The organism is Streptomyces sp. NPDC002784, from assembly GCF_053592135.1.
This window is the reverse complement of sequence record NZ_JBSFVD010000014.1, coordinates 1-56,035: the sequence shown is the minus strand read 5'-3', so window position 1 is coordinate 56,035 and position 56,035 is coordinate 1. Positions and strand designations below refer to the sequence as shown.

The 56,035-nt window shown below is 70.7% G+C and carries 53 protein-coding genes, 1 tRNA gene and 1 pseudogene (1 of these 55 cut by a window edge); 26 read left to right on the top strand and 29 right to left on the bottom strand.

Annotated features, from left to right (window positions below):
- The 10 genes from ACWD1Z_RS23270 to ACWD1Z_RS23225 all read left to right on the top strand — a co-directional run.
- Window positions 1–2,789 carry the 3' portion of a phage tail tape measure protein gene (locus tag ACWD1Z_RS23270; RefSeq protein WP_451121410.1) on the top strand. 136 nt of this gene lie to the left of the window's left edge, so the window shows 2,789 of its 2,925 coding nt (coding positions 137–2,925); the start codon falls outside the window, past its left edge; it ends in the stop codon at window positions 2,787–2,789.
- Between the two features lie 9 nt (window positions 2,790–2,798).
- Window positions 2,799–6,608: a hypothetical protein gene (locus ACWD1Z_RS23265; RefSeq protein WP_451121408.1), complete on the top strand. Its 3,810-nt coding sequence runs from the start codon at window positions 2,799–2,801 to the stop codon at window positions 6,606–6,608.
- Window positions 6,609–6,616: 8 nt separating this feature from the next.
- Window positions 6,617–7,147, top strand: coding sequence for a hypothetical protein (locus tag ACWD1Z_RS23260; RefSeq protein ID WP_389416859.1), 531 nt, complete (start codon window positions 6,617–6,619; stop codon window positions 7,145–7,147).
- Between the two features lie 60 nt (window positions 7,148–7,207).
- Window positions 7,208–7,924 (top strand): peptidoglycan recognition protein family protein, encoded by a 717-nt coding sequence (locus ACWD1Z_RS23255; RefSeq protein ID WP_451121406.1) that lies wholly within the window; start codon window positions 7,208–7,210, stop codon window positions 7,922–7,924.
- Window positions 7,921–8,106, top strand: a complete 186-nt coding sequence (locus tag ACWD1Z_RS23250) for a hypothetical protein (protein WP_451121404.1) — start codon at window positions 7,921–7,923, stop codon at window positions 8,104–8,106. The genes ACWD1Z_RS23255 and ACWD1Z_RS23250 overlap by 4 nt, the downstream gene beginning before the upstream one ends.
- Window positions 8,106–8,414, top strand: coding sequence for a hypothetical protein (locus ACWD1Z_RS23245; RefSeq protein WP_451121402.1), 309 nt, complete (start codon window positions 8,106–8,108; stop codon window positions 8,412–8,414). The genes ACWD1Z_RS23250 and ACWD1Z_RS23245 overlap by 1 nt, the downstream gene beginning before the upstream one ends.
- A gap of 109 nt (window positions 8,415–8,523) precedes the next feature.
- A complete protein-coding gene (locus ACWD1Z_RS23240) occupies window positions 8,524–9,738 on the top strand; it encodes a helix-turn-helix domain-containing protein (protein WP_451121400.1) in 1,215 nt (404 codons plus the stop codon).
- A 123-nt stretch (window positions 9,739–9,861) separates the two neighbouring features.
- The gene (locus ACWD1Z_RS23235; RefSeq protein WP_451121398.1) at window positions 9,862–10,383 is read left to right on the top strand and encodes a DUF6415 family natural product biosynthesis protein; all 522 of its coding nucleotides are present in this window, start codon (window positions 9,862–9,864) and stop codon (window positions 10,381–10,383) included.
- 200 nt (window positions 10,384–10,583) lie between these two features.
- Complete coding sequence (locus ACWD1Z_RS23230; RefSeq protein WP_451121397.1) at window positions 10,584–11,084, top strand: hypothetical protein; 501 nt, start codon at window positions 10,584–10,586, stop codon at window positions 11,082–11,084.
- Between the two features lie 78 nt (window positions 11,085–11,162).
- Window positions 11,163–11,816 (top strand): class I SAM-dependent methyltransferase, encoded by a 654-nt coding sequence (locus ACWD1Z_RS23225; RefSeq protein ID WP_451121395.1) that lies wholly within the window; start codon window positions 11,163–11,165, stop codon window positions 11,814–11,816.
- A gap of 63 nt (window positions 11,817–11,879) precedes the next feature.
- Here ACWD1Z_RS23225 and ACWD1Z_RS23220 read toward each other — a convergent pair whose 3' ends face one another.
- From ACWD1Z_RS23220 to ssd, 3 genes and pseudogenes are all read right to left on the bottom strand, one after another.
- Window positions 11,880–12,113, bottom strand: a complete 234-nt coding sequence (locus tag ACWD1Z_RS23220; RefSeq protein WP_451121393.1) for a hypothetical protein — start codon at window positions 12,111–12,113, stop codon at window positions 11,880–11,882.
- Window positions 12,114–12,335: 222 nt separating this feature from the next.
- Window positions 12,336–12,971, bottom strand: a pseudogene (locus tag ACWD1Z_RS23215) (ATPase, T2SS/T4P/T4SS family); the annotation flags it as partial.
- The gene (gene ssd, locus ACWD1Z_RS23210; protein ID WP_451121392.1) at window positions 12,968–14,071 is read right to left on the bottom strand and encodes a septum site-determining protein Ssd; all 1,104 of its coding nucleotides are present in this window, start codon (window positions 14,069–14,071) and stop codon (window positions 12,968–12,970) included. The gene ssd and the pseudogene ACWD1Z_RS23215, both read right to left, overlap by 4 nt.
- 581 nt (window positions 14,072–14,652) lie before the next feature.
- Between ssd and ACWD1Z_RS23205 the strand changes: the two genes are divergently transcribed.
- Window positions 14,653–15,486, top strand: coding sequence for an HAD family hydrolase (locus ACWD1Z_RS23205; RefSeq protein WP_451121391.1), 834 nt, complete (start codon window positions 14,653–14,655; stop codon window positions 15,484–15,486).
- A gap of 371 nt (window positions 15,487–15,857) precedes the next feature.
- On the opposite strand, the gene ACWD1Z_RS23200 is transcribed toward ACWD1Z_RS23205, so the two are convergent.
- Entirely contained in the window at window positions 15,858–16,682 is an 825-nt protein-coding gene (locus ACWD1Z_RS23200; RefSeq protein ID WP_451121389.1) for an oxidoreductase, read from the bottom strand.
- Between the two features lie 101 nt (window positions 16,683–16,783).
- On the opposite strand from ACWD1Z_RS23200, the gene ACWD1Z_RS23195 reads away from it, so the two are divergent.
- Window positions 16,784–17,764 carry an ATP-binding protein gene (locus ACWD1Z_RS23195; RefSeq protein WP_451121388.1) on the top strand — a complete coding sequence of 327 codons (981 nt, stop codon included), beginning with the start codon at window positions 16,784–16,786 and terminating at the stop codon, window positions 17,762–17,764.
- A gap of 23 nt (window positions 17,765–17,787) precedes the next feature.
- Here ACWD1Z_RS23195 and ACWD1Z_RS23190 read toward each other — a convergent pair whose 3' ends face one another.
- Window positions 17,788–19,062: a hypothetical protein gene (locus ACWD1Z_RS23190; RefSeq protein WP_451121386.1), complete on the bottom strand. Its 1,275-nt coding sequence runs from the start codon at window positions 19,060–19,062 to the stop codon at window positions 17,788–17,790.
- Between the two features lie 343 nt (window positions 19,063–19,405).
- Between ACWD1Z_RS23190 and ACWD1Z_RS23185 the strand changes: the two genes are divergently transcribed.
- From ACWD1Z_RS23185 to ACWD1Z_RS23160, 6 genes are all read left to right on the top strand, one after another.
- Entirely contained in the window at window positions 19,406–21,847 is a 2,442-nt protein-coding gene (locus tag ACWD1Z_RS23185; RefSeq protein ID WP_451121385.1) for a bifunctional SulP family inorganic anion transporter/carbonic anhydrase, read from the top strand.
- Between the two features lie 216 nt (window positions 21,848–22,063).
- Complete coding sequence (gene acs, locus ACWD1Z_RS23180; RefSeq protein WP_389416843.1) at window positions 22,064–24,019, top strand: acetate--CoA ligase; 1,956 nt, start codon at window positions 22,064–22,066, stop codon at window positions 24,017–24,019.
- Between the two features lie 186 nt (window positions 24,020–24,205).
- Complete coding sequence (gene nhaA, locus ACWD1Z_RS23175; protein ID WP_451121383.1) at window positions 24,206–25,636, top strand: Na+/H+ antiporter NhaA; 1,431 nt, start codon at window positions 24,206–24,208, stop codon at window positions 25,634–25,636.
- Window positions 25,637–25,696: 60 nt separating this feature from the next.
- Entirely contained in the window at window positions 25,697–26,188 is a 492-nt protein-coding gene (locus tag ACWD1Z_RS23170; protein WP_451121381.1) for a phage holin family protein, read from the top strand.
- Window positions 26,185–27,126, top strand: coding sequence for an alpha/beta fold hydrolase (locus tag ACWD1Z_RS23165; RefSeq protein WP_451121379.1), 942 nt, complete (start codon window positions 26,185–26,187; stop codon window positions 27,124–27,126). The genes ACWD1Z_RS23170 and ACWD1Z_RS23165 overlap by 4 nt, the downstream gene beginning before the upstream one ends.
- Before the next feature lie 127 nt (window positions 27,127–27,253).
- Window positions 27,254–27,436, top strand: coding sequence for a hypothetical protein (locus tag ACWD1Z_RS23160; RefSeq protein ID WP_451121377.1), 183 nt, complete (start codon window positions 27,254–27,256; stop codon window positions 27,434–27,436).
- Window positions 27,437–27,461: 25 nt separating this feature from the next.
- Here the strand turns inward: ACWD1Z_RS23160 and ACWD1Z_RS23155 are convergent, their stop codons facing one another.
- The 3 genes from ACWD1Z_RS23155 to nth form a co-directional block, all read right to left on the bottom strand.
- Window positions 27,462–28,661: a MarP family serine protease gene (locus ACWD1Z_RS23155; protein WP_451121375.1), complete on the bottom strand. Its 1,200-nt coding sequence runs from the start codon at window positions 28,659–28,661 to the stop codon at window positions 27,462–27,464.
- Window positions 28,662–28,723: 62 nt separating this feature from the next.
- On the bottom strand, window positions 28,724–29,419 hold the full coding sequence (locus ACWD1Z_RS23150; protein ID WP_451121373.1) for an NUDIX hydrolase: 696 nt from the start codon (window positions 29,417–29,419) through the stop codon (window positions 28,724–28,726).
- Between the two features lie 136 nt (window positions 29,420–29,555).
- Window positions 29,556–30,542 carry an endonuclease III gene (gene nth / locus ACWD1Z_RS23145; protein ID WP_451121371.1) on the bottom strand — a complete coding sequence of 329 codons (987 nt, stop codon included), beginning with the start codon at window positions 30,540–30,542 and terminating at the stop codon, window positions 29,556–29,558.
- A gap of 252 nt (window positions 30,543–30,794) precedes the next feature.
- Between nth and ACWD1Z_RS23140 the strand changes: the two genes are divergently transcribed.
- Window positions 30,795–31,469: a Crp/Fnr family transcriptional regulator gene (locus ACWD1Z_RS23140; protein ID WP_015658871.1), complete on the top strand. Its 675-nt coding sequence runs from the start codon at window positions 30,795–30,797 to the stop codon at window positions 31,467–31,469.
- 184 nt (window positions 31,470–31,653) lie between these two features.
- Window positions 31,654–32,475, top strand: coding sequence for a nucleotidyltransferase domain-containing protein (locus ACWD1Z_RS23135; RefSeq protein WP_451121368.1), 822 nt, complete (start codon window positions 31,654–31,656; stop codon window positions 32,473–32,475).
- A gap of 50 nt (window positions 32,476–32,525) precedes the next feature.
- Here ACWD1Z_RS23135 and ACWD1Z_RS23130 read toward each other — a convergent pair whose 3' ends face one another.
- The 4 genes from ACWD1Z_RS23130 to ACWD1Z_RS23115 all read right to left on the bottom strand — a co-directional run bounded on the left by ACWD1Z_RS23130 (window position 32,526) and on the right by ACWD1Z_RS23115 (window position 35,416).
- On the bottom strand, window positions 32,526–33,356 hold the full coding sequence (locus tag ACWD1Z_RS23130; RefSeq protein ID WP_451121366.1) for an MBL fold metallo-hydrolase: 831 nt from the start codon (window positions 33,354–33,356) through the stop codon (window positions 32,526–32,528).
- Window positions 33,353–34,234, bottom strand: a complete 882-nt coding sequence (locus ACWD1Z_RS23125; RefSeq protein ID WP_451121365.1) for an NUDIX hydrolase — start codon at window positions 34,232–34,234, stop codon at window positions 33,353–33,355. Before ACWD1Z_RS23125 ends, ACWD1Z_RS23130 begins: the two co-directional genes overlap by 4 nt.
- 556 nt (window positions 34,235–34,790) lie before the next feature.
- Window positions 34,791–35,258 (bottom strand): RidA family protein, encoded by a 468-nt coding sequence (locus tag ACWD1Z_RS23120; RefSeq protein WP_451121363.1) that lies wholly within the window; start codon window positions 35,256–35,258, stop codon window positions 34,791–34,793.
- Window positions 35,255–35,416 (bottom strand): DUF4177 domain-containing protein, encoded by a 162-nt coding sequence (locus ACWD1Z_RS23115; RefSeq protein WP_389416831.1) that lies wholly within the window; start codon window positions 35,414–35,416, stop codon window positions 35,255–35,257. The genes ACWD1Z_RS23120 and ACWD1Z_RS23115 overlap by 4 nt, the downstream gene beginning before the upstream one ends.
- A 95-nt stretch (window positions 35,417–35,511) precedes the next feature.
- Here ACWD1Z_RS23115 and ACWD1Z_RS23110 point away from each other — a divergent pair, with 95 nt between their 5' ends.
- Window positions 35,512–36,489, top strand: coding sequence for an ArsA family ATPase (locus ACWD1Z_RS23110; RefSeq protein WP_451121361.1), 978 nt, complete (start codon window positions 35,512–35,514; stop codon window positions 36,487–36,489).
- Entirely contained in the window at window positions 36,486–37,826 is a 1,341-nt protein-coding gene (locus ACWD1Z_RS23105; RefSeq protein ID WP_451121360.1) for an ArsA family ATPase, read from the top strand. Before ACWD1Z_RS23110 ends, ACWD1Z_RS23105 begins: the two co-directional genes overlap by 4 nt.
- A gap of 13 nt (window positions 37,827–37,839) precedes the next feature.
- Here ACWD1Z_RS23105 and wblA read toward each other — a convergent pair whose 3' ends face one another.
- On the bottom strand, window positions 37,840–38,178 hold the full coding sequence (gene wblA / locus ACWD1Z_RS23100) for a transcriptional regulator WblA (RefSeq protein ID WP_067033339.1): 339 nt from the start codon (window positions 38,176–38,178) through the stop codon (window positions 37,840–37,842).
- 407 nt (window positions 38,179–38,585) lie between these two features.
- Between wblA and ACWD1Z_RS23095 the strand changes: the two genes are divergently transcribed.
- Window positions 38,586–40,928 carry a transglycosylase domain-containing protein gene (locus ACWD1Z_RS23095; protein WP_451121358.1) on the top strand — a complete coding sequence of 781 codons (2,343 nt, stop codon included), beginning with the start codon at window positions 38,586–38,588 and terminating at the stop codon, window positions 40,926–40,928.
- A gap of 144 nt (window positions 40,929–41,072) precedes the next feature.
- On the opposite strand, the gene ACWD1Z_RS23090 is transcribed toward ACWD1Z_RS23095, so the two are convergent.
- Window positions 41,073–41,537: a GatB/YqeY domain-containing protein gene (locus tag ACWD1Z_RS23090; RefSeq protein ID WP_451121357.1), complete on the bottom strand. Its 465-nt coding sequence runs from the start codon at window positions 41,535–41,537 to the stop codon at window positions 41,073–41,075.
- 132 nt (window positions 41,538–41,669) lie between these two features.
- Between ACWD1Z_RS23090 and ACWD1Z_RS23085 the strand changes: the two genes are divergently transcribed.
- From ACWD1Z_RS23085 to ACWD1Z_RS23075, 3 genes are all read left to right on the top strand, one after another.
- Window positions 41,670–42,599 carry a metallophosphoesterase gene (locus ACWD1Z_RS23085; protein WP_451121356.1) on the top strand — a complete coding sequence of 310 codons (930 nt, stop codon included), beginning with the start codon at window positions 41,670–41,672 and terminating at the stop codon, window positions 42,597–42,599.
- Between the two features lie 84 nt (window positions 42,600–42,683).
- A complete protein-coding gene (locus tag ACWD1Z_RS23080; protein WP_451121355.1) occupies window positions 42,684–43,481 on the top strand; it encodes a Pr6Pr family membrane protein in 798 nt (265 codons plus the stop codon).
- A gap of 33 nt (window positions 43,482–43,514) precedes the next feature.
- Window positions 43,515–43,588: transfer RNA gene (locus tag ACWD1Z_RS23075), tRNA-Pro, on the top strand.
- Window positions 43,589–43,665: 77 nt separating this feature from the next.
- Here ACWD1Z_RS23075 and ACWD1Z_RS23070 read toward each other — a convergent pair.
- The 15 genes from ACWD1Z_RS23070 to ACWD1Z_RS23000 form a co-directional block, all read right to left on the bottom strand.
- Window positions 43,666–44,832: a site-specific integrase gene (locus tag ACWD1Z_RS23070; RefSeq protein ID WP_451121354.1), complete on the bottom strand. Its 1,167-nt coding sequence runs from the start codon at window positions 44,830–44,832 to the stop codon at window positions 43,666–43,668.
- Complete coding sequence (locus ACWD1Z_RS23065; RefSeq protein WP_125527122.1) at window positions 44,829–45,050, bottom strand: helix-turn-helix domain-containing protein; 222 nt, start codon at window positions 45,048–45,050, stop codon at window positions 44,829–44,831. Before ACWD1Z_RS23065 ends, ACWD1Z_RS23070 begins: the two co-directional genes overlap by 4 nt.
- 282 nt (window positions 45,051–45,332) lie before the next feature.
- Window positions 45,333–46,877, bottom strand: a complete 1,545-nt coding sequence (locus ACWD1Z_RS23060; RefSeq protein ID WP_451121353.1) for a YfjI family protein — start codon at window positions 46,875–46,877, stop codon at window positions 45,333–45,335.
- A gap of 157 nt (window positions 46,878–47,034) precedes the next feature.
- Window positions 47,035–47,925 (bottom strand): bifunctional DNA primase/polymerase, encoded by an 891-nt coding sequence (locus ACWD1Z_RS23055; RefSeq protein WP_451121351.1) that lies wholly within the window; start codon window positions 47,923–47,925, stop codon window positions 47,035–47,037.
- A gap of 83 nt (window positions 47,926–48,008) precedes the next feature.
- The gene (locus ACWD1Z_RS23050) at window positions 48,009–48,479 is read right to left on the bottom strand and encodes a hypothetical protein (protein WP_125528118.1); all 471 of its coding nucleotides are present in this window, start codon (window positions 48,477–48,479) and stop codon (window positions 48,009–48,011) included.
- Between the two features lie 12 nt (window positions 48,480–48,491).
- The gene (locus ACWD1Z_RS23045) at window positions 48,492–49,286 is read right to left on the bottom strand and encodes a deazapurine DNA modification protein DpdA family protein (RefSeq protein WP_451121349.1); all 795 of its coding nucleotides are present in this window, start codon (window positions 49,284–49,286) and stop codon (window positions 48,492–48,494) included.
- Between the two features lie 11 nt (window positions 49,287–49,297).
- Complete coding sequence (locus ACWD1Z_RS23040; RefSeq protein WP_125528116.1) at window positions 49,298–49,777, bottom strand: hypothetical protein; 480 nt, start codon at window positions 49,775–49,777, stop codon at window positions 49,298–49,300.
- Window positions 49,778–49,792: 15 nt separating this feature from the next.
- Window positions 49,793–49,987, bottom strand: a complete 195-nt coding sequence (locus tag ACWD1Z_RS23035; protein ID WP_451121347.1) for a hypothetical protein — start codon at window positions 49,985–49,987, stop codon at window positions 49,793–49,795.
- Window positions 49,988–50,004: 17 nt separating this feature from the next.
- Entirely contained in the window at window positions 50,005–50,256 is a 252-nt protein-coding gene (locus ACWD1Z_RS23030; protein ID WP_451121345.1) for a hypothetical protein, read from the bottom strand.
- A 142-nt stretch (window positions 50,257–50,398) separates the two neighbouring features.
- On the bottom strand, window positions 50,399–52,627 hold the full coding sequence (locus ACWD1Z_RS23025) for a cell division protein FtsK (protein WP_451121344.1): 2,229 nt from the start codon (window positions 52,625–52,627) through the stop codon (window positions 50,399–50,401).
- A gap of 82 nt (window positions 52,628–52,709) precedes the next feature.
- Window positions 52,710–53,090, bottom strand: a complete 381-nt coding sequence (locus ACWD1Z_RS23020; RefSeq protein WP_451121342.1) for an RRQRL motif-containing zinc-binding protein — start codon at window positions 53,088–53,090, stop codon at window positions 52,710–52,712.
- Window positions 53,090–54,184 (bottom strand): conjugal transfer protein, encoded by a 1,095-nt coding sequence (locus ACWD1Z_RS23015; protein ID WP_451121340.1) that lies wholly within the window; start codon window positions 54,182–54,184, stop codon window positions 53,090–53,092. Before ACWD1Z_RS23015 ends, ACWD1Z_RS23020 begins: the two co-directional genes overlap by 1 nt.
- Entirely contained in the window at window positions 54,181–54,498 is a 318-nt protein-coding gene (locus tag ACWD1Z_RS23010) for a hypothetical protein (RefSeq protein ID WP_125528110.1), read from the bottom strand. Before ACWD1Z_RS23010 ends, ACWD1Z_RS23015 begins: the two co-directional genes overlap by 4 nt.
- Window positions 54,499–54,612: 114 nt before the next feature.
- Entirely contained in the window at window positions 54,613–55,062 is a 450-nt protein-coding gene (locus ACWD1Z_RS23005) for a transcriptional regulator (protein WP_451121338.1), read from the bottom strand.
- Window positions 55,063–55,103: 41 nt separating this feature from the next.
- Window positions 55,104–55,877, bottom strand: a complete 774-nt coding sequence (locus tag ACWD1Z_RS23000; protein ID WP_451121336.1) for a DUF4097 family beta strand repeat-containing protein — start codon at window positions 55,875–55,877, stop codon at window positions 55,104–55,106.
- Between the last annotated feature and the right edge of the window lie 158 nt (window positions 55,878–56,035).

Here is a 56,035-nt window from a genome sequence, read left to right as displayed (position 1 = left end):
TCGCGGCCAACCTCGACATGGAGGCGGCCAACGCCAAGCTGGCCGCGCAGCTGGGCATCGGGCCGGCCGAGGCCGCCGAGCTGTCGCAGGTCTCCGCGAAGGTGTACGGGGAGGCCTGGGGCGACTCGGTCCAGACCGTCAACGACGCGATCCGCGGTGTCTACCAGAACATCGGCGACACCTCGCAGGCCGAGGGCGGCCTGGAGGGCGTCACCACCAAGGCTCTCGCCCTGGCGGAGACGTTCGATCAGGAGGTCGGTCCGACCACGGCCGCGGTCGGGCAGATGCTCAAGACCGGCCTGGCCAAGGACGCCGACGAGGCGTTCGACATCCTCACCCGCGGTTTCCAGACCGGCGCCAACAAGGCCGATGACCTGCTGGACACCGTCAACGAGTACGGCACCCAGTGGCGCAAGTTCGGCCTCGACGGCGAGCACGCCATGGGCCTGCTGTCCCAGGGCCTCCAGGCCGGCGCGCGGGACGCCGACGTCGTCGCGGACGCCATCAAAGAGTTCTCGATCCGGGCCATCGACGGATCGGCCACCACCATCGACGGGTTCAAGGCGATCGGCCTGAACGCCGAGGACATGGCCCGCCGCATCGGCAAGGGCGGCAGCTCGGCCACCGAGGCGCTCGACGTCACCTTGGACCGGCTTCGCTACATCGAGGACCCCGTCAAGCGGTCCGCCGCCGCGGTCGCCCTGTTCGGCACCCAGAGCGAAGACCTCGGCGAGGCCCTGTATGCGCTCGATCCCTCCCAGGCGGTCGGCGCGCTCGGCGAGGTCGGCGGGGCCGCCGACAAGATGGCCAAGACGGTCGGCGACAACCCGGCCGCCGCCCTTGAGTCCTTCAAGCGCAAGGCCCTGCAAGAACTCGGCGCCGTGGCGGGGGTGTTCCTCACCTTCGCCACCGAGAACGAAGAGGTCATGCGGCCGCTGGCGTACACGCTGGCGGGGCTGGCCGCCACGGTGCTCATCGTCAAGGGCGCGATGATCACCTACGCGGCCGTCTCTGCCATCGTGACCGGCGCCCACACGATCATCACCGCCTCCGCGTGGGGCGTCATCGGCACCTGGCTGCGGATGATGGGCATCGGCATCATGGCCTACCTGCGCATCGCAGCGGGGGCCGTGGCCTCGGCGCTCACGACCGCCGCGGCGTGGACGGGGGCGGCGCTGGTGTCGATCGGGACCTGGCTCGCCGCGGTGGTCCGGGCGGCGCTCGTCTCCGCCGTCCAGTTCGCGGTCATGGCGGCGAAGGCGGTCGCCTGGGCCACGGTCATGGCCGCTCAGTGGCTGATCGCGATGGGCCCGGTCGGCTGGGTGATTGCCCTCATCGTCGGCCTGGTCGTCCTGATCGTCGCCAAGTGGGACGCCATCCGGAAGTACACGCTGATCGCCTGGGACTGGGTGTGGAAGAAGATCCAGGGCGCCACCGCGAGCATCCTCACCGCCGTGCAGGGGCTGGGCAAGGTCCCGGGCTGGGTGGCCGGCTACTTCGGCCGCATGAAGGACGCCGCGGTCGAGCGGGCCCTGGCGCTGGCAGCGTGGCTGACCGGTCTGCCGGGCCGGATCTCCAAGTCGATCGGGTCCCTGGGCGGCCTGCTCACGTCCAAGGGCGTCGCCGTCGTACAGGGCCTGTGGTCCGGGATCAGCTCGATGGGTGGCTGGCTGAAGTCGAAGATCCTCGGGTGGGCCAAGGACGTGATTCCGGGCCCGATCGCCAAGGCGTTGGGAATCTCCAGCCCGTCCAAGGTCACCACCGCGCAAGGCCGGTGGATCGCCCGCGGCCTGGTCGACGGCCTCACCGGCTCTGCCAAGCAGATCAAGGCCGCCAGCCACAAGCTGGCGGACATCGTCCGCGACTCCCTCGCGCCGGGCAAGAAGCGCTCCAAGGCCTTGCAGATCATCGGCGCGGGCACCGGGATGCTGCTCGCGCTGGCCAAGCGGGAAGAGGCCCTCGCGTCGAAGATGAAGGCCGCGAACAAGAAGGTCGCAGACCTGATCAAGGCGCGTGACAAGCTCGCCGCGGACGTCAAGAAGGGCGTTCTCGACTCGGCGAACATCACCCAGATCACTGGCGGGGGCGAGGTGTCCGCCGACTCGATCCTGACCAAGCTCGGCGACAAGCTCGCCCAGACCAAGTCGTGGGTCGCGAACCTGGCCAAGCTGCGGGCCAAGGGCGTGCGCGGAGACCTGATCGCGCAGATCGCCCAGGCCGGCGTCGAGGGTGGATCCGCCGCGGCCTCCGCCCTGGCGAACGCCGACAAGGGCACGATCGCACAGATCAACTCCACCCAGTCCCAGCTGGTCGCCGCCGCAGGAACGGCCGGGACCGTGGCCGGTGACGCCATGTACAAGACCGGTATCCAGGCCGCGCAGGGCATCGTCAAAGGGCTGAAGAAGGAACAGCGGTTCATCGAGAAGGCCATGCTGACGATCGCCAAGGGGATGAAGAAGGCGATCAAGGATGCCCTCGGCATCAAAAGCCCGTCGGCCCTGATGGCCAACGAGGTCGGCCGGTTCATCCCGCCCGGCGTCGTGCAGGGCATCAAGCGCACCGCCCCGCAGCTCGACACCGCCATGCGCTCCCTGGTCCGCCCTGAACTCGCCACCCCTGCCCAGCCGATCACCACGCCGACGATGGCGCCGATGCTCGGCGGTCAGGGCGGCGGCCTCGTCCGCGTCCGCATCGACCTCGCCGGCGCGGACTCCGAGTTCAAGCGCATGTTCCGCAAGCTCGTCCGCGTCGACGGTCGCGGCAACGTCCAGATCCTCACCGGCTCATAAGGAGGCCTCGTGCCGTTCCCCCAGACCCCTCTCGACGTGCAGATCGAACTCCGGGTCGGCGGGGTCTGGACGGACATCACCACGGACGTCTACACCGCCGAGAAGATCACCATTGAGCGGGGGCGCCCCGACGAGGGGCAGCGCACCGACCCGGGCAAGTGCTCCCTGACCTTGAACAACCGGCTGGGCAAGTACTCGCCCAGGAACCCGATGTCGCCGTACTACGGGGCCATCGGCCGCAACACCCCGATCCGCGTCAGCGTGCTGGCGGGCAGCCAGTTCCTGCGGCTGCCCGGCGCCAGCACCGACTTCGCTTCCACCCCCGACGCCGCACCGCTGGACACCCTCGGCGACATCGACGTGCGGATGGACGCGCAGCTGGTCAACTGGCTGGACGCCGCCGACGTGCTGAAGACGACCGAGCTGGTCGGCAAGCTCACCCTCGCCGCCGGCACCAAGAGCTGGTTCCTGGGGGTGAGGTCCAACCGGCTGTACCTGGAGTGGAGCGCGGACGGCACCAACACTCTCGGTGCGTCCTCGACGGTCGAGCTTGTCGTGCCCCCGTCCGGGCGCCTCGCGGTGCGCGCCACCCTCGACGTCGACAACGGCGCCGCGGGCAGGACCGTCACCTTCTACACCGCTCCCTCGGGCACCGCTGGACCCTGGACGCAGTTGGGTGCGCCGGTCGTCCAGGCCGGCGTCACGAGCATCTTCAACAGCCCCACCCCGGTGCGGATCGGCAACGCCGTCGACGTGGCGATGACGACGTCCGCCGGGCGCTGCATGGCGGTGGAGATCCGCAACGGCATCAACGGGGCCATCGTCGCCAACCCGGATTTCACTGCGCAGGCCATCGGCGCGACCAGCTTCGCCGACGCGGCGGGGCGGACGTGGACGCTGAACGGCGGCACCCAGATCACCAACCGCAGGACGCGGTTCGTCGGTGAGGTCTCCAACTGGCCCTCCCGCTGGGACGTGTCCGGCAAGGACGTCCGCGTCCCCATCGAGGCCGCCGGCGTCCTGCGCCGCTACGGCCAGGGCGCCAAGCCGTTCGACTCCACCCTGCGCCGCCGCATCCCCGCCTACTCACCGGCCGCGTACTGGCCCCTCGAGGAAGCGCAGGGCGCCAGCCAGGCCTACAGCCCGATCGCCGGAGTGCAGCCGCTGAAAGTCAGCGGCGGCGTGGAGTTCGCCTCCGACGACACCCTCGGCGGCGCCACCACCGTCCCGGCCTGGGGCGAGGACGCCGAGGGCCGCGGCGCGATCCCCTCGATGCCCGCCGGAGCGTGGCACTGCGAGATGGTGTTCAAGCTCGACTCAATGCCGTCCGGTCTGAACACCATGCTTGAGGTCACCACCACCGGCACGGCGAAGAAGTACACGATCCGCGTGCAAACCAACAACGTCAACGTCAGAGCCTTGAACTCGGACGGCGCCGAGCTGGCCCTCATCAACATCACCGCCCCGCAGTTCACGGGCCGCTGGAACCGCCTCCAGCTGTGGGCCCGGCAGCAGGGCGCCAACGTCGAGATGCACGTGGCCTGGCTCCGTGTCGGCGCCAGCGGCGTGGCCGTCTCCACCCTCTACGCCGCCACCGAGGGCCGCCCGACCCAGGTCAAGATCCTGGGCATCCCCGGCAACCTCCGCCTCGGACACCTCGCCATGTTCTCCGCCATCAACAACATCGCCTTCGCCAACGCCGACGACGGATTCGCGGGAGAGAGTGCGGGCGTTCGCCTGCGCCGCCTGGCGAGCGAGGAAGGCAAGCCCGTCCTGGTCCACGGCAACACCGCGATCCAGGAACTGATGGGCGCCCAGAAGCCGGACACCTTTCTCGACCTGGTCGAGGAGGCTGCCGACGTCGACGGCGGCATCCTCTACGAGCGCCGCGACGTCCTCAGCCTCGCCTACCGCGACCGGCACACCCTCTACAACCAGGCTGCGGCCTTGCAGCTCGACTACCTCGCGCCTGGCTTGGCCCACCCGCTGGAGCCGGTCGACGACGACCAGGCGATCCGCAACGACCGCACCGTCCAGCGCGAAGGAGGCAGCAGCGCCCGCGCCGTCCTTGAGGAAGGGCCGGTGTCCGTCCAGGCCCCGCCAGGCGGGGTCGGCCCCTACGACGACAGCGTCACCCTCAATCTGAACTCCGACGACCAGCCAGCCCCGCACGCCGCCTGGCGCCTGCACCTGGGCACCGTTGACGAGGCCCGCTACCCGGTCGTCAACGTCGACCTGGCCGCCGCGCCCGCCCTGATCGACGCGGTCACGCAGCTGGACTCCGGGGACCGGCTCACTATCGCCAACCCGCCCGCCTGGCTGCCACCCGGCCCCATCGACCTGATCGCGCAAGGGTCCACCGAGGTCATCGGCCACCCCGTGGACTGGGATTTCTCCTTCAACTGCACCCCCGCCGCGCCGTGGCGGGTCGGTGTCCTCGACCAGACCGCACCCCGCATCGACGCCAACCCCGGCGGATCGCTGCTCGCCGCGGCGGTCGACGCCGCCGGCACTGAACTGATCGTGCACACCCCGGCCGCCGGCGCCGCCAGCCTGGCGGTCCCGTTCGTCACCTCCCGCGACCGGCTCTCCGCGAACCCCGACTTCGAGACCGACCTGGCCGGGTGGACGGCCACCGGCGGAACGATCGACCGGGTGGCAACCCCGGGCCCTGCACCGTTCAGCGGGGACTGGAGCCTGCTCCTCACCCCCAACGGCGTGGCCGCCACCGCGTTCGCCGCGTCGCCCGCTTCACCGGTCACCCCGGGCACCGCCTACGCGCCCTACGGCTTCCTGCGCTGCGCGAGCGCACGGTCGGTGAGCCTGTCCGTCAACTGGTACGACGTCGGCGGCGCCTACCTGTCCACCAGCAGCATCAGCAAGACGGTGGAGGCCGGCGTCTGGACCGAGTTCACCGGCAGCGTCACGGCACCGGCGGGCGCCGCCACCGCGCGGGTCCTGCCCACGCTCACCGGCACGCCGCCCAGCACCGACAAGCTGCACGCGGACGTCGTCTTCCTCGGCTCCGGGGTGGCGGGCGCCTCCGCCCGCGACTTCCCCTTCGACGTGCGCCTGGGCGGCGAAGTGGTCCGGGTGACCGGCAATGCCTCCGCGCTGCTGGACACCTTCGCCCGCACCGTTGCGGGCGGCTGGGGCACCCCGGACTCCGGCTCGGCCTGGACCGTCACCGGCGCCACCGCGGACTACTCCGTCGGCAGCGGCTACGGATCCGTGGCCCAACCGGTCGTAGGCATCGCCCACCTGACGCTCACCCCCGCACCGAGCGCCGACGTCGACCTGTACGCCGACATCGCCACCAACGTCCTGGCCTCGGGCGCCAGCCTGTTCGCCGGGCCGCTGCTGCGGGCCGTCGACAACAACAACCACTACGCGGTCCGCCTCGACTTCACCACCACGGCCACCGTCACCATGACCATCCGCAAGCGCGTGGCGGGCGTCGAGACGCAACTCGGCTCGCACACCAGCGGCCTGGCGCACGTCGCCGGCACCTTCTACCGGGTCCGCTTCCAAGCAGCGGGCACCACGCTGCGCGCGAAGGTGTGGCTGGCCACGGCCGCCGAGCCCCGGCAATGGCAGATCGAGGTAACCGACCCGTCGCTGACCGCGGCCGCCAACATCGGCACCCGCTCATTCGCCAACACCGGCTCCACCGCGGTCAGTCCGGTCATGCGCTTCGACAACATCCACATCGTCACCCCGCAGCGCATGACCGTCATGCGGTCCATCAACGGGATCGTCAAGCCGCACGCCGCCGGGGCTGAGGTCCGCGTGCACCGGCCCGCCGTCGTCGCCCTGTAGGAGGCGCTGTGACGTTCATCGAGTTCCCTGTCTGGCAGCCCGGCATGATCATCACGGAGGCGCGGGCCAACAGCGCCGCCCTGGTGGGGCGGACGGTCTTCCGGGCCACCAGGGACACGTCCCAGTCCATCCCCAGCACGGGATCCGGCAACCCGGACGGCGCGAACGCCCTCAGCTGGGAATCCATCCCACTCGACGACCTAGGCGGCTGGTCCTCGGGCAGCCCCACCCGCTACACCTGCCAGCTCGCTGGCTGGTACAAGATCAACGCGAAGATCTCCTTCAACGCCACGGCCACCCCAGGCACCGCGAGGGCCTTGGGGATCTTCGGCAACGGCACCTTGCTGCCCGGCGGCCACTTCCGGTCCGCGATCGCCGCCACCAACGTGGTCCATACCGAAGATGGTTACCTCACGACTCTGCTGGCCGTCGGCGACTACATCCAGCTCGCCCCCGGGCACAGCACCGGCTCGAACCTCGACACCGCGACCGGCGGCACCCGGCCGACGCTGGAGATCGAGTTCGCCCGCCCCGCGTAGCCCTGCCCACCCTCCGCCCCGAGCCGTCCGGCCGGGGCGTTCCGCATATCTGGAGCACGCATGGCCACACCCCTGTCCGCGTCCAAGTTCCTCGCCGCGCTGCGCGCCGAGGGCGTGAAGGTCGTCGAGGTCGGCGCCTGGGAAACCCACAACCGCAACCATGTCGGCGCGTGGGGCCCGGTCAACGGCGTCATGCAGCACCACACCGGCCCGTACTCCACGGAGAAGGGCATGGTCGAGCTGTGCCGCAAGGGCTACTCCGGCCTGCCGGGGCCGCTCTGCCACGGCGTCATCGACCGCTCCGGCACCGTCCACCTCGTCGGCTACGGCCGCGCCAACCACGCCGGGGCCGGCGACAGCGACGTGCTCGCCGCGGTCGTCCGCGAGGACGCGGACCTGCCGGTCGACAACGAGACGGACACCGACGGCAACCGGCACTTCTACGGGTTCGAGGCGATCAACACCGGCGGCGGCCAGAGCTGGCCCGCCGTCCAGGTCGAAGCCATGGTGCGCGTGTCCGCCGCGCTCTGCCGCGCCCACGGATGGCACGCCGAATCGGTCATCGCCCACAAGGAGTGGCAGCCCGGCAAGCCGGACCCCGCGGGCGTGCACATGGACAAGTTCCGTGACCGCGTCGCCGAGCGGCTCAAGCACCCCGCCAGCTGGTCGCCGACCGCCCCGAAGCCACCGGCCCCCAAGCCCCAGCCGCCCACTCCTGAGGAGCGGCTGACCGCCCTGGAAAAGCGCGTCACAGCGCTGGAGAAGGAGTCCCGATGAGGTTCTCGAAGTACGCCAAGGCGGCTGTGTCCGCCGTCGCCGCGGGCGCGGGCTCTCTGTCCGTCGCCGTCACCGACGACACCGTCACCGCGGCCGAGGGCTGGGCGGCCCTGATCGCCGTCCTGGCCGCGCTCGGGTTCACGTGGGCTGTGCCCAACAAGCAGGACGCTCAGGGCGTCTGATGGGTACGCCCGACCCGGGCGTGTACATCAGCAGCGCCCAGATGTACCAGGAGTTGAGGTCCCTGAGCGACGGCGTGACCCGGGTGGAGACGAAGCTCGACAGCATCGGGCAGGGACTGAACGATCTGGGCAAGGACGTCGCCGATCACGAGTCGCGGCTCCGCGCCCTGGAGGCCATGCCGAAGACCAGCGACATCGAGCCCCGTGTCACCACGTTGGAGAAGGGCCGGTGGCCGCTGCCCACGATCGGCGTCCTCGCCGGTGTGGCCGGCGCCGCCACGGGCGCCATGGCCCTGTTCGCCCGCTGATACCTCGAACGCCCCCTGTACAGCCACCTCGGCCGTGCAGGGGGCGTTTCGTCATGCCCCCTGCGGCCTTCCACACTTCCTCGCTGCTGGGTCGGCGTACCGTGACAGCGTGGCAAACGACGACCTGGGGCGAAATCTTCGACGCCTGCGCCGCCTGGCCTCCCTCACCCAAGAGGAACTGGCCGAGCGCTCTGGCGTGTCGGTAGACGTGATCCGACAACTTGAGCAAGGACGGAAACACTCGGCGCGCTTGCCCACTCTCCACGCGCTGGCGAACGGCCTTGGCGTGGAGCTGACGACGCTTCTGGGGGACCCTCCCGCCGTTTCATCGAGGGGAGAGAGCGACGGGCCGCGTTTCGTGGCGGTGCGACGTGCCATCATGCCGGCGCTCTGGGCGCCGGAGCCGGAGCCGCCGGGGCCCGGCTTCTCGCTGGAGAGTCTGCGCGAGCAGGTCGCGGACGGCTGGACGCAGTACCACGCCGCGGAGTTCGAAACGGTGATGAAGACGCTTCCAGACGTAATCTCGGATGCGCGTACCGCCGCGGCATCGACTGACGGCGAGGACCGACGGGCCGGTTTCGCTGCTCTGGGCAAGGCCCTGCAGCTCGCCGGGCACGTCGCGGTGCGAATGGGGAAAACGGATCTCGCTCTGATCAGTCTGGAGCGGGCCATAGACGCCGCGGGCCGGTCGTCCGACCCCCTACTACGCCCCATGATCGTCAACTCTGTTGCGTGGGCCTACCAGCGGCAAGGTCGTCTTAGCGACGCGCTCAGCATCGCGCTGCACGCTGCAGACGACCTACGAGGCGCGGGGCACACGGACACCGCTGATGGCCTCAAGGTCTGGGGCGCGTTGACGATGTCCGCCGCGACGTCTGCCGCACGCAGCAACGACTACGAGCGCGCAGCCGCGCTGATGGAGAAGGCAGAGGCAGAAGCCGCCCGCGTGACCAAGCTGCCGCAGGGCGGCGACAGCCGCATGGTCAGCGTGTTCAGCCCGTCCTCGGTGCGTATTGAGCGGGTCCGGCTGGCCGTCCAGTACGGCCACCCGGAGGATGCCCTGGCGCTCGCCAAGGGGATGCGGCTGGGCAAGGACGTCCCGCCGTCCTGGCGGACATGGCTGCTGCTGGATGTGGCCCGAGCCCATACGGATCTCGGGGACGCGGCGGGGGCAGTGAAGTCGCTGGAGTCGCTTCGCCGTGTGGCGCCGGCGTGGATGCAACATCACACCTTGGCGGTGGCCATCGTCCGTGATCTGTGGTCGCTGCCCAACCACCCGCCGGGGCTGCGGCCGTTGGCCGAGTTCCTGGGAGTTGGCGACTAGCGTCGCGAAAGTGGGATGTTCCATCCCTGTGACCCTGCGTAGCGCACCGATTCCATGAGTCGTGCAGTGCCCCGGCGACCGCGCGAACGGCCCCGGGGCTTGGCCGACTACTGAGGAGTCGACATGGCCGAGGGTACGCAGACCCCAGCGCCCGCGCACAACTCCGCCGCGGCGGGCGCCCCGCCGGCGGACATCCCCACGATGCGCGCGACTGTCGCCGAGGTACTGCCACCTGACGTGACCCCTGTCGACCTCACCACGCTGGAGACGCTGACAGGCCTGGTGGTGGGTCACATGCAGCTGCTCATCCCGGAGATCGAGCAGGCCGCCGCGGCACTGCCCGCCGACGACGTGCCCCGCTACGTGGCTCTGGCCTGTGTCCGTGAGGCCCGCGGCAAGCTGACCGCCCGACCCGGGCTGATGCCGCACGACGCCGCCGCGCACGTGCGCAAACTCGGCCGGTCGCTCCTGGCGTTGTGCGACCACTACGAGACGCTCACCGGCGTCCGCATGTGCCTGGCCTGCGACCAGCCCCTCAAGCCGGGCGAGCCGACGCGCCCCTTCGACCAGGGCAGCCAGTCGGGAGGCTCGGCCGTCTCTGGCCGGATCCACGAACGCTGTGCCAACACCGTCCGCATCCACTAACCGGCGGCGCCTCCCCCCGGCGTGAAGGGGGCCCACGGCGACCGCAGGGACAGGGTCGCGCCCGTAGACGCCCGCCCCGGCCGAGGAACGCAAGCCCCTGCCGGGGCGGTCCAAGCCCCGCCCTGGTTCCCAACCCCTGGACAGGTCGAGCCCGGGCGGGGCCATCCCAGTACGGCACGAGGCCCCAGAAGGGACAGTTCATGACCGTCACGCTCGAACAGCCAGCCACAACCGGCACACGGGACCCGAAGGAACTCCTGAACGCTGTCGCTCCGCACATCACGGAGCTGACCGTCAACGTCTTCGACTCCGGCATGACCCTCTGGGACCGCGAGGTCGCCCTGCTCCTGCGCGACCACACCATGGTCCGGGACATGGCCGAACGGATCCTCGGCAACGCCGTCATGTACGTCATGGGCTCCATCGAGAACCCCGACCAGCACCTCGGAGTGGGCAAGCTCGTCGACATCGGCGTCCATCAGCTCATCCTCGACACGCCCGTCTGGTGGGGCATCTGCCGTCTCTACAACGGCGGCCGGTTCAAGCACCACGCCCCGTTCATCGAGCGCCGCCGCGACGGCCTGTGCCTGCGCACCGGCGACTTCCTCCGCTCCCAGGGCTGGGCGGTCGACGAGGAGCTGTGGGCCATCGACGGCGCGGACTGTTCCCCGTGCGACGACAAGGTCCCCGACAGCCACTGACCCCGCTACAGTCGCCCCCGTCCTCACGGCTCCCCGAGGGCGGGGGCTCCCGCATCCCGACGACCAGAGGAACGCGCTGTGCCCGTACCGCACGACATCGCCGCCGAGACCGAACTGTGGGACGCCTTCGCCGAGTCGGCGTTCAAGGACGACGCAGAGCCGTCGTTCTGCTGGACCCAGTACGCCGGCCACGGCCCCGGACCGGAACTCCTGGCCGCCCCGGAGTCCGTGCTGGAGATCGGGTGCGGCACCGGCCGCGCGCTGGCCCACCTCGCACAGCAGGGAATCAAGGCCACCGGCGTGGACCTGTCGCCGCGCATGGTGCAGCGGGCAGGCGAGAAGTGGGCGCCGCTCGGTGTACGGATCGAGCAGGGCGAGGTCCTCGACTGGCTGGCCGCCGACGAGGGCCGGTATGACGCGGTGTACTCCATCTTCGGCGCAGCCTGGTTTACAGACCCGTCCCGCCTCTTCCCCCTGGTTCGCGAGCACCTGGCGCCGGGTGGTGTCTTCGTGTTCTCTCAGCCGCCGGCCATCCCTGGCGCGTATGGGCCGCAGGGCATGTACAAGGGCGGGTTCGCGGGGAAGGCGATGTTCACCTACCGGTACAGCTACCGGCCCGCGGTGTGGGAGCGGCTGCTGACCCGGGCCGGGTTCGCGGCGGCTGCGGCGGCGGTCGTGGACGCCCCGAAGGCCGGACACATCGGCACGCTGGTCGTCCGGGCCCACGCCTGACCACTCACCGCGGCCCCGGCCTGGTGCCTCCCCCGACACCGGCCGGGGCCGCTTCACGTCCCGTCAGGCGAGGCTGCCCCGCTCACAGTCCGGGCGCGCCCGGGCGCTCGCGCCCCTGACCGGCCAGTCGGTGTCGGGCAGCACGTCATAAGTGATCTCGTGGTCATGCCCGCGAGGGTGGAAGGGGAATCGTCCGTCCACGACGTCATAGGCGTGGATGGTCGCGTCGGTCTCGTCGACGCCGCGGAGTAGCCCCGCCACGTCATTCGCCTCAACGGCGACTTTCAAGTTGGTCATGAGGACAGACTGGATCGCCGCCCTCGCCGATGCCAGGAATTGGCGAAACGGATCTCGGACCGGCCCCCGCACGCCCGACTGGCAGCGGCAATCGGAGCCACCTTCAATTCGAAGGTCTATCCACAGCGTGTGGAATCACGGCACAAACCAGCAGGTCAGGGGCTTGCTTCCGACCTCTTCGCGGCGCCGCCAGGCATCATCCATTGAGAGGCGTTACAACCATAGTTTTGGGTTGCCGCTGCCGGTGCCACCGCTGATGAGGAAGGACAACCGCGCCTCGATCAGCGCCCGCAGCACCCGGTCCCCGCCCGGCGGTACCGTGCCCGCCGCCACCAGCTCGTCCAGCGTGAACGCGCGCGGCCGTACCACCCGCAGGGACAGGCAGGTGCAGCCGACGGCCACCGGGGGCAGCACGGCGTGCAGCCGGGTCCCGTCCGGCAGCCGGGCGTCGGCCCAGGGCCGCGCGTCGTCCAGGCGCCGTCCGGCCACCGCGGCCAGCCGCTGCGCGAGGCGTCGTACGGCCGCCGCGTCGGGAAAGCGGACGCCGGTCAGCTCCAGGCCGCCGCCGCGGTCCACCCAGACCCGGTCCGGTGCCGAGACCAGCACATCGGTGACCGACGGGTCGGCGAGCAGCGGCTCCAGTGGCCCGCTGCCGACCAGTTCGGACCGCAACTGCTGCGCGGCGCCGAGGATTTCGGCGTCCCCGAGCACGCGCCCTTGTGCGCGCAGCGCCTGCGCCACGCGCGCGGGGGTCGGTTCGGCCCCGCTCTCCGCGAGCCTGCGTCGCACGCCGTCGAGCAGGGCCGGTGTCATGTCGGATCCGGCCGCGAGCGCCTCCGGTCCCAGGTAGGTGCTCATGCCGTCCCCGCCTCCAGCAGTGCCCGCTCCCAGAAGGCGCGGCAGAAGCGCGCCAGCGGTCCGCGTCCGGCCGCGGCGGGCGGCGTCCTGCCGTCCTGCGGGCGGCTCAGCCCCGCTTCGACCGGTACCTCTCCGGCCAGCGGCAGTCCGAGGAGCCGGGCCACCTCGCGGTCGTCGAGGCCGGGCGCGTACGGCCCGCGTACCGCCACCCGCAGGTCGCCGAGCACCATCCGGACCGCGGAGGCCACCCGTCCGGCGGCCGCGACGGCGCGCAGCTCGCCGGGGACGACGAGGATGCCGAGGTCGAGCTGGGCGAGCACTTCGGCGACGCCGTCGTCGATCCGGCGCGGCAGGTCGACGACGACCGTGCCGCTGCGGCGCCGGGCGGCGGCCAGCACCGCCCGTACGGCCTGCGGCGGGACGGCGACGCAGTCCCCGCGGTCCCAGCTGAGCACCCGCAGGTTGTGCAGCCGGGGCAGCGACTCCTCCAGGGCGCCGCCCCCGACCCGCCCGCGTGAGGCGGCGAAAGCCGGCCAGCGCAGTCCCTCTGCCGTCTCGCCGCCGAGGAGTACGTCGAGTCCGCCGCCCAGCGGATCGGCGTCCACGAGGAGGGTGCGCAGTCCCTCCCGCGCGGAGGTGACGGCCAGGGCGCACGCGAGCGTGGACGCACCGGCCCCGCCCCGCCCGCCGATCACGCCGACGGTGAGGGCGGGCCGGCCCACGCCCTCGGCCACGTCGGCGATGCGGTCGACCAGCCACTGCTCCCCGTCCGGGAGCATCAGGACGTGGTCGGCGCCGATCTCGACGGCCCGCCGCCAGACCCCGGAGTCGTCCTGGTCCCGGCCGACCAGCACCACACCCCGTCTGCGCGGAGCGCCGCGCACCCGGCGGGCGGCGTCGTCGCCGACCAGGACCAGCGGTGCGGCCTCCCAGTTCCCGCGCGGCTCGGGGAGGCCGTGATGGACCTCGGGCGTGGCGCCCGCTGCCGCGCACAGCCGCAGCAGGTCGTCCAGCAGGCCGGCGTCCTCGGTGACGATCAGCGGTGCTCCCGGCCGCCCCGAGGCGGCGGGCGGCGGTTCTTGGGTGGCGGCTGCTGCCATGGCGTCCCCCTGTGTCGCGTCTGTCGCGGGGCCCCTGCGGCCGCGCGATTCCCAAAGGTGCGGAGAACCGGCGTCCGGTCTCCGGATGAGCGGCCGATACGAACCGGCCAAACGCGCCCGACTAACCGGAACCGGTCATGAAGTCCGCCCCGGCGGGACGCGTTGGGAATCACGGTGCAGCGATGCCGGAAATCGTGTGGATCTTGGTCGATAACTGTGGACAACTCGATGGTTGTGAATATCGCCGTCACCCATACCGGTGACCCGTGTACTGGTCCCGTACGACTTCCGGAGAGCAGTCCATCGACTACCCACAGTGACGGATCATGGGCATGCAGAAGAGGCGGCCTGAGCCGCCTCGCTGCGACCTCGCGGTCGGTCAAAGAAGGGGGAAAACGCACCCGGACATGCGACGACCCCCGCCGGGGGGGAGAGCGGGGGTCGTCTCCACGGCCGACTCGGGGGGGGAGGAGCCGGGCCGGGTTAGCACGGTCGCGAACGATCCGTGACTTCCATGGTGTACCCGAGAGGCCTCTCAGGCAAACCCACGCGCCCCACCTTACGCCGAATGGGCTGCGCCTATGCTCAGGGTCGTGGAAAACCACTCCTTGCCCCGCACAGCGGCCTTCTTTGACCTGGACAAGACGGTCATTGCGAAGTCGAGCACGCTCACCTTCAGCAAGTCGTTCTACCAAGGCGGTCTGATCAACCGCCGGGCCGTCCTGCGGACCGCGTACTCCCAGTTCGTGTTCCTCGCGGGCGGCGCCGACCACGACCAGATGGAGCGCATGCGCGAGTACCTGTCCGCGCTGTGCCGCGGCTGGAACGTCCAGCAGGTCAAGGAGATCGTCGCCGAGACCCTGCACGACCTGATCGACCCGATCATCTACGACGAGGCCGCCTCCCTCATCGAGGAGCACCACACCGCGGGCCGCGACGTCGTGATCGTGTCGACGTCGGGCGCGGAGGTCGTGGAGCCCATCGGTGAGCTGCTCGGCGCCGACCGCGTGGTGGCCACCCGCATGGTCGTCGGCGACGACGGCTGCTTCACCGGCGAGGTGGAGTACTACGCGTACGGCCCGACGAAGGCCGAGGCGGTCAAGGAACTCGCCGCGTCCGAGGGGTACGACCTCTCCCGCTGCTACGCCTACAGCGACTCGGCGACCGACGTGCCGATGCTCCAGTCCGTCGGCCATCCCCACGCCGTGAACCCGGACCGCGCGCTGCGCCGCGAAGCACTCGCGCGCGGGTGGCCCATTCTCGACTTCCACCGCCCGGTCCGGCTCAAGCAGCGGCTGCCCGGGTTCTCCGTCCCGACCCGTCCGGCGCTCGTCGTGGCCGCCGCCGTGGGAGCGGCGGCGGCCACCGCGGGACTCGTCTGGTACACCAGCCGCCGCCGCACCGCACTCGCCTGACCTGCGCCGATGCCGACCCTTGGGCCGGTTCGGCAGACCCCCGCCCGTTTAGCTCCTCTTTGAACGCAAAAGTAAAGAACGGCAGCCAGGGCTTCCGCTTGCTCCGGACCTGGAGTAGAAAGGATTCAACGGCCCGCGAGACCAAGGGCATCCGCGAGGATCACCTTTAAACCGCAACTGGCCCCACGGACCGAGCATGGACACCGGGCACCCACGCGACGTCGACCCGTCGATTACGGGCCAGCCGCACCAGGGCACGGGCAAAGTCCCCGACCTGATGGGCAACATATCGAGGACGCTTGGTAACCCGGTGAACATGCCAGCGGCGGTACGAATCTCTTCGTACCGCCGCAACCCTTTTCCGAGGACTTCTACGCCGCTCCGCGCTGAAGCGCCTCGCACACCGCCGTCGATTCGCGCGCGCCCAGCTCGATCGCCTTGCCGCAGTGGGCGATCCAGGCAGCCATGCCCTCGGGAGTACCGGAGACGTATCCGTCGAGCGCCGCGAGGTAGGCCGCGGAGCCGAGTTCGCCGTGGCCGACCTCCGAGGGGCAGACCGACTTCGGGTCGAGGCCGCTGCCCACCAGCACGATGCGCTCGGCCGCCCGCGCGACCAGGCCGTTGTGGGAGGTGAACGGGCGCAGCGCCAGCAGCTCGCCGTGCACCACGGCGGCGGTCACCAGCGCCGGCGCGGACCCGCCCGCGATGATCAGCTCGGACAGGCCGTCCAGCCGGCCGTGGACCTCGTCGGCGCCGGGCAGCGGCAGCTCGACGAGCGGCTCGTCGACCGGCTCGCCGGCCCCGCGCGGGCGCCCGACCTCCGGCCCGTTGGTCGCCGCCGCGACCAGATGCAGCCGGGCCAGCACCCGCAGCGGCGACTGCCGCCAGATGGACAGCAGCTGGCCCGCCTCCGCGGTCAGCCGCAGCGCGGCGCCCATCAGGCGCGCCTCGCCGTCCCCGCTGAAGTCGGTACGCCTGCGCACCTCCTCCAGGGCCCAGTCGGCACCGGACAGCGCCGCCGAGCCACGGGCCCCGCGCAGCGCCGCCTCGGAGGTGATCTCGTTGCTGCGGCGGCGCATGACCCGGTGCCCGTAGACCCGGTCCACGGCCTTGCGCACGGACTCCACGGACTCGGCCACGCCGGGCAGCGCGCCCAGGGCCGCGAGCGGATCGGCGGTCGCGCCTGTCGTACTCATGAGTACGACAGTACGCAGTCCAGCGCCCGGCCCCACGATCGAGTGGCCTTCTTCACGTTTGCCCGCCCTTGGTGCCTGAGGCGCCACTACGCTTACTGAACATGAAAATTGCTTTCGTCGGGAAGGGCGGCAGCGGCAAGACCACCCTGTCGTCCCTGTTCATCCGGCATCTCGCCGCGACCGGGGCGCCGGTGGTCGCGATCGACGCCGACATCAACCAGCACCTCGGGGCCGCGCTCGGCCTGGACGAGCCCGAGGCGGCGGCCCTGCCGGCGATGGGCGACCGGCTCCCGCTGATCAAGGACTATCTGCGCGGCGCGAACCCGCGGATCTCCTCCGCCGACACGATGATCAAGACGACCCCGCCCGGCGAGGGATCCCGGCTGCTGCGGGTGCGCGAGGACAATCCGGTCTACGACGCCTGCGCCCGGCCGGTGGAACTCGACGGCGGCACCGTCCGTTTGATGGTCACCGGCCCCTTCACCGACGCCGACCTGGGGGTCGCCTGCTACCACTCCAAGACGGGAGCGGTGGAGCTGTGCCTGAACCACCTGGTGGACGGGCGCGACGAGTTCGTCGTGGTCGACATGACCGCCGGCTCGGACTCCTTCGCCTCCGGCATGTTCACCCGCTTCGACATGACGTTCCTCGTCGCCGAGCCGACCCGGAAGGGGGTCTCCGTCTATCGCCAGTACAAGGAGTACGCCCGCGACTTCGGCGTCCGGCTCAAGGTCGTCGGCAACAAGGTGCACGGACCGGAGGACCTCGACTTCCTGCGCGCGGAAGCCGGGGACGACCTGCTCGTCACGGTCGGGCACTCGGACTGGGTGCGCTCCATGGAGAAGGGCCGCCCGCCCCGGTTCGAGCTCCTGGAGGAGGCCAACCGCAGCGCCCTGCACCAGCTGCAGGAGGCCGTGGACGCCACCTACGAGAGCCGGGACTGGGAGCGCTACACCCGCCAGATGGTGCACTTCCACCTGAAGAACGCGCAGTCCTGGGGGAACGAGCGGACCGGGGCCGACCTCGCCGCGCAGGTCGACCCCGCCTTCGTGCTCGGCGAGAGCGTCACCGCTCCCGCCTGAACGGCGCTACTGCGTGAGCGGCGCTACTGCCGGGCCGCCGGCGCCCCGGGGACGCCCTTGGGCGCCGGAGCCGGGCGGTCCGACAGGAAGGACTCCCAGCCCTGCTTCGGCGCCTGGCCGACCGGCAGGGTGGTGAGCTTGGCCAGCACCTTCGGGTCCTGCGCGTCCAGCCAGTCGGCGAGCTGCCGGAAGGAGACGCAGCGCACCTCCTCCTTGGTGCACACGCTCTCGATGACCTCCTGGATGGCCCGCATGTAGGTGCCGCCGTTCCAGGACTCGAAGTGGTTGCCGATGATCAGGGGCGCGCGGTTGCCGTCGTAGGCGCGGCGGAAGCCCTGGAGCAGGCCGTCGCGCATCTGGTCGCCCCAGAACTCGTACTTGTCGGGGTCGCCCTGGCTGGTGGTGCCGGACTGGTTGACCATGAAGTTGTAGTCCATGGTCAGCTGCTCGAAGGTGTGTCCGGGGAACGGCACGAGCTGCATCGACAGGTCCCACAGGCCTTGCTTCTTCTTGGGCCAGACCTGGTTGTTGACGCCGCTGGTGTCGTAGCGGAAGCCGAGTTCCCGGGCGGCCTGCATGAAGTTCTCCTGGCCCTCCAGGCAGGGCGTGCGGGCGCCGATGAGCTCGCGTTCGTAGTCGAAGGGCAGCGGGGAGGCGTCCTTCAGGCCGGTATTGGTCTTCCAGGACTTCACGAACTGCTTCGCCTGGGCGATCTCGTCCTTCCACTCCTCGACCGACCATTCGCCGACCCCGCGGCCCTTGCCGCAGAAGTGGCCGTTGAAGTGGGTGCCGATCTCGTTGCCCTCCAGCCACGCGCCGCGCAGTTGCTCGACGGTGGCGGCGATGCCCTGCTCGTCGTTGAAGCCGATGTCGGAGCGGCCCGGTGAGTGCTGCGGCGGCCGGTACAGGTCGCGCTTGTGCTCGGGCAGCATGTACACGCCGCTGAGGAAGTACGTCATCGTCGCGTTGTTGTCCCGGGCGACCTTGCGGAAGTGGGAGAACAGCTTCTGCCCGTCCTCGCCCGCGCCGTCCCAGGAGAACACCACGAACTGCGGCGGCTTCTGACCGGGCTTCAGCCGTTCGGGCCTGGGCAGGTGCGGCTGGGCTCCGGTGTACGCGGTCGAGCCGTCGCCGATCAGGCGGACCGCGCTCTTGGGCGGCGCCTGGGCCGGCTTGGCCTTCTGCGGGCCGGAGGCCCCTTCCTCGGCGCCGTCGCTGCCGATTCCGCAGCCGGCGATTGATGCGGCACAGACCGCGGCGACCACGGCGCCCGCGGCGATCCTCTGGGTGGCGGCCATGTTCCGCCCACCTACTTCCTTCTCTCAGGCCAACGCTGAATGGGGCGTTTTCTGGTGATCTGCCGGGAAAAGTGCCGACAGCGCCGCCAAGGTCGCACGGGAGCAGGAAGGAATTAGTACGACAAGCCGATCAATGGGCCACTTCACTCATTCCGGTGAGCTATTCGCCCATTTGCCCGGAAACTCTATGCTCGCCCTTTACTCTGCATTACGATCCGTTTACCGAGCGTTGATTCATCCCGCCGCTGCACGCCGTGACCCACGGCCGCGACCCGACCCCCCGCCGACCGGACGGGGGACCACCAGATCCGCGACCGCGCTGCCCCGGAGGAGACGGGAATCCATGTCAGCCTGCGTCCCTACCCGCGCCACCGACCCCACTCGGACCGAGCGCACCCAGCCCCCCGAGCCGCCCACGCGCCGCCGCCGCTTCCGGCTCGCCGGCGCCGATGTGTCCGCGTCCATCGCGGTCTTCCTGATCGCCCTGCCGCTGTCCCTGGGCATCGCCCTCGCCACCGGCGCGCCCCTCCAGGCCGGTCTCGTGGCCGCCGCGGTCGGCGGGCTGGTCGTCGGCCGGCTCGGCGGCTCCCCACTTCAGGTCAGCGGCCCGGCCGCCGGTCTCACGGTGGTCACCGCCGACCTCATCCAGCGCTACGGCTGGCGCACGACCTGCGCCATCACCGTGCTCGCCGGACTCGCCCAACTCGGCCTCGGCTGCCTGCGCGTGGCGCGCACCGCGCTCGCGGTCAGCCCCGCCATCGTGCACGGCATGCTCGCCGGCATCGGCGTCACCATCGCCGTCGCCCAGCTGCACATCGTCCTCGGCGGCACCCCGCAGAGCTCCGTCCCCGACAATCTGCGTGCCCTGCCCGCCCAGTTGGCGGATCTGCACCCGGCCGCCCTGTCGGTGAGCGCGCTCACCCTCGCACTGCTGCTGCTCTGGCCGCGCCTCCCCGGCCGGGCCGGCCGCCTGCTGCGCAAGATCCCGGCCGCGCTCGTCGCCGTCGCCGGAGCCACCGCGGCCGCCTCGCTCGCGGGACTCCGGCTGCCCAAGGTGGACCTGCCGTCCTGGAGCAGCCACGCCCTCGCGGGGCTCCCCGAGGGCCCGGTGCTCGGGGTCGTGGCGGCCGTGCTGACCACCACCCTCGTCTGCAGCGTGCAGTCGCTGCTCGGCGCGGTCGCCGCCGACAAGCTGGTGGCCGGGCGCCCCGGCCCGCCCGCCCCCGTCGGCCGCTCCGACCTCGACCGCGAGCTGCTCGGCCAGGGCGCCGCCAACATCGTCTCCGGCGGCCTCGGCGGACTGCCGGTGGCGGGAGTGGCGGTGCGGACATCGGCGAATGTGCACGCGGGTGCCGTGAGCCGGAACTCCACGATGCTGCACGGCGTTCTCGTAGTAGTCGCCACGCTGCTGATGGTCCCGCTCCTGGAGCTCATCCCGCTCGCCTCGCTCGCCGCCCTGGTGATGGCCGTCGGCATCCAGATGGTGTCCCTGCACCACATCCGCACGGTGACCCGCCACCGCGAAGTGCTGGTCTACGCCGTCACGACCGCCGGCGTCGTCTTCTTCGGCGTCCTGGAGGGCGTGGCGCTGGGGATCGCCGTCGCCGTCGCCGTCTCCCTGCACCGCCTCGCCCGCACCCGGATCACCCACGACGAGCAGGACGGAGTCCATCACGTACACGTCCGGGGCCAGTTGACGTTCCTCGCGGTCCCGCGGCTCAGCCGGGCCCTGCATCTCGTACCCCACGGAGCGCCCGCCGTCGTGGAGTTGGACGGGTCCTTCATGGACCACGCGGCGTACGAGACGCTCCAGGACTGGCAGAACACGCACACCGCGCGGGGCGGCTCCGTCGAGCTGACCGGCCGCCGCGCGGGGCTCAAGATCTCCGAACCGGGGGTCCCCACCACCGTGCACAACGAGCCCGGGTCGGCCGAGGCGGCCGCATCCGCCGGCTGCCGGTGCCGCCCCTGGACGCCCTGGCGCAACCACCAGTGCGAGCAGCCCCACCTCGAGCCCGCTTCCGGCGCACGGCAGGACAGCCCCGGCGACGGCTCCGGAGGCGGTACGCCCGGGCCGGACCGCGGCCGCAGCGGGCATGAACTGGCGCGTGGCATCAGCGCGTTCCAGCGCCACACCGCACCCCTGGTGCGCGGGGAGCTGGCGCGCCTGGCGCGGGAGGGGCAGCGGCCCTCGCAGCTCTTCCTCACCTGTGCCGACTCGCGTCTGGTCACCTCGATGATCACCTCCAGTGGTCCCGGGGACCTGTTCGTGGTGCGCAATGTGGGCAACCTGGTTCCGCCCCCGGCCGACGCCGGGAGAGGCGCCCAGCCCGGCGAGGAGTACGGGGACGACTCGGTGGCGGCCGCTATCGAGTACGCGGTGGAGGTGCTGAAGGTGCGTTCCATCACCGTGTGCGGGCACTCCGGGTGCGGGGCCATGCAGGCGCTGCTCGCCGCCGAGCCGGGTGGCGCGGCGACCCCGCTCAAGCGGTGGCTGCGGCACGGGATGCCGAGCCTGGAGCGCATGGCCGACGCCGGCCGGCCGTGGCCACGGTTGGCGGGGCGGGCGCCGGCCGACGCGGTGGAGCAGCTCTGCCTGACCAACGTGGTGCAGCAGTTGGAGCATCTGCGGGCCCATGAGTCGGTGGCCCGGGCCCTGCGCGAGGGGGCGGTGGAGCTGCACGGGATGTACTTCCACGTGGGTGAGGCGCAGGCGTACCTGCTCACCGGAGCGGACGAGGGCCAGGTCTTCGACCACGTACGGGCGGAGGAGGTGACGGTCTGAGGGGCGACCCGGGGTCCGGAGCGGGAAAAGCAGGACCGAGGCTGAACTCCGCCTGGTCAGCGTCCGTGGGTACGGGTGACAGCGAGTGCCGCACCACGGCCGTGGACACAGCCACATAGGTCTAAACCAATTTCCCGTCGGCCCTTGTCATCGGGCCCCCGGGTCTGATGAGCTGTGGCCTGGGACACAACGGACACCCTGGGAAAGGGAGATGTCGTGAGCAACGAAAGCCTGGCCAACCTCCTCAAGGAGGAGCGACGCTTCGCGCCGCCCGCTGACCTGGCCGCGAACGCCAACGTCACGGTGGAGGCGTACGAACAGGCCAAGGCTGACAGGCTCGGCTTCTGGGCCGCGCAGGCCCGCCGCCTGAGCTGGGCCAAGGAACCGACGGAGACGCTGGACTGGTCGAACCCGCCGTTCGCGAAGTGGTTCAAGGACGGCGAGCTCAACGTCGCCTACAACTGCGTGGACCGGCATGTGGAGGCCGGACACGGGGACCGGGTCGCCATCCACTTCGAGGGCGAGCCCGGCGACGGCCGCGCGATCACCTACGCGGAGCTGAAGGACGAGGTCTCCAAGGCGGCGAACGCGCTGCTGGAGTTGGGTGTGCGGAAGGGCGACCGGGTCGCCGTCTACCTGCCGATGATCCCCGAGGCGGCCGTGGCGATGCTCGCGTGCGCCCGGATCGGCGCCGCGCACTCGGTGGTCTTCGGCGGCTTCTCCGCCGACGCGCTCGCCACCCGGATCCAGGACGCCGACGCCAAGGTCGTGATCACCTCCGACGGCGGCTACCGGCGGGGCAAGCCGTCCGCGCTGAAGCCGGCCGTGGACGAGGCCGTCACCAAGGCGGGCACCGTCGAGCATGTGCTCGTCGTGCAGCGCACCGGCCAGGAAGTCGCCTGGGACGCGGACCGGGACGTGTGGTGGCACGAGATCGTCGGGCGGCAGAGCGCCGAGCACACCCCGGAGGCCTTCGGGGCCGAGCACCCGCTGTTCATCCTCTACACCTCGGGGACCACGGGTAAGCCGAAGGGCATCCTGCACACCTCCGGCGGCTATCTCACCCAGGCGGCCTACACCCACCACGCCGTCTTCGACCTCAAGCCCGAGACGGACGTGTACTGGTGCACCGCCGACGTCGGCTGGGTGACCGGGCACTCCTACATCGTCTACGGGCCGCTCGCCAACGGCGCCACCCAGGTGATGTACGAGGGCACGCCGGACACCCCGCACCAGGGCCGGTTCTGGGAGATCGTGCAGAAGTACGGGGTGACGATCCTGTACACGGCTCCCACCGCCATCCGTACGTTCATGAAGTGGGGCGACGACATCCCCGCCAAGTTCGACCTCAGCAGCCTGCGGGTGCTGGGCTCGGTGGGTGAGCCGATCAACCCCGAGGCGTGGATCTGGTACCGCAAGCACATCGGCGGCGACCGGACCCCGATCGTGGACACCTGGTGGCAGACCGAGACCGGCGCGATGATGATCTCGCCGCTGCCCGGCGTCACCCAGACCAAGCCCGGCTCGGCCCAGACCCCGCTGCCCGGCATCTGCGCGACCGTCGTCGACGACGAGGCCCGCGAGGTGCCCGACGGCGGTGGCGGCTACCTGGTCCTGACCGAGCCGTGGCCGTCCATGCTGCGCACCATCTGGGGCGACGACCAGCGGTTCCTGGACACGTACTGGTCGCGCTTCGAGGGCAAGTACTTCGCCGGGGACGGCGCGAAGAAGGACGACGACGGCGACATCTGGCTGCTGGGCCGGGTGGACGACGTGATGCTGGTGTCCGGCCACAACATCTCCACCACCGAGGTCGAGTCCGCGCTCGTGTCGCACCCGTCGGTCGCCGAGGCGGCCGTCGTCGGCGCGGCGGACGAGACGACCGGGCAGGCCATCGTCGCCTTCGTGATCCTGCGCGGTACGGCCGCCGAGACCGAGGACCTGGTGGCGGAGCTGCGCAACCACGTCGGCGCCACCCTCGGGCCGATCGCCAAGCCGAAGCGGATCCTGCCGGTGGCCGAGCTGCCCAAGACCCGCTCCGGCAAGATCATGCGCCGCCTGCTGCGGGACATCGCCGAGAACCGCGAGCTGGGAGACGTCACCACGCTCACCGACTCCACCGTCATGGACCTCATCCAGGCCAAGCTCCCGGCGGCACCGAGCGAGGACTGACCTGCGCGGCTCTTCGGACGCCCGGCGCCCCACCGCGCCGGGCGTTCCCCCGTGCCGGTCCGGCAGGGGTACCGGGCGTGCGGCCCCGCCGTACGTTAGATAGGCTAAACATCACGTAAGACCCTCAAGGTGCGCCGGGAAGTCTGGTCGGCAAGTGTTTGTGCTGCCCACTCACCGGAGGTACCCGTGTCCGCGCCCCGCACCCCCCGCAAGGTTTTCGGCCGGCTGTCGCTGCCGGAGCGGACCTTCGTCACGGACGCGCTGCGCGCCGAGACCGTCGGCGGTGTGCTGCTGCTCGTCGCCGCCGTCGCCGCGCTGCTCTGGGCGAACATCCCCGCGCTGCGGGACAGCTACGACAGCGTCAGTCACTTCCACATCGGGCCCGCGGCCCTCGGCCTGGACCTGTCCATCGAGCACTGGGCCGCCGACGGGCTGCTCGCGATCTTCTTCTTCGTCGCCGGGATCGAGCTCAAGCGTGAGCTGGTGGCCGGTGAGCTACGGGACCCCAAGGCCGCCGTACTGCCGGTGGTGGCCGCGCTGTGCGGCATGGCCGCGCCGGCGCTCGTCTACACCCTCACCGCTGTCGCCGGCGGCGGCTCCCTGAGCGGCTGGGCCGTGCCCACCGCCACCGACATCGCCTTCGCGCTGGCCGTGCTCGCCGTCATCGGCACCTCCCTGCCGAGCGCGCTGCGCGCCTTCCTGCTCACCCTGGCCGTCGTCGACGACCTCTTCGCGATCCTGATCATCGCGGTCTTCTTCACCGACCAGCTCGACTTCGCCGCGCTCGGCGGCGCCGTCCTCGGCCTCGTCGTCTTCTGGCTGCTGCTGCGCAAGGGCGTCCGCGGCTGGTACGTCTACCTGCCGCTCGCGTTCGTCATCTGGGCACTGATGTACAACAGCGGCGTCCACGCCACCATCGCCGGTGTCGCCATGGGCCTGATGCTGCGCTGCACCCGGCGCGAGGGCGAGGAGCACTCCCCCGGCGAGCACATCGAGCACCTGGTCCGGCCGCTCTCGGCGGGCCTGGCCGTGCCGCTGTTCGCGCTGTTCAGCGCCGGTGTCACCCTCTCCGGCGGGGCGCTCGGCGAGGTGTTCACCCAGCCCGAGACGCTGGGGGTCGTGCTCGGCCTCGTGGTCGGCAAGGCGGTCGGCATCTTCGGCGGTACCTGGCTCACGGCCCGCTTCACCAAGGCGTCGCTCAGCGACGACCTGGCCTGGGCCGATGTGTTCGCCGTGGCGTCCCTGGCCGGGATCGGCTTCACCGTCTCGCTGCTCATCGGTGAACTCGCCTTCGAGGGCGACACCGCCCTGACCGACGAGGTCAAGGCGGCCGTTCTGCTGGGCTCCCTCATCGCGGCCACGCTGGCATCGGTGCTGCTGAAGGTGCGGAACCGCCGGTACCGCCAGATGACCGAGGCCGAGGAGCGCGACGATGACCTCTCCGGCATCCCGGACATCTACGAGGAGGACGACCCGGCGTACCACCTGCGGATGGCGGCCATCCACGACGCCAAGGCCGCCGAGCACCGCCGGCTCGCCGAAGTGAAGGCCGCCGAACAGGCGCGGCTTGCCGAAGTGACGGGTGGGGCAGGCGAGGAGGACGACCGTCGGGCATGATCTGACGGGACGGTACAAAAGACGAGACCTCACCCACAGGGTCAGAAGAGGGAGAACGCGATGAGCGCACCCGACGGCAGCCCGGTCGGCGCCGAACGCAGCATCGGCCAGCTGTTCGCCTCGGCGACGACCGACATGTCGGCGCTGGTGCACGACGAGATCGCGCTGGCCAAGGCTCAGCTCAAGCAGGATGTCAAGCGCGGGGCGACCAGCGGCGGCGCGTTCATGGTGGCGGGCGGGGTGCTGGTGTTCTCCCTGCCGATGCTCAACTTCGCACTGGCGTACGGCATTCACACCTGGAGCGACTGGAATCTCGCCATCTGCTTCCTGCTCTCCTTCGCCGCGAACGTCCTGGTCGCGCTCGTCCTCACGCTCATCGGCTGGGTCTACGCGAAGAAGACCACGAAGAGCAAGGGCCCCCAGAAGGTCGCCGCCTCGATGAAGGAGTCCGCGGGCGTCCTGCAGAAGGCGAAGCCGCACCCGCGTCCGGCGCCGGCCCTGGAGGACCGGTCGCCCGCCGCCATCGAGGCTGTGGCACGCTCATCGTCATGACGGACCCGGTCCCCACCCCTTCGGCACAACCCGCCTCGGTCGTACGACTCGATGGTCCCTGGACCCATCGGGACGTGGCGGCCAATGGCGCGCGCTTCCATATCGCCGAGATGGGTGACGGGCCGCTGGTCCTGCTCCTGCACGGATTCCCGCAGTTCTGGTGGACCTGGCGGCACCAGTTGCCGGCGCTCGCCGACGCCGGGTTCCGGGCCGTCGCCATGGACCTGCGCGGCGTCGGCGGCAGCGACCGCACCCCGCGCGGCTACGACCCCGCCAACCTGGCGCTCGACATCACCGGCGTGATCCGCTCCCTGGGCGAGCCGGACGCCGCCCTCGTCGGCCACGACCTCGGCGGCTATCTGGCGTGGACGGCGGCCGTGATGCGGCCCAAGCTGGTGCGGCGGCTGGCGGTGGCGTCCATGCCGCATCCGCGGCGCTGGCGCTCGGCCATGCTCTCCGACGTCAAGCAGACGGCCGCGGGCTCCTACATCTGGGGGTTCCAGCGGCCCTGGATCCCGGAGCGCCGGCTCACCGCCGACGACGGGGCGCTGGTGGGCCGGCTCGTCCGGGACTGGTCCGGGCCGCGGCTGCCGGAGGACGACGCGGTGGACACGTACCGCCGCGCGATGTGCATCCCCTCCGCCGCGCACTGCTCGATCGAGCCGTACCGCTGGATGGTCCGCTCCCTGGCCCGTCCCGACGGCATCCAGTTCAACCGGCGGATGAAGCGCCCGGTCCAGGTGCCGACCCTTCATCTGCACGGCTCGCTCGACCCGGTGATGCGCACCCGCAGCGCGGCCGGTTCCGGCGAGTACGTCGAAGCCCCCTACCGCTGGCGCCTGTTCGACGGACTCGGACACTTCCCGCAGGAAGAGGATCCGGTCGCTTTCTCCACCGAACTGATCAATTGGCTGAAGGATCCCGAACCCGATCGGTGACCGTTCCGACGCACCCGGCATCCGCATTTGAACACCTGTACTACGAACAGCCAATTGCCCGGCGCATAGGCCAATTGGGGGCCCTGGGGGCGGTTATCGACCTTGGGGCAGGGGCAGACGTCGGGGTATGGGCTGGACGCACGACTACAGTGACGTAGCACGCACTCGCCGCTCGGGCAACGCCCTGAGCCCCCGCCGAGGCGGTGCCGCCCCGCAGCTCGCGGGCACCGACCCCAGGGTGGGCATTCCGCGCATCCTGCGCCGCCGGGCCCGCTGGGTCTCGGTGCGCCTGCGTCACCCCCGCGGCTGAGTTCCCCGGGCGGGTTCCACCCGGCTCACAGCGCGCAGCTGTCGCTGTCCACCTGCTGGTTGGCGGTGCGGCCGGCGGCGATGTCGTCCTGGATCTCGTCCGCGGTGAGCGCGTAGCCGGTGTCGGCGTCGTCGAGCGACTTCGCGAAGACCACGCCGTACACCTTGCCGTCGGGCGTGAGCAGCGGGCCGCCGGAGTTGCCCTGGCGGACGACCGCGTACAGCGAGTAGACGTCACGGTGCACGGTGCCGCGGTGGTAGATGTCCGGGCCGTTGGCCGGGATACGGCCGCGCACCCGGGCCGCGCGCACGTCGTACGCGCCGTTCTCCGGGAAGCCGGCGATGATCGCGTCGTCGCCGCTGCGGGCGTCGGTGGAGGTGAACTTCAGCGCGGGCGCGTCCAGATCGGGTACGTCGAGCACGGCGATGTCGCGCTTCCAGTCGTACAGGACGACCCGCGCGTCGTACTTGCGGCCCTCCCCGCCTATCTGGACGGTGGGTTCGTCGACGCCGCCCACCACATGCGCGTTGGTCATCACACGGCGGTCGGCGTAGACGAAGCCGGTGCCCTCCAGGACCTTGCCGCAACTGTCGGCGGTGCCCACGACCTTGACGATGGATCGCTTCGCGCGGGTGGCGACCTTGCTGTTCGCCAGGGCCGGGTCGGGGGGCTGGACATCGGTGATGGGCTCGTTCGCGAACGGGCTGAAGACCTGCGGGAAGCCGTTCTGCGCGAGGACCGAGGAGAAGTCCGCGAACCAGGTGTCGGCCTGCGCGGGCAGCGCCCGGGAGACCCCGAGCAGCACCTTGGAGTTGCGGACCTCCTTGCCGAGCGTCGGCAGGGTGGTGCCGGCCAGCGCCGAGCCGATCAGCCAGGCGACCAGGAGCATCGCGACGACGTTGACCAGGGCGCCGCCGGTGGCGTCCAGGGCGCGGGCCGGGGACCAGGTGATGTACCGGCGCAGCTTGTTGCCCAGGTGGGTGGTCAGGGCCTGGCCGACGGAGGCGCAGACGATGACGACGACCACGGCGACGACGGCGGCGGTCGTGCTCACCTCGGAGTTGTCCGTCATGGCGTCCCAGATCACCGGGAGCAGATAGACGGCGACGAGACCGCCGCCGAGGAAGCCGATCACCGACAGGATGCCGACGACGAAGCCCTGGCGGTAGCCGACGATCGCGAACCACACCGCGGCGACCAGCAGCAGGATGTCCAGCACGTTCACCGCTTCAAGCCTCGCCTCGTCACTTCACGCCCCCCGGATTGCGGAACACGGCGTCCACCCTGTCATGACCGCCAGTCCAGCGGGACCTGGTTCTCCCGGTCCCAGGGCAGCTCCCAGCCCGCGAAGTGCAGCAACCGGTCGATGATCCCGGCGGTGAACCCCCACACCAGGGCCGATTCGACCAGGAATGCCGGACCGCGGTGGCCGCTGGGGTGGACGGCGGTGACGCGGTTGGCGGGGTCCGTGAGATCCGCCACGGGGGCGGTGAAGACCCGGGCCGTCTCGTTCGGATCGACGACACCGACCGGGGTCGGCTCGCGCCACCAGCCCAGCACCGGGGTGACGACGAAGCCGCTGACCGGGATGTACAGCCGGGGCAGGACGCCGAAGAGCTGCACGCCGGACGGATCGAGCCCGGTCTCCTCCTCGGCCTCACGCAGAGCGGCCCGCAGCGGCCCGTCGGCCTTCGGGTCGCCGTCCTCGGGGTCGAGGGCACCGCCGGGGAAGGAGGGCTGGCCCGCGTGCGAGCGCAGCGAGCTCGCCCGCTCCATCAGCAGCAGCTCGGGGCCGCGCTCGCCCTCTCCGAACAGGATCAGCACCGCGGACTGCCGCCCGGCGCCGTCCTCCGGCGGCAGGAACCGGCTCAGCTGCAACGGCTGGACCGTCTCCACGGCACGCGCCACCGGATCCAGCCAGCCGGGCAGGCCCTCCTTGCTGAGCGCCACCGGCCCGCCCTGTGTGTTGCTCGCGCGTGTCATCGCCACCCCCGTCGTCCTGCCGTGTCCAACGCCGGGCCACGCCTGGATCGTTCCTGGGCCGGTCCCTGAGATCGACCCCGAGAAGACCCCTGAGGCCGCCCCCGGGACGGCCCCCGGCCTCGCTGCCGACGGCCCGTCATCCGGCCCCCAGCGGCGGGGCCGCCCTGCCGCCGGCGTCCAGATACGCCTGCGGGGGCTTCAGACGCTGGCCGGGGAAGCCGCCCTTCTCGTACTTGAGCAGCTTCCTCGCCTTCTCCGGGTCCGTCTCGCCCTCGCCGTACGCGGGGCAGAGCGGGGCGATGGGGCAGGCGCCGCAGGCCGGTTTGCGGGCGTGGCAGATACGGCGGCCGTGCCAGATCACGTGGTGCGAGAGGTCGGTCCAGTCGCTCTTGGGGAACAGCGCGCCGATCTCGGCCTCGATCTTGTCGGCGTCGGTCTGCTCGGTCCACCGCCAGCGCCGTACCAGCCGCTGGAAATGGGTGTCCACGGTGATGCCGGGCCGCCCGAAGGCGTTGCCGAGCACCACGAAGGCGGTCTTGCGGCCGACGCCGGGCAGCTTGACGAGGTCCTCGAGCCGTCCCGGCACCTCGCCGCCGAACTCCTCCGACAGGGCCTTGGACAGCCCTATGACCGATCGGGTCTTGGCCCGGAAGAACCCGCACGGGCGCAGGATCTCCTCGACCTCCTCGGGGTTGGCCGCGGCCAGGTCCTCGGGGGTGGGGTACTTCGCGAACAGGGCCGGGGTCGTCTGGTTGACCCGCAGGTCGGTGGTCTGGGCCGACAGGACCGTGGCGACCAGGAGCTGGAAGGGGTTCTCGAAGTCCAGCTCGGGATGGGCGTACGGGTAGACCTCGGCGAGTTCGCGGTTGATGCGGCGGGCCCGGCGGACCAGGGCGGTGCGCGACTCGGCCTTGGCGGGCTTCACGGCGGCCTGCTTAGCGGCGGTCTGTTTCACGGCGGCCTGCTTCACTGGGGCCTGTTTCACGGCGGCCTGCTTCACGGCGGTCTGTTTTACGGGCGGCGTCTTCTTCGCCGCAGTCGGCGTGCGGTTTGCCGCTTTTGCCGGTTTCCTTGCGCCACCGGGGTCCTGTTCGCCCACAGCGGAATCACGACGTACAACCACCCGCCCAGCCCCCTTGGCCTGTGCTCTCACCGGCGTTTTGGACACCCGGCCAGCCTAGAGCCCGACACTGACATCCGCCCCGAGCCCTGAAGATCGGCGCCCAATTGGACCCCTGCCGCTTACCCCGGGACACGTGTGCGGCATCCTTGTGACAGATCACACTGTTTGGACCGTCCGGCAAAACGGGGAACACGGTCCCCTGGTACCAAGGGGGAACAAGATCCCCTGAGCAGGTCGACAAGGAGAGAACTCGTGGACGACGTTCTGCGGCGCAACCCGCTCTTCGCGGCGCTCGATGACGAGCAGTCCGCGGAGCTCCGCGCCTCCATGAGTGAGGTGACCCTCGCGCGCGGTGACTCCCTGTTCCACGAGGGCGACCCCGGTGACCGGCTCTACGTCGTCACCGAGGGCAAGGTCAAGCTCCACCGCACCTCCCCCGACGGCCGCGAGAACATGCTCGCCGTCGTCGGCCCCGGTGAGCTCATCGGCGAGCTGTCGCTGTTCGACCCGGGCCCGCGTACGGCGACCGCCACCGCGCTGACCGAGGTCAAGCTGCTGGGTCTCGGCCACGGCGACCTCCAGCCCTGGCTGAACGCCCGCCCCGAGGTGGCCACCGCGCTGCTGCGCGCCGTCGCCCGCCGGCTGCGGCGCACCAACGACGCGATGTCCGACCTCGTCTTCTCGGACGTCCCCGGCCGTGTCGCCCGCGCGCTGCTGGACCTCTCCCGCCGCTTCGGCGTGCAGTCCGAGGAGGGCATCCACGTCGTCCACGACCTCACGCAGGAGGAGCTGGCCCAGCTGGTCGGCGCGTCCCGCGAGACGGTCAACAAGGCCCTCGCCGACTTCGCCCAGCGCGGCTGGCTGCGCCTGGAGGCCCGCGCGGTGATCCTGCTGGACGTCGAGCGCCTGGCGAAGCGGTCGCGCTGACGCTGGTCTCGGCCGTACGGCTGTTCAGTTCAGGGCTCGTCTCCTCATGGGGCGGGCCCTGTGTCGTACTCCGGCCCTCGGGCCCGCGCCGCGCCGTGCCGTGCCGCGCCGTGCCGCGCCGTGCCGCGCCGTGCCGCGCCGAAAGTGAGCTGCCCGGGCTCCGCTCCCGGGGCACAGTTGATCCATGGCTGTAACCGTGCGGCGCCCCGGACTCGACTCCCAGGGCTACATCGAGCGCGAGGGGTCCCTCGGACAGATCGCGCACGACTTCCGGCCGGTCGTCGCCGCCGCGCGGGACCGGCTGCTCGACGTGTTCGGGGCGCGGATGCACAGCGCGTACCTCTACGGGTCGATTCCGCGCGGCACCGCGCGCGTGGGGCGCAGTGATCTCGACCTGCTGGTGGTGCTGCGCGCCGAGCCGGCCGAGGGGGACCACGAGGACGCGCGGATGCTCGGTGAGGGGCTCGACAAGGAGTTCCGGCGCATCGACGGGGTGGGCACGCTGCTGTACGGCCGGGCGCGGGTGCTGAGCGAGCCGGAGCGGTACGACATGGGCTGGTTCCTCGCCTGCCTGTGCACGCCACTGCTGGGCGAGGATCTCGCCGAGTACCTGCCGCGCTACCGGCCCGACTCGCTGCTCGCCCGGGAGACCAACGGCGACCTCGCGCTCCTGCTGCCCCGCTGGGGCGAGCGGATCGCGGGCGCCGCCGACTCCGACCAGGCGCGCAGGCCCCTCGTACGGTTCATGTCCCGCCACCTCGTGCGCACCGGGTTCACGCTGGTCATGCCGCGGTGGAACGGCTGGACGAGCGACCTGGGCGAGATGGCGGAGGCGTTCGGCGCGTACTACCCGCGGCGGGCGGCGCAGATGCGTGCGGCGGCCGTCCTTGGGTACGAGCCGACCGGCGATCCGGCGGTGCTGCGGTCGTACGTCGACGACCTGGGTCCCTGGCTGGCCGAGGAGTACGCGCGCGTGCACGGCGTGAAGACGCCGCGCCCCGACTGAACCGGTCGAACCGGTCGAACCGGCTGAACCGGCTGAACCGGCCGAACCGGCTAGATCAGGCCGTGCTCGCTCAGGTAGTCCAGCTGCGCCCGCACCGACAGCTCCGCGGCCGGCCACAGCGAGCGGTCCACATCCGCGTAGACATGGCCTACGACCTCCGCGGGCGTCCGGTAGCCGTCCTCGACCGCCGTCTCGATCTGGGCGAGGCGGTGGGCGCGGTGGGCGAGGTAGTACTCGACGGCGCCCTGGGCGTCCTCCAGGACGGGCCCGTGGCCGGGGAGGACCGTGTGGACGCCGTCGTCGACCGTGAGCGAGCGCAGGCGGCGCAGGGAGTCCAGGTAATCGCCGAGGCGGCCGTCGGGGTGCGCCACGACCGTCGTGCCGCGGCCCAGGACGGTGTCGCCGGTCAGGACCGCCCGGTCGGCCGGGAGATGGAAGCACAGGGAGTCGGCGGTGTGCCCGGGCGTCGGTACGACCCGCAGCTCCAGACCTCCCACCTGCACCACTTGTCCGGCGGCGAGCCCTTCGTCGCCGAGCCGCAGCGCCGGGTCCAGGGCGCGGACCTTGGTGCCGGTCAGCTCGGCGAAGCGGGCGGCGCCCTCGGCGTGGTCGGGGTGACCGTGCGTCAGCAGGGTGAGGGCGACGCGCTTGCCGGCCTGCTCGGCGGTGTCGACGACGTTGCGCAGATGGCCCTCGTCGAGCGGGCCGGGGTCGATCACGACGGCGAGGTCGGAGTCGGGCTCGGACAGGATCCAGGTGTTCGTGCCGTCCAGGGTCATCGCGGAGGCGTTGGGCGCGAGGACGTTCACCGCGCGCGCGGTGGCGGGGCCCGAGAGAACCCCGCCACGCGGCCGGCCGGGAAGAGTGCGTGCGTCCGTCATGCGGGGGCTCCACCGGTCGGTTCGGTCGGGATGTGCTTGGTGAACTCGTCGTGGCCCGGCCAGGACAGCACGATCTCGCCGTCCTCCAGGCGGGCACGCGCGATGACGGGCGTCATGTCCCGCGCGGGGGCGACGGCGAGCGCCTCGGCGGCCGTGGCGCAGGGGGCCAGCTGGCGCAGGGTGGCGATGGTGGGCGGCATCATCAGCAACTCGCCCTTGTCGTACGACTCCGCGGCCTCCTGGGGCCGGATCCACACCGTGCGGTCGGCTTCCGTGGAGGCGTTGCGGGTGCGCTGGCCCTCCGGGAGGGCGGCGACGAAGAACCAGGTGTCGTAGCGGCGGGACTCGAACTCCGGGGTGATCCAGCGGGTCCAGGCGCCGAGCAGGTCGGAGCGGAGGACCAGGCCCCGGCGGTCGAGGAACTCGGCGAAGGACAGGTCGCGGGCGACGAGGGCGGCGCGGTCGGCCTCCCAGTCGGCGCCTGTGGTGTCGCCGACGACGGAGTCGGGGGTCGGGCCCGCGAGCAGGACGCCTGCTTCCTCGTACGTCTCGCGTACGGCCGCGCAGACGATCGCCTGGGCGCTGCTCTCGTCGACGCCGAGCCGCTGCGCCCACCACGCGCGCGTGGGGCCCGCCCAGCGGACGTGGTGGTCGTCGTCGCGGGGGTCGACGCCGCCGCCCGGGTAGGCGTACGCGCCGCCGGCGAAGGCCATGGAGGCGCGTCTGCGGAGCATGTGGACGGCGGGGGTGCCGGTGGCGGTGTCCTTCAGGAGCATGACCGTGGCCGCGCGCTTGGGGGGCACGGGGGTGAGGGTGCCTTCCGCGAGCGCGCGGATGCGGTCGGGCCACTCCGGGGGGTACCACTGACCGTTCGCCATGTCCGGAGGCTATCTCGGGGCGCGCGGATGTTCGAGAGGTGCCTGGGGTGAGAGCGGTGGAGGGTTGCGGGGGCCGGGTTTCGCTTGCCCGCGCGTGGGGGTGCCGCGGGGTGGAAGGGGGGGGCGCGCTGAGAGGCGCCGCGGCGTGGGATGACTGCCGGGTGGGACGCGGTCCGGCGCTGACCGTGTGCCGCTGCGTGGAGGTGACCGCGGGGTGGGACGCGCGGCCCGGCGCTGACGGGGTGCCTCCCCCAGAGGGGGGACCCCCAGCGCCCACCCGTGCCGCCCCAGCGGCACGACTGCCCGCAGCGGCGGGCAGGTACGGCTGGCCCGCAGCTAGGCGGACAAGGCTGGCCGACGCGCAGCGGCGGGTACAGCAACCCGAGGCCCCGCAGCCGCGCAAGCCGTACGACGACAGCTGCCGAGCGGGCACCGCCACAGCGGCATCCGTACGACGGCTGCTGCCGGGCGCCCAACCCCAGCGGGATGCGGGCGCAGGCAGTGTCGGCCGCCTTCGCAGAGCCGGTCCGACTCCGCCCCCGCCCGCCGCTGCCCGTTACGCCTGTGTCAGTTCCACCTGGATCTCGACCTCCACCGGCGCGTCCAGCGGCAGGACCGCGACGCCGACCGCGCTGCGGGCGTGGACGCCCTTGTCGCCCAGGACCTCGCCCAGGAGTTCGCTCGCGCCGTTGAGGACCGCGGGCTGGCCCGTGAAGTCGGCGGCCGAGGCGACGAAGCCCACGACCTTCACCACGCGCGCGATCCGGTCCAGGTCACCGGCGACCGACTTGACCGCGGCGAGGGCGTTGAGGGCGCAGATGCGGGCCAGTTCCTTGGCCTCCTCCGGCGTGACCTCCGCGCCCACCTTGCCGGTGACCGGAAGCTTGCCCTCCACCATGGGGAGCTGACCGGCGGTGTAGATGTACACGCCCGACTGCACCGCCGGCTGGTACGCGGCGAGCGGAGGGACGACCTCCGGCAGGGTCAGACCCAGTTCCGCGAGCTTCGCCTCGACCGCGCTCACGCGCGCTTCTCCCGCTTCAGGTAGGCCACCAGCTGCTCCGGGTTGTTCGGCCCGGGCACGACCTGGACGAGCTCCCAGCCGTCCTCGCCCCAGGTGTCCAGAATCTGCTTCGTGGCATGGACGAGCAGCGGCACGGTTACGTATTCCCACTTGGTCATGTGGCCGACTTTAGCCGCTGCCGTATCGGCCCCCGCGCACACGTTGTCCACAGCCTCCGGAGTGATCCGGCGGCCGACTGGTTAGGCTCGAATACGTGAGCAGGCTCCAGGTCGTCAGCGGCAAGGGCGGGACCGGAAAGACCACGGTCGCCGCCGCGCTAGCCCTCGCCCTCGCCACCGAGGGGAAGCGGACGCTTCTCGTCGAGGTGGAGGGCAGGCAAGGCATCGCTCAGCTCTTCGAGACTGAGGCGCTGCCCTATGAGGAGCGGAAGATCGCCGTCGCTCCAGGGGGCGGGGAGGTGTATGCCCTGGCCATCGACCCCGAACTGGCCCTTCTGGACTACCTCCAGATGTTCTACAAGATGGGCAGCGCGGGCAGAGCGCTCAAGAAGCTCGGCGCCATCGACTTCGCCACCACCGTCGCCCCGGGACTGCGGGACGTCCTGCTGACGGGCAAGGCCTGTGAGGCCGTACGGCGAAAGGACAAGAGCGGGCGGTTCGCGTACGACTACGTCGTCATGGACGCCCCGCCCACCGGCCGCGTCACCCGCTTCCTGAACGTCAACGACGAGGTCGCGGGCCTCGCCAAGATCGGCCCCATACACAATCAGGCGCAGGCGGTCATGCGCGTGCTGAAGTCGTCCGAGACGGCCGTGCACCTGGTGACGCTGCTGGAGGAGATGCCGGTCCAGGAGACCGCGGACGGCATCGCCGAACTCCGCGCGGCGCGGCTGCCGGTGGGCCGGGTCATCGTGAACATGGTGCGGCCCCAGGTGTTGGACGCGGCCGAGCTGGAACTCGTACGCGGCACACCCCGTACGGCCATCGCGCAGTCCCTGTCGGCGGCCGGACTCGGCGGGGCGCGGCGCGGCGGACACGCGGAGCGGCTGGTGGACCCGCTGCTGCGGCAGGCCGAGGAGTACGCCGAGCGCTTCACCCTGGAGCACGAGCAGCGGGCCGTCCTCGGCGAACTGGGCCTGCCGCTGCACGAACTGCCGCTGCTCTCCGAGGGTATGGACCTGGCAGGGCTGTACGAACTGGCCACCGAGCTGCGAGAGCAGGGGATGACATGAGCCCGGAAGCCCAGACAGGCGCCCATCACCACCTCGCCCCCGCCCGCACCCTGGAGGTGGATCCGCTGCTGGACGACCCCGGGACCCGCATCATCGTGTGCTGCGGCTCCGGCGGCGTCGGCAAGACCACCACCGCGGCGGCGCTCGGCCTGCGGGCCGCCGAGCGCGGCCGGAAGGTCGTGGTGCTCACCATCGACCCCGCGCGCCGGCTCGCCCAGTCCATGGGCATCGACTCGCTCGACAACACCCCGCGCCGGGTGAAGGGCCTCGACGACTCCGCGAGCGGCGAACTGCACGCGATGATGCTCGACATGAAGCGCACCTTCGACGAGATCGTCGAGGCGCACGCAGACCCCGAGCGGGCCGCCGCGATCCTGGGCAACCCGTTCTACCAGTCGCTCTCGGCGGGCTTCGCGGGCACGCAGGAGTACATGGCGATGGAGAAGCTGGGCCAGCTGCGGGCGAAGGACGAGTGGGACCTCATCGTCGTCGACACGCCGCCCTCCCGCTCCGCGCTGGACTTCCTGGACGCGCCCAAGCGGCTCGGCTCGTTCCTCGACGGCAAGCTGATCCGGGTGCTGCTCGCCCCCGCCAAGGTGGGCGGGCGCGCGGGCATGAAGTTCCTGAACGTCGGCATGTCGATGATGACCGGCGCCCTCGGCAAGCTGCTGGGGGGTCAGCTGCTGAAGGACGTCCAGACGTTCGTGGCCGCGATGGACTCCATGTTCGGCGGCTTCCGTACCCGCGCGGACGCGACGTACAAGCTGCTCCAGGCGCCCGGGACGGCGTTCCTGGTGGTCGCGGCGCCGGAGCGGGACGCGCTGCGGGAGGCCGCGTACTTCGTGGAACGGCTGGCCGCCGAGGACATGCCGCTCGCGGGTCTGGTGCTCAACCGTGTCCACGGCAGCGGCGCCGACCGGCTGTCCGCCGAGCGGGCGCTCGCCGCCGCGGAAAATCTTGAGGAGGCCCGCATTGTCGATCAGGAGGGCGGGAAAGCTGGACTTCGTAACTCTCCCGACACGTACGGCAGTTCAGAATCTCCCGCATCCGAGGCCGCCGAGGAAGGCTCCCCCGCCGCCATGGACACGGCCACGGCAGGCCAGGATGTGTACTCCACCGACCAGCTCACCGCCGGCCTGTTGAAGCTGCACGCGGACCGTATGCACCTGCTCTCCCGTGAGCAGCGCACACGGGATCGCTTCGCCGCGCTCCACCCCGAGGTGGCGGTGGCCGAAGTGGCCGCGCTGCCCGGCGACGTGCATGACCTCGCGGGACTGCGCGACATCGGAAACCGGCTGGCGGCCGGCCGACCGGAGCTGCCCAACCCCGGGGCCTGACCGACCTGAGCCGTCAGCTCACCGCCGCGTAGTTCTCGTACACCTCGTCATCGTCGAGGGGCAGGATGCCCGCCCCGCGCTCGTACTCCGTACGAGCCGTCTCCAGCAGCCGGCGCCACGAGGTGACGGTGGGCCGCCTGCGCAGCAGTGCGCGGCGCTCCCGCTCCGTCATGCCTCCCCATACGCCGAACTCGACGCGATTGTCGAGCGCATCGGCCAGGCATTCGGTGCGTACCGGACACCCGGTGCACACCGCCTTGGCCCTGTTCTGCGCTGCTCCCTGAACAAACAGTTCATCCGGATCGGTAGTGCGGCAGGCCGCCTGCGCACTCCAGTCGGTTACCCAGCCCATACCGGCGCCGTCCTCTCCCGAATCGAGGCTCCCCCACGGCGGCAGCGGCATATTCACCGCCGCCAGTTGAGGACGTTACGGAAGGTGGGCACAGCGCAACACCCCCAGCGGGCCCAATCTTGAATGGTCCGAACGGACTATGGGTAAGCGGCAGATCACCCGGGGGAGTGAGCTGGTGACATGCGTGATCATCCCGGCAAAGCGGGACAGTTCAGTTGAGTCACAACGGGCGCCAGGTGACACACAAGGCGGATTCGGACACGCCCCCATCAGAAAACTGATGGCCGACCGGAACGATTCGGGGTCGCCGGACGTATTGATACGTGGACCTACTGCTGTGACAGTTGAGAGCAGCTTAGGCCAAGGCATATACGCGTGTCCGGCGAATGAGAACGTAGGCTGCCCCTATGCCAAAGAAGCGCTCGGGCGGTGGTCTGTCGCCAACGGAGCAGGCCGCCAAGTTCCTCGGTGTCAGTGTGCTCTCGGGAGCCGTCCTGGCAGGCATCGCCCTGCCCGCGGTCGGGGCGCTGGGGCTGGCCGCCAAGGGCTCGGTCGAGAGTTTCGACGAGCTCCCCGCCAACCTCAAGACGCCGCCGCTGAGTCAGCGCACCACGCTCCTCGACGCCAAGGGCGGCACGCTCGCCACGGTCTACTCGCGTGACCGCACGGTGGTCGACCTCAAGGACATCTCGCCGTACATGCAGAAGGCGATCGTCGCGATCGAGGACGCCCGCTTCTACCAGCACGGCGCGGTCGACCTGAAGGGCATCCTGCGCGCCCTGAACCGCAACGCGCAGAGCGGCGGGGTCGCCGAGGGCGCCTCCACGCTCACCCAGCAGTACGTGAAGAACGTCTTCGTGGAGGAGGCCGGCGACGACCCCACGAAGGTCGCCGAGGCCACCCAGCAGACCCTCGGCCGCAAGATCCGCGAACTGAAGTACGCGATCCAGGTCGAGGAGGAGCTGGGCAAGAAGAAGATCCTCGAGAACTACCTGAACATCACGTTCTTCGGCCAGCAGGCCTACGGCGTCGAGGCCGCCGCCCAGCGGTACTTCTCCAAGCCCGCGAAGGACCTGGAGCTCCAGGAGGCCGCGCTCCTCGCCGGCATCGTCCAGTCGCCCTCGCGCTACGACCCCGTCAACGACGAGGCCGAGGCCACCAAGCGGCGCAACACCGTGCTCCAGCGCATGGCCGAGGTCGGCGACATCTCCCAGGCGGAGGCCGACGAGGCCAAGGACAAGCCGCTGGGCCTGGAGGTCAGCAAGCCGAAGAACGGCTGCATCACCGCCGTCAAGGGCGCCGGCTTCTTCTGCGACTACGTCCGCGCGGCCTTCCTGAGCGACCCGGTCTTCGGCAAGACCAAGGAGGCCCGGGCCAAGATCTGGAACCAGGGCGGTCTGACCGTCCGGACCACCCTCGACCCGCAGGCCCAGGAGTCGGTCCAGCAGTCGGTCAAGGACCACGTCAACCAGAGCGACGACGTGGCGACCGCGGCGACCATCGTCGAGCCCGGCACCGGCAAGATCCTCGCCATGGGCCAGTCCCGTCCGTACGGCTTCGGCAAGAACGAGACCCAGATCAACCTCTCGGTCGACGCGGCGATGGGCGGCGGCGCGGGCTACCAGCCCGGTTCGACGTTCAAGCCGATCGTGGCCGCGGCGGCGATCGAGGGCGGGATGCCGCCGAACAAGGTGTACGGGTCGCCGTACCAGATGGACTACCCGACCCCGGTGTCGACCTGCGAGGGCGGGACCTGGGACGAAAAGGGCGTCCCGCTGGAGAACGAGAACGAGTCCGAGGTCGGCCCGTACGACATGCGGGAAGCGACCGCGAAGTCGGTCAACACCTACTACGTCGAGCTGATCAGCGACATCGGGATCTGCCCGGTGACGGAGATGGCCGAGAAGATGGGCGTCGAGCGCGCGGACGGCGGCAAGATGGCGCAGGCCCCCTCCATCGCCCTCGGCACCCAGGAGATGTCCCCGCTGACCATGGCGAACGGCTACGCCACCTTCGCCTCGCGCGGGATGTACTGCACGCCGGTCGCCATCGAGTCCATCACCCAGAGCGTCGGCGGCAAGGACAGGTCGCTGGAGGTCCCGAAGTCGACCTGCTCGCGCGCGATGTCGGAGAAGACCGCCGACACCATCAACACCCTGCTGCGGGGCGTGGTCGAGGACGGTACGGGCCAGCAGGCGGGCCTCGGCGCCGGCCGCGCCAGCGCCGGTAAGACGGGTACGACGGACGAGCGGTTCGCGGCCTGGTTCGTGGGCTACACCCCGAACATGGCCGGTGCGGTGTGGGTCGGCGACCCCGCGCACAAGCGGAAGATGCAGAACATCACCATCGGCGGCGTCTGGCACGCCAAGGTCTTCGGTGGCCAGGTGCCCGGCCCGATCTGGCGCGACATGATGGCCGGCGCGCTGGAGGGCAGGGAGGCCCCCGAGTTCAGCCTCGTCGACATCCCGAGCAGCGACACGGGTGACCGGGACCGCGGTGACGGCGACGGTGGTGACCGTGGCGGCGACGGTGACAACGACAACGGCAATGGCGACGAGAACGGCAACAACGGCAACGGCAACGGCGGCCTGTTCGGCGGGATCGTCGACGGCGGCACGACCACCGGCACCGATGGCGGCACGAGCACCGGCACGGACGGCGGTACGACCGTACCGACGCCGTCGTTCTCCATCCCGGAGGACTTCTTCCAGGGGCAGACGAACGGGAACGGCAACGGCGGCCGGGACTGAGCCCAGCCGGGACTGAGCTGAGCGGGACGACTACGGCCCCTTTCCCTCTACGGAGGTCCTCTGCGGAGGTCCGCTAGGGAGGTCCGCTAGGGAGGTCCGCTACGGAGGGGAAGGGGCCGTAGGTCTGTCTGTCCTCGGGGCCGGTCAGCCCGTGAGGAGCTTCTTCACGGCCGCGGCGACGCGGCCGCCCTCCGCCTGACCCGCCACCTTCGGGTTCACGATCTTCATGACCGCGCCCATGGCCCGCGGGCCCTCCGCACCGGCCGCCCTGGCCTCGTCGACGGCCTCGGTGACGATCCGCTCCAGCTCCTCGTCGCTGAGCTGCTGGGGCAGGTACGCGGCGAGCACCTCGCCCTCCGCCTTCTCCCGCTCGGCCGACTCGGCACGGCCACCCTGGGCGAAGGCGTCCGCGGCCTCGCGGCGCTTCTTCGCCTCCTTGGTGATCACCTTGAGGACCTCGTCGTCGGACAGCTCGCGCTTCTGCTTGCCCGCGACCTCCTCCTTGGTGATCGCGGCGAGCGTCAGCCGGAGCGTCGAGGAGCGGAGCTCGTCGCGCTCCTTGATCGCGGCGTTGAGGTCATCCTGCAGCTTCGACTTGAGCGTGGTCATGACGTCGATTGTCGCAGGTACGGGCGGGAGAAAGCCCCTCGATTTCCCCGGCGGTCCCTTGCGGGGCGGCCCCGGCGGTCCCCGGAGGGGCGGCCGGGAACGGGAGTTGGGACGATCTGACACGATGGAGGTATGCGCGCGCGATACGGAGTACCCCTGGGAATGGCGGCGGCCGGCGCTGCCGGTCTGTTGTATTCGGCAGGTTTCGAGGCCCGCTCCTTCCGCCTGCGGCGGGTGACGGTCCCCGTCCTCCCCGCCGGTATGCGTCCCCTGCGCGTGCTGCAGGTCTCCGACATCCACATGGTGAGCGGACAGCGCAAGAAGCAGCGCTGGCTGCGCTCGCTGGCGGGCCTGCGCCCCGACTTCGTGATCAACACCGGCGACAACCTCTCGGACCCCGAGGGCGTACCGGAGGTCCTGGACGCGCTGGGCCCGCTGATGGAGTTCCCGGGCGCGTACGTCTTCGGCTCCAACGACTACTACGGCCCCAAGCTCCGTAATCCCGCCCTCTACCTGATCGAGAAGGCGCAGGGCAAGCACGGTCTGAACGGCAACCCGCCGGCCGTCGGCGCGCTCCACAATCCGTGGGAGGACCTGCGGGACGGCTTCGACACGGCGGGCTGGGTGAACCTGACCAACACGCGCGGCGCCCTGAAGGTCGACGGCGAGTCGGTGGAGCTGACGGGGCTCGACGACCCGCACATCAAGCGGGACCGGTACGCCGAGGTCGCGGGCGGCCCGTCGGGTACGGCGGACTTCTCGATGGCCGTGGTGCACGCGCCGTACCTCCGCGTCCTGGACGCCTTCACGGCGGACGGCTATCCCCTGGTCCTGGCCGGCCACACGCACGGCGGCCAGCTCTGCATCCCCTTCTACGGCGCCCTGGTCACCAACTGCGACCTGGACACCGACCGGGTGAAGGGCCTCTCGACGCATACGGCGGACGGCCGTAAGGCATACCTGCACGTCTCGGCGGGCTGCGGGGCCAACCGCTACACCCCGTTCCGCTTCGCGTGCCCGCCGGAGGCGACGCTGCTGACGCTGGTGGAGGCGCGGCGGTAAGGGGGAAGCCGCGTCTGTCGTCTGCGTAACCCGCACGGACCGCCCGCATGGCCCGTTTTGCCCCATTTGCTTAGCGTGAGGGGCATGACCGCCCCCATACCCAGGGACATCCCGGACCTGCCCGCGATCCCGGGCATTCCCGGGTTCCTGCCCTCGCCCGTTCCCGCCACGGCCGTGGTGGAGCCCGTACGCCGCCGCCTGGCCGCCGCGTTCCGCCTGCTGATCGCCCTGCTGGCGGCCGGGGCGGTGACGATCGACCTGGTCCTCGGCAACCCGCTGCGGGTGCTGAGCTACTTCACGATCCAGAGCAACATCCTGCTGGCGCTGGTCATGGTGCCGGCGGCACGCCGGGCATGGGCGGCCCGCCGCCCCCTGGCGTCGGGCCTGACGGGCGCGGCCCTACTGTACGTGGCCACGACGGGCCTCGTGTACCACCTGCTCCTGGCGAACGCGTCGAGCCCGTTCTCGATGACGGGAGACACGGCACCGCCGACGGGCTGGCACGCGGTGACGAATCTCGTCCTGCACACGATCACCCCGGTCGCGGCGGCCCTGGACTGGCTCCTGCTGACGGCGCCGGGCAGCCTGCACCTGCGCCAGGCGGCGGCCTGGCTCCTCTACCCCCTGACCTACCTGACCTTCTCCCTCGCCCGAGCCGAACTGCTCCCGCCCGGCACCCCGGCCCGCTACCTCTACCCCTTCCTCGACGTGGGCCAGCACGGCTACAAGAGCGTCCTGGGCAACGCCCTCCTGATCGGCCTGTCCATCTACGCCCTGGCCGTCGTCCTGGTCGTCCTGGACCACACCCGCCCCAACCCGGTCCGCCACCGGGCCCACCACCGCGCCAAAACCGGATTTCGTCTCCAGCCACCGGTGGGCTAAAGTAAACGACGTCACCGCGTCGAGCGGGGACATCGGGGTGTAGCGCAGCTTGGCAGCGCGCTTCGTTCGGGACGAAGAGGTCGTGGGTTCAAATCCCGCCACCCCGACAGAGAAACACCAGGTCAGGCCCGGTGCTGAGAGATCAGCACCGGGCCTGATTTGTTGTGAGTGACTAACTGCGTGACTACCGCTTCGGAACGGCTCCAAAGATGCCGTCCATGGCGGTCGCTCCGGTCTGGATCACCGGGCGGATCTGCTTCCGGTAGACCTCTTCGGTGACGGCCGTACTGGAGTGGCCGACCAACCTGGAGATCTCCTCAAGCGGGATCCCCTTGTCCGACAGGATCGACACGAAGCTCTGCCGGAGCTCCCGCGGCGTCCACTCCTCCGGGACGATCCCGTCGACACCCTTGATGGCCTTACGGAACTCTCGCCGCACGTTCGCTGAGTCGAGCTGCGTGCCGACGGCCGACGTGAAGACGAGTCCGTTCTCCTGCCACTTGTCGCCGGCCGCGAGCCGCTGCCAGCCCTGACGCTCCCACTGGATCCTGAGCGCGTCGATGGCACGGCCGGGCAGCGCCAGCGTCCGGCGCGACTTCCTGGTCTTCGTGTCCCCAGTGCTGCGGACCGAGCGCCATACGGCGATGTGCGGCGGGATCTCGGGGTTCGCGTCCGGGTCGCCATCGAGGTCGACGTGATCCCACCGCAAGGGACGGATCTCTTCCGTACGGCCGCCCGTGAGCAACGACACCACGATGTACGCGTACAGCGGGGAGTCTTCCGCAGCGACCAACACGCCTTCCGCCTGTGCGAGCGTCAGGGACTTCGACGGCCGACCAGGGCGGCCGGCGGGGACCGAGCAAAGTTCCACGACGTTGCGCTTCACCTTGTCTCGCGCCATGGCGCGCTTGACCGCGCGGTTCAGGCACGAGCGGATCGCTTCCAGGGAACGGGTGCTCAGCACCTTCGCCTTTTCGGCAAGCCACTTGTCCACGTCGTCGGCGCTGAGGTCGCGGAGTTTCCTCGCCCCCAGTGCCGGGATGACGTGGGTGTTGCACAGGATCGTGTTCGTCGTGACCGTCATGGCGTCCCGACCGTTGAGCCCGTACGCGAGCCAGTCGGTCACCGCGTCCTTGACGGTGTAGCCCGTCGGCGCGATGGCAAGACCGTCCTCGTAGTCCCGGAGCACTTCCTTCAGCTTGTCCTTGGCAGCGGTCTTGGTCTTGCCGCTCGCTCGCTTCACGATCCGCTTGCCGCTCGCGTCGAAGCCGAGACTGGCCGTGGCGATCCAGCGTTGGCGCTTGTCATCCCAGTGGAGGCCACCGTCTCCCCTACTGCGGCGCTTGCTCACTTCTTCTCTCCTGCCTCGCGCTCCAACAGCGCGGCGTACTCGTGGATGGCGGATGCGGGGATGAGCCGGGCACGCCCCTCCTTGACGGTGCGGAGGCGGCCGGTGCGTATCAGGCCGTAGATCACGGTTCGGCTCAGCCTCAGGACGCGCTCGGCGTCCGAGACCTTGTAGAAGATGGGTTCGACGGACGTGGATCGCTCCGGGAGGGCGAGAGTCATGGCGTCTCCTGCCGGGATGCCGCCACAGAAACCACGAAATACACAGAAACCCTGGATTGGCGGGCTGACCTGCGGTGATGCCGCGCGGTGCGGGCTGCCACAGAAATCGCCGGAACTTCCACAGAAATAGGCGGCCGGACTGGCGCGGCCGGTGTCGGACTATTTCTGTGGCTTCTCGGTTCGTTTCTGTGGCAGCGCTCCGCAAGCCCCTGACGCGGCTGTCTGTGCTGGTCAGGGGCCTGCCGGGGGATTTCTGTGATTCTGTGGTTTCTGTGGGCGGGGTCAGGCGGTCTGGTCGGTCAGGCGGGGGTGGACGAGGTAGCGGGGAGAGGGCGGCCGGCCGCGTCCTCCGGTGCGCTGGACGGCTTGGGCGCGCACGTAACCGTGGTCTTCCAGCAGCGCCAGCACCGGATCAAGGTCGTTGGCCGTGCGGAACTCGGAACGGGAGAGCTTGACCATCAGGTCCCGCTTGCTGACCTCGCGCCACCCGTGGTTGCGCAGCGCTTCCAGGACGGTGCGGGCTCGCTCGGTGATGCGGTCGGCGCCCATGGAGTCGAACGCGGCGAGGCTGTGGCTGATGAAGTACTCGGCCAGGGCGATCGCGTCGCGCATGGTCGCTTCCGCCACGGGCACCGTGTGCCCCTTGGTGAGGTGTTCGGCGAGGTGGAGCAGGGCGGCCATGCGCGCGGTGGCGCCGACCAACTTGCCGCCCCAGTCGCCGATCTGCCCCATGATGCCGCCGCGGGCTTCCAGCATCGGTTCCACCCGCGCCTGAAAGGCTTTCAGGGCGGTGACGGCTTCGGGGGTGAGTTGGATGACGGCGGGGTCGGTCCACTCGGCAAGGAACAACGTCAGGTCGAGGACGTGGCGCCGGTAGGTCTCCATCACCTGCTCGGGGATGGGGTCGGGGTCGATCTTGCGGCGGCCGACCAGCGACTCGGGAACCGAGTAGAGGAACCTGCCGAGCAGACCGCGGCCCTTGAACCCGTCCTGCTTTCCGATGTCGTCCAAGACCTGCGGCTGGACACACAAGCCCATGGTGAGGGCGGGGTGCTCGATGTATTCCTCGCGGGTCTGCCGGTCGACCTTGAGGCGGTCGCCGGCGTGGCCTTTGAGGAAGACGCCCATGTTGGGCTTGCCTGAGTAGCGTCCGGCGATGATGTCGAAGATGTCGCCCTCGGCGGACATGACGGCGATCCGGCCGCCCTGCTCCGCCATGCGTGAGGTGACCGTCTCGGCGGTGGTGTCGTCGGCGAGCAACTGCGGTTTGGCCGGCACGGTGACGCTGTCCGCGGTCTGCGCCAGCGCGATCGCCGTGGCCACCATCTCGTCACGCTCGTCCGCGCTCGCGGATGCCGCCTTGGCCGTGGCCTTGTCGGCCGCCTCCTTGGCGAGACGCGCGGTCATCTCGGCTTCCACGATGGCCGGTTGGACGAGCGTGCGCAGTTGCTGTTCGGCCTCGTACAGCGGATCCGTGAGCAGGCCGAACACGGCGGACTTCCGGTTGGCAGGCGGCAGCGAGACGACGACGTAGAGGTTGGTGGGCTCGCGCCAGTGCCCGCGCACCTGCACCACCGACCGGCCGCCGGCCGCCGTGGCGAGCACCGACAGGGCGATGCATCCGGCGAGGTCGACGGGGGTCTGTGTCTCCTCGGCGACCGCGGCCACGAACTCCCGCAGCCACCCCGGCAGCGCGCCCACGGGGAAGGGGGCGAGCGTGCGGGGTCCGGCGAGCGGTACGGGGTCCTCCCACACGGGGGCGGGGGGTTCGTCGAGGGTGGGCAGTCCGGCCCACAGGTCGGGGCTGTCCACAGGCTGTGTGGTCATGAGGCTGTCCTCCCTCCGGAGGCGTTCGGCCGCGGGTCAGGACGAAGAGCTGAAAGGACGCCCTGACGGGCGGCGACCCTTCGGCCGCCTACGGCCGCCCGTGGCGGGGGCTGTGCGGCGTCCTGCGGGCTGTTTACGGGGGTTCGGGATGGTTTGTTCATGCCGCACGCTCCGAGGCCGTCTCAAAGCCGTTGGCGACCGCGCGGCGCGCGTAGGGCTCAGGGACGCCGACGGAGACGGCGGCGGCCACGATCTCTTCGCCCATGGCGTCCAGTCCGCACGGGCCAGGGCAGTGCGCGTGCTGGGCAGCGAGGAACCGGGCCACCCCGAACGCCTGTGATCCCGCACCCGATTCGGTGTGCGAGCGCACCTTGGCGAGGCCACGTTCAAGGCCGGTGCATACGTACCGCTCGGTGTGGCGGCATCCGGTGGCGACCGTCCGGTCCCACGTGGCGCGGCCGGAGAGAGAAGAGACCACCTCCCGGCGCGAGGGGGTGGTCTCTTCCTTCACGACCAGGTCGCGGACGGCCGACGGCAGGTCGGCCATGCGGCCGGAACCGGGACCGAGCCAACGGGCGTAGGACATGAGCGACTTGATGTCGACACCCGCCCGGACCGCGTTGTGCGACCGCATGGCGCCCCGGTAGATCCAGTGCTCACCGCGCGTTGTCGGCACGGTCCGGGTCGCGGGCAGGGTCTCGCGTGCCCACGCGACGGCCGCCGGGGTGTCGAGGTCCACCACGGTCAGCCCAGCCTCGCCGGGGTGGTAGGCAACGGCGACGGCCTGACGCCATGCCGCCGTCCATGCCGGCGAGGTGATGACGCCAGGGTCGGCTGTGGCTGCGGCCCATGCGTGGCAGACGCCGGGGCACTGGCAGGGTCCCGCGCTCTTCATGTTCGGCCGTCCGCCACATGCGTTCTTGGTGCACGCGCGGCAGTTCCCGAACGGCACCTTGCCCTCCCGCAGGGGCAGCACCGGCACGCCCGTCGCGGCGAGGTCCAGCGCGGCGCGCTGGTGGTCTCGCCTGATGGGGTTGGGTTGGGTCATGCTGGGGGTCTCCTGTTCTGTCGAAGGGACGGAGAACCGGGGCGGTCGCGGTCTTTGGCGAGAGGCGACCGCCCCAGCCATAGCTAGTGGTGCCTGGCCCAGTGGGCGTATTCCTGGCGGACGTAGCCGCGGGGGTTCTTGGCCGCATGAGTCGTCGCGCGGTCCATGTCGAGCAGATACAGGGCGGCGGCTTCTGCGGTCTCGGTGGCGTCGCCGTGCGGTTCGTCAGGCTCGTCCAGCAGGGCGATGCGATCGAGCAGTGCGGCTTTGCGCAGGTAGTAGTCCCGATCCATCTCCGTGAAGCACTCGGTGGTGGCCAGGGTGCGGGCCGTCCAGCCGATTTCGCTGATGATGCTCGGGGCGAGGGCGTACGCCTCTTCCGGCGTCGGCCACGGTCGGGGCTCGGGGTGGTGGTCGGCCGTGATGTACAGGCGGGTGCGCTCACCGTCGCGGGTCGGGTACGTGCGCGTGGTGCCGGTGGCGAACGTGCCGCTCAGTGCGGTGGTGACGCGGTCGGTGTCGGCCGGGTCACAGATGATGCGGATCTCGAACATGGCTTCCTTTCGTCAGGCTGCGTCGAGGAAGGGCTGTTGCCAGGGCGGCAGGCTGGCCAGGACGCGAGTTCGCCAACGCATCGCATAGTCGATGCAGTTGGCACAGTTCTTGTGGGTGTGGCCAGGCAACGGGGGTCTGCGACGGGCGTGATAGCTCCACGCGGCGGAATCGGCCGATGCGAGCAGGTGGCCAACCCGTTCCAGTCCCAGCGTTTTGAAGCCGAACCCGTGCAGCTTCAGCCCCCGCGCGGCCATCGCGGTCACGATCGCCGCGCCCTCACGGGTGGACTGCAACCGGCAGACCGAGCCGAGACCGACCGTGGGCTCGCGGGTCAGGTCGACCCCGGCTCGCTCGTACAACTCCGCGCACCACTCGTAGTCCGCGACCGTCCGCCCCTGAAGGACAGGGGCTATGCGCAACTCCGGGGCAAGGGAGCGCAGTTCCAGGAAGTTGGCGACGGTGCGGCGTATGTGCTCCGGCACGCTGAGGTGGGTGCCGACGAAGACGTTCGGTCCGGCCGTGCCGCCGTGGATGATGAGGTCCTCACACATCCAGTCCTGCGGGGCAGCCCAGTCGTACGGGCCGACACATTCCCAGATGCGGCGCAGGTCCTCGATGTACTGGCGCGGGGTGCGCGTCCAACAGCCGTGGCGCTGGAGCTCCGAGAACCCGCCAGAGTCCACCGCGTACGGACCGCGCGCCTCATCCAGCTTGACCGCGTTCACGAAGTGCTCGGACTTCAGGAACAGCGGCACGCTGGTCAGCCGGACCCAGTGGCGCTTGTGGGTGGTCAGGTAGAAGCGCAAGCCGTGCCCCCTCAGCCGTTGAAGTGGTTGCGCTTGAACACAGCCTTGCGGATGTGGAAGGTGTTGCCGCCGCTGTGGCCGCTCGCGCTGAAGACCTGCACGGCGATCCAGCCTCCGAAGATGACGGCGGCGAGGATGATGAGCTGGTGGACCAGCGCGGCGAGCGCGGCGATGAACGTGGTCAGCAGGACCAGGCCGCCGCACACGGCGCCGAACCCGATGCCCCCGAGGGCGATGTTCACCGCCGTACGCGAGACGGCCGGCTTGGTCGCGACCGGCTCGGGCTTGGCGGGCTCGATGGCGTAGCCGGTGACGACGCGGCCGTCCGGCAGGACGACGCTCGCCACGGCCGGGATGCTGCCCGGCTGCACGGGCACGAGCGGCGCGGCGTGCGGTACCGGGGCAAGCGGCGTGGGGTGATGAACCTCCACGGCCGCCACCTCGTGCGCGGCGGGGCGGTTCCAGTCGTAAGGCGTGGTGGGTTCGTTCACGTCCTGGTCTCCCTTCTAGCGGCCGATGTCGGCGAGGGCGCCGGTCACGGCGGTGACGAGCTGGTTGACGGTGTCGCTCGTGTCGGTGGCTGCGAGGTAGAAGCCGAAGAGCGCGGCGATGACGGCCGCGCCGAAGCCGAGCGCCTTGAAGCGCAGCAGCAGGGCGAGGCCACCAGCGAGCAGGAGCACGAGCGGGATGGTGATGACCATGGGTCCTCCGGGGTGGGTCAGCGGGTGCCGACGCGGTAGGTGCGCGCGGCGCGGTTGTAGATCCAGCGGCCGACGCGTATGCGCTTGCCGGTGGCGTGGCAGCGGCGGCAGTCCTTGCCGCGCTTGAGTCGTCCCTTGCGGTCGGCCTTGAGGGCGTGGCCCATGCCGGAGCACTTGCGGCAGTCGCCGAAGGGGCTCAGCCAGCACTTGGCGCTGTAACCGAGCGTGACGATTAGTAGGCAGGCGATAGCGAGGAGGGGAAGGCTCATCAGGGGGCCTCTCAGGCGGGGTTTTGAGGGTTTCCGCAGGTCGGCCGCTAGCCGCTAGCTACCTGATCAGACGCAGTTTTGGTCGCTAGCAGGGTCGCTAACGCTAGCGACGGTTACCGCTAGCGTTAGCGACCTTTCGGGGCTATCCGGCGGCCCGCTTTTCGTTGCGCTGCGTAATCGCGGCGGCGAGGTCGTCGCGCTTGATGCCGCGCTTGTTGACCGTCTTGCCGTCGATGCGGCGGCCGATCTGGTCGGTGGCCACACCGAACGGCTTGAGCGCTGCCGTGAGCGCTTCCGCCTTGGGCTTGGCGTCCAGCTCGGCCCACGCGCCGTAGACCTCGGGGCGCAGGTCGGCGAGGCGGTCGACGATGGTCTCGGACCACACCTTGGCCTCGCCCTTGCCGAGCACGGCCGCCACGTCGTCCAGGATCGTCGCGGACACCTCCGGGGCCGGAGCCTCGCCGGCCGCGTCGCCGGTCAGCGTGCCCTCGGCCTCCCGCAGCGCGGCAGCCCTGGTCAGGATGCGTTCGGCGTCGCGGCCGTCGGCGAGGTAGGTCCGCACGATGCCGGAGTCGTCCGACATGCCCTTGAGCAGGCCCACGCCCTTGTGCGACTTGAGCAGCTTGGACGCGTCCAAGCCCTCGGAGTACGAACCCGCACCGAGGATGACGTCAGAGACCTGATAGGCGCCGACCCGCAGGGCGAACCGGGCCTGGTGCTGGTCACGCAGCTCGGAGGGGCAGGCCTTGTCGTCCGGCTTCTGCGTGGACGTCATGACCGACACGCCCACCGCCGGGGCGACCCGGGCGAGGTAGACCAGCAGAGACAGGATCTCCTTGCCGTGCTCGGGGTGGGTCAAGTACTCCTGCACCTCGTCGACCACGAACAGGGTCAGGGGCATGTTCAGCTTCTTGTCCCGGCTGATCTCCGGAGTGAGCTTGCCCTCGGGGCAGATGTGCAGCGGCAGTTCCGAGAGCCGGTGGTAGCGGTCTTCGACGTCTGCCTTCAACTCCCGCAGCGAGGTCAGCAGGTGCACCACCGGGTCGAACCCGTTCTTCGGGACGATGCCGAACCCGATGCGGTGGGCGACCTTGGTGAACTTGCGCCAGTCCGGCGATGCCTTGCCGTCGAACACGTACAACCGGACGTACGGGTCCAGCGCGGCAGCCAGGGCGATGGTGCGGGCGGAGAACGTCTTGCCCTGCCTGGGGACGGCGCCGACCAGCAGGGACAGCCACAGCATGGTGGCCATGACCGGGTTGCCCCGCTCGTCCACGCCCCACGGGAACGGCTTCCAGAAGTCCACCCTGGTGGCCCCAAGAAGTGGGGTCTTGCCGGAGGGGACGGCGAGCGGGTCACGGTCGGCGATCCAGTACGACACGCGCCGTCCGCTCGTCTCGTCCTTGTCGAGTAAGAGTTGAGTCGGGGCGATGTCCATGCCGGAGGCGAGGCGCGCGTGTGCCTTGACGGCGTCCTCGAACGTCTTGCCGTACGGCAGGTCGACGACCACCCGCCATCCGTCGCCGTCCCTGCCGATCGGCCGCGGGAAGGCAATGGACTGATCCTTGGTGGTCAGTCCGGACGCGTCGTGAGCGCGGATGACGATGTCCGAGGACAACTTGCGCTTGCGGAACGTCACCTTGGCCATGTCGATCAGCGGCCGGTCCGCCGGCGCCCCGACCGCCCCGAGCGTGGTCGTCAGGGCGGCGATAGACAGCAGCAACAGCCACGACGGAGCCATGACGTACAAGGTCAGGGCGGCAGCGAGGCCGATAAACCCGGCGATCGTGGCGACGATGCCCCGCAGCCTCACGCGGTCGTTGCGCTGCCGCGAGAGCTTCAGGTACTCGGTCGCGTCCTCGTTGGCCACCGAGGCGAGGCGCAGGGACTTGCCTTCCGCGTCGAACACCCACCGGCCGATCGCGGCCGACCAGCGCCATGCCCCGCGCGGCGAGTAGAACAGCACCTTGGGCGTGTAGATGCACGGCAGGCGAACGGCGTGGTAGCCGATCACTGTGGAGTAGTGGCGGACGGCCCACTTGCGGACGGCCTTGCGCTGGTCGGGAAGCTTGACCCAGTCCGGCAGGACCGGCATGCGGGACTTGTCCTTGGCCTCCATCCACTCACTGACCGAGGGCGGGTAGGCCTCGCGCGGCGGGTCGACCGGGGCGCCCTCGGTCAGGCCGTCGCCCTCGGGGTCGTCGGCGTCGTCGGGGAGTTCGGCCTCCCACTCGCCCGGCTTGGCCTCGCCCTCGCCGGGCGTGGCGGACGGGGTGGTGTCCTTCTTGAGGGGGAACGGCAGCACGGCGGCCGTCCGCTCGTCGGTGCCCTCCGGCTCGTCCGGGGGCGGGAATGCAGGGTTTTCCGTCACGATGTACGGGCTCCTTCGGGAGTCGAAGGGTCCGGCCGGCTTGCTATGGAAGGTGGGCGGCCGGACCCGGGGTTCGGATGGTTCAGGCAGCGCGCCGTTCCTCGGGGTAGGCGCAGGGCACGCACATACCGAGCGAGGTCGGGATGACGTATCCGGCGTCCGCGCGGCAGGCCGGGCAAGTGCGGCGCGCCAGGTTGGCCTTGGCGAGCGCGGCCCACTTGCGCGCGGTCATCGGTCGCACCGGCTTGGCGCGGTCGACGCGGTAGAGGTAGGCGACCAGTGGGCCGCGCCGGTAGCGCGGACGCAGCACCTGAGCCGCGATCGGCTGGCCACCGGGCCGTAAGCCACGGGCACGGAGTTGACGGCGGGTCGCGAGGCCGTCGGGGGCGTACCGCCACGGGTAGGTGGGGACGCCGAACCTGGTGCCGTTCGGGTCGAAGCACTTGCCGAACGCCCCCGCCATCACGCGGCCTTAGAGCGCTCGGCAAGGATCGTGTCCCGCAGCGTCCGGGCGTTCGCCGGCGAGGTGCGGATGGTGCGGCGGATGCCCTCGGCAGTGATCTGCGCGTCCTGCCAATCGGCCGTCGCGGTCCGTGCCTCAGCAAGCAACTGATCGGGCGTGCGCTTGGGTCGGGGCGATCGGGCCACCTCGGGAAGTCGGCCGGTCGCCCGTCGGGGTCGGGGGGAATCGGCCGCCACCGCCCGCCGCTCGGTCGACTCGATCGGCGCCGGGTCGATCGGTGCAGCGATGGCCGGTACGGGTTTGAGGGGGAGAGTCGACTTGACGTAGTCGACCGCCACCGGATCGGGCATCGGCAGACGCGTCAGGGCGATCGGTGCTGGGGTCGATTCCGGCAGGTCAGCCGTAGACCGATTCCTCTTGGTCTCGGTAGATTCCTCCGCATTTTCGATCCCGGCGAACATGGCCGACAGGGCGGCGTCTGCACCGTCCGTGACCCGATCGCGCTGGACGTCCAGCAGCCTCGATCCGAGCGCCACGTCACCGACGCCGACCTTGCGGGCGAGGCGCCACGACTTGCGCTCCGACCGGCCCCGGATCTTCTCGTCGGGGTGGTTGGCAGCGCGGGCGCGGTGGTAGGCGAGAGCCTGCACGATCGCGGCGGCCTTGCGCTCGGTTTCCGCGTCGCGGCCGTCGGTGTGGACGACGATGCGCCGTGCGAGGAACGCCATGCCCTCGGCCGACACGCACATGCCCATCGGGGTCACGGCGTAGATGACCGTCCGGCCGGCGTCGGGTCCCGCCATCGCGGCCATGACCGAGGCAGCGGCGGGCAACGCCCACAGCCCGACGCGGATGGGCCGCGGCGAGGACTGTCCCAGCATGGTCAGCCCCAACAGGACCAGCCCGAGAACGGCGGTCGCGCCCTCGCCGGCCGCGACCGCACCGAGCGCGGTGCCCTCGCCGTAGGCGTGACCGATGTTGCTGAACGTGCCGATGCCGCCGGCCACACCGGTGAGCAGCATGGGGACGAACGCGGCAGTCAGGACGACCTTTTGGGTCTTGGTCAACGGCTTGCGGGTCTGGGGGGTGTTCATGCCGCTTCCCCCGTCCCGCCGGAACGGCCGGCGCGGTCGACGGAGCGCAGGAGGGGCACGGTGTGGGTGAGGGCGTCGGCGTACAGGGCGTCCCAGGCGGCGATCTCGTCGCCGTCCTCGCCCATCGCGCGCAGGTCGGCGAGGATGTCGCGGGCCGCGTCCTCGCGGGCCTGCCGTTCGTCGGCCGTCTCGGGCCGGAGGGGGCCGCGGAACAGGTCGACGTCAAGACCGGCCGGCCGCTCGTCGAAGCCGAACGCCAGCTCTTCGAACTCGGTCTGGTTCACGACCTGGTGGTTGCCGATGTAGCTACGCATGACGGAACTCCTGACATCGAAGGGATGCCGGGGCGGTCGCGGTCCTTGGCGAGAGGCGACCGCCCCGGGAAGACGAGAACCGGCCCGCAGGTATGGGCCGGAGGTGCGGCGCGGCTAGGCCGCGGCGATGATGAGCGCGGCGACCAGCAGCCACAGGTGGTGGAAGGACTGGTCAAGCGCGTAGGCGCCGGTACCGATGTGCGGGTTGTCGTCGTGGCCGGCGCGCGGGGCACCGAGCCGGTAGAACTCGCCCTTGCCGGTCACCTTGGCCAGCCACGCGAGCGTGGTGCGCCGGTCGGCCCACCAGTGCGAGGCCGCGTCGATGGCGAGGCCGGCCACGGTGCCGAGCGCGGACAGGTGCAGGTCCAGCAGCCAGGCGACCGGCAGCAGGACGGCGATCTTGGTGGCGGTCAGGGTGACGACGTGCCGGGCGTCCGCGAGGCGGCCGACCCAGCCGGGACGGCCCTTGTGCGCGGACTGGTGCGAGGTCTGCACCCAATGGTCACCCACGCTGTGGGCGACGTACAGGGCGATGAACACGGCGGCGAAGACGGCAGCAGCCATCGGGGCGACTCCTAGTCGAGGTGGAAGGGTCGGGCGATGGTTCAGCCGTTGCGGACGCGGCCGGAGACGGTGTTGGCGGACACGCTCAGGTGCCGGGCACCGGACAGGCGGACGTCACCGGAGACGCTGTTGGCGCTGACGTGCCCGGACGCGCCGTTGGTGGCCTGCACCTCGATGTCCCCAGAGGTGGTGCCCAGGGTGGCGGCGTGGCCGTCGTACAGGTCGATGTCGATGTCACCGGAGACCGACTGTGCGGTGATCTGGTCGGTGACGCGGCCGGCGTGGATGTCGCCGGAGGTGGTGTTGGCTCGGAGCTCCCGCACGCCATCGGCGTCCAGGTCGCCGGAGACGGAACGGAACTCCATCCGGTCGACGTAGCCGAAGACCTCGGCATCGGCGGACTGCGAGACGACCGCGAGGGAGGAGTGCGGGGGCAGGCACACCGTGGCCTCGATCGGGCGGACGGTCTGCATGCCGCTCATGCCGCCGGAGACGACGCGGCCGTTGATGATGGTCATGCCCGTCACCGAGCCGTAGACCGTGCCGACGTTCTGCACGATGCGGTTGCCCCGACGGCTCTGCACCATCACGTTGTCGGGCATCTCCGGCACCTCGATGCCGAACGCCTGCCCGTTCTGCGTGCTGCGTGCGCGGTTGACGGCGTCGGCCGCCGGCCCCGTGGCGTCGTCGGTGCGCAGGACCACGCGAGCGGCGGTCAGGCTGTCGAGCACCTGGACGCGGATGCTGCCGACCGGCAGCGAGATACCCAGGACGATCGGGCCGGAGGTCTCGGAGACGAAAACGCGCTCGGTCATGGATGAACTCCAGGAAGTCGATGGGACGTTGACGCGTGCGAAGTGCCGGGGTGGTCGCGGTCCTTGGCGAGAGGCGACCACCCCGACGAAATCCCGGGCCGCGAGTGCGGCCGGTATGGAGCGCTGGTGGATCCGTGCTCGGCTCCCCTCAGCCCCGC

Excerpts from the sequence above, each read along its gene's own strand:
- ACWD1Z_RS23255 (WP_451121406.1), top strand. The coding sequence starts at position 7,208 with ATGGCCACACCCCTGTCCGCGTCCAAGTTCCTCGCCGCGCTGCGCGCC.
- ACWD1Z_RS23250 (WP_451121404.1), top strand. The coding sequence starts at position 7,921 with ATGAGGTTCTCGAAGTACGCCAAGGCGGCTGTGTCCGCCGTCGCCGCG.
- ACWD1Z_RS23245 (WP_451121402.1), top strand. The coding sequence starts at position 8,106 with ATGGGTACGCCCGACCCGGGCGTGTACATCAGCAGCGCCCAGATGTAC.
- ACWD1Z_RS23235 (WP_451121398.1), top strand. The coding sequence starts at position 9,862 with ATGGCCGAGGGTACGCAGACCCCAGCGCCCGCGCACAACTCCGCCGCG.
- ACWD1Z_RS23230 (WP_451121397.1), top strand. The coding sequence starts at position 10,584 with ATGACCGTCACGCTCGAACAGCCAGCCACAACCGGCACACGGGACCCG.
- ACWD1Z_RS23220 (WP_451121393.1), bottom strand. The coding sequence starts at position 12,113 with ATGACCAACTTGAAAGTCGCCGTTGAGGCGAATGACGTGGCGGGGCTA.
- ssd (WP_451121392.1), bottom strand. The coding sequence starts at position 14,071 with ATGGCAGCAGCCGCCACCCAAGAACCGCCGCCCGCCGCCTCGGGGCGG.
- ACWD1Z_RS23205 (WP_451121391.1), top strand. The coding sequence starts at position 14,653 with ATGCTCAGGGTCGTGGAAAACCACTCCTTGCCCCGCACAGCGGCCTTC.
- ACWD1Z_RS23200 (WP_451121389.1), bottom strand. The coding sequence starts at position 16,682 with ATGAGTACGACAGGCGCGACCGCCGATCCGCTCGCGGCCCTGGGCGCG.
- ACWD1Z_RS23195 (WP_451121388.1), top strand. The coding sequence starts at position 16,784 with ATGAAAATTGCTTTCGTCGGGAAGGGCGGCAGCGGCAAGACCACCCTG.
- ACWD1Z_RS23190 (WP_451121386.1), bottom strand. The coding sequence starts at position 19,062 with ATGGCCGCCACCCAGAGGATCGCCGCGGGCGCCGTGGTCGCCGCGGTC.
- ACWD1Z_RS23185 (WP_451121385.1), top strand. The coding sequence starts at position 19,406 with ATGTCAGCCTGCGTCCCTACCCGCGCCACCGACCCCACTCGGACCGAG.
- ACWD1Z_RS23170 (WP_451121381.1), top strand. The coding sequence starts at position 25,697 with ATGAGCGCACCCGACGGCAGCCCGGTCGGCGCCGAACGCAGCATCGGC.
- ACWD1Z_RS23165 (WP_451121379.1), top strand. The coding sequence starts at position 26,185 with ATGACGGACCCGGTCCCCACCCCTTCGGCACAACCCGCCTCGGTCGTA.
- ACWD1Z_RS23160 (WP_451121377.1), top strand. The coding sequence starts at position 27,254 with ATGGGCTGGACGCACGACTACAGTGACGTAGCACGCACTCGCCGCTCG.
- ACWD1Z_RS23150 (WP_451121373.1), bottom strand. The coding sequence starts at position 29,419 with ATGACACGCGCGAGCAACACACAGGGCGGGCCGGTGGCGCTCAGCAAG.
- ACWD1Z_RS23135 (WP_451121368.1), top strand. The coding sequence starts at position 31,654 with ATGGCTGTAACCGTGCGGCGCCCCGGACTCGACTCCCAGGGCTACATC.
- ACWD1Z_RS23130 (WP_451121366.1), bottom strand. The coding sequence starts at position 33,356 with ATGACGGACGCACGCACTCTTCCCGGCCGGCCGCGTGGCGGGGTTCTC.
- ACWD1Z_RS23125 (WP_451121365.1), bottom strand. The coding sequence starts at position 34,234 with ATGGCGAACGGTCAGTGGTACCCCCCGGAGTGGCCCGACCGCATCCGC.
- ACWD1Z_RS23115 (WP_389416831.1), bottom strand. The coding sequence starts at position 35,416 with ATGACCAAGTGGGAATACGTAACCGTGCCGCTGCTCGTCCATGCCACG.
- ACWD1Z_RS23105 (WP_451121360.1), top strand. The coding sequence starts at position 36,486 with ATGAGCCCGGAAGCCCAGACAGGCGCCCATCACCACCTCGCCCCCGCC.
- wblA (WP_067033339.1), bottom strand. The coding sequence starts at position 38,178 with ATGGGCTGGGTAACCGACTGGAGTGCGCAGGCGGCCTGCCGCACTACC.
- ACWD1Z_RS23095 (WP_451121358.1), top strand. The coding sequence starts at position 38,586 with ATGCCAAAGAAGCGCTCGGGCGGTGGTCTGTCGCCAACGGAGCAGGCC.
- ACWD1Z_RS23090 (WP_451121357.1), bottom strand. The coding sequence starts at position 41,537 with ATGACCACGCTCAAGTCGAAGCTGCAGGATGACCTCAACGCCGCGATC.
- ACWD1Z_RS23085 (WP_451121356.1), top strand. The coding sequence starts at position 41,670 with ATGCGCGCGCGATACGGAGTACCCCTGGGAATGGCGGCGGCCGGCGCT.
- ACWD1Z_RS23080 (WP_451121355.1), top strand. The coding sequence starts at position 42,684 with ATGACCGCCCCCATACCCAGGGACATCCCGGACCTGCCCGCGATCCCG.
- ACWD1Z_RS23065 (WP_125527122.1), bottom strand. The coding sequence starts at position 45,050 with ATGACTCTCGCCCTCCCGGAGCGATCCACGTCCGTCGAACCCATCTTC.
- ACWD1Z_RS23060 (WP_451121353.1), bottom strand. The coding sequence starts at position 46,877 with ATGACCACACAGCCTGTGGACAGCCCCGACCTGTGGGCCGGACTGCCC.
- ACWD1Z_RS23055 (WP_451121351.1), bottom strand. The coding sequence starts at position 47,925 with ATGACCCAACCCAACCCCATCAGGCGAGACCACCAGCGCGCCGCGCTG.
- ACWD1Z_RS23050 (WP_125528118.1), bottom strand. The coding sequence starts at position 48,479 with ATGTTCGAGATCCGCATCATCTGTGACCCGGCCGACACCGACCGCGTC.
- ACWD1Z_RS23035 (WP_451121347.1), bottom strand. The coding sequence starts at position 49,987 with ATGGTCATCACCATCCCGCTCGTGCTCCTGCTCGCTGGTGGCCTCGCC.
- ACWD1Z_RS23030 (WP_451121345.1), bottom strand. The coding sequence starts at position 50,256 with ATGAGCCTTCCCCTCCTCGCTATCGCCTGCCTACTAATCGTCACGCTC.
- ACWD1Z_RS23020 (WP_451121342.1), bottom strand. The coding sequence starts at position 53,090 with ATGGCGGGGGCGTTCGGCAAGTGCTTCGACCCGAACGGCACCAGGTTC.
- ACWD1Z_RS23015 (WP_451121340.1), bottom strand. The coding sequence starts at position 54,184 with ATGAACACCCCCCAGACCCGCAAGCCGTTGACCAAGACCCAAAAGGTC.
- ACWD1Z_RS23010 (WP_125528110.1), bottom strand. The coding sequence starts at position 54,498 with ATGCGTAGCTACATCGGCAACCACCAGGTCGTGAACCAGACCGAGTTC.
- ACWD1Z_RS23005 (WP_451121338.1), bottom strand. The coding sequence starts at position 55,062 with ATGGCTGCTGCCGTCTTCGCCGCCGTGTTCATCGCCCTGTACGTCGCC.
- ACWD1Z_RS23000 (WP_451121336.1), bottom strand. The coding sequence starts at position 55,877 with ATGACCGAGCGCGTTTTCGTCTCCGAGACCTCCGGCCCGATCGTCCTG.